This is a genomic window from Synergistota bacterium (genome assembly GCA_025060595.1).
Lineage (GTDB): Bacteria > Synergistota > GBS-1 > GBS-1 > GBS-1 > 42-11.
Genome location: JANXBX010000012.1, coordinates 1 through 57,671, shown reverse-complemented (window position 1 = coordinate 57,671; position 57,671 = coordinate 1). Strand labels below are relative to the sequence as shown.

Sequence of the window (57,671 nt, the reverse complement as noted above, 5' to 3'; positions counted from 1 at the left end):
AGGAGCAAACCCCCAGTCCCTTTTAGCGTTAAGGTTTCCAAGATAGAGCTCTCTTTGTTTCCCAGCAAGCATATGAGCTATAGCTCTCGTTATCTTCCTTGTAACGAATGTCTCCCCTCGACGAGGGCTTTCATGATTGAAAAGTATCCCATTACACGCAAATAATCCATAAGCCTCCCTATAGTTTACCGTCATCCAGAAAGCATAAACCTTAGCAGCCGCATAAGGGCTTCTTGGATAAAAAGGCGTTTTTTCACTCTGAGGCGGAGGAGAAGCTCCGAACATCTCCGAGGAAGAAGCTTGATAAAACTTTGCTTTTACTCCGCTTCTTCTTATAGCCTCAAGTATCCTTGTCGTCCCAAGGCCAGTTATATCACCAGTATATTCAGGCATATCGAAGCTCACTCTAACATGACTCTGAGCGCCGAGGTTATATATTTCATCAGGTTTAATGTTATAAACTATCTGAGTTAGCTGACTTGCATCGGATAAATCTCCATAGTGAAGGAAAAGCCTAGCTCCAGGCACATGAGGATCTACATAAATATGATCTATCCTCTGAGTGTTAAAAGTGCTTGCTCTTCTTATAATACCATGAACTTCATATCCCTTAGAAAGCAAGAACTCCGCAAGATAGGAACCATCCTGCCCAGTAATACCTGTTATAAGCGCCCTCCTACCCATGTTCCAAATCCCTCTCCTCTCTACTCTTTATAACTCCACACTCTGGGCAGCCATTATATTCAGCTTGAATGGTAACATGAGAGATACCAAAACGATGCAACTCCTCCTCTATCCTATCATATACCCTCATAACCTTGCTTATAGGGATGTCTTTCTTAAGATTTACATGCCCCTCAAAGAAAACCATCTTATCATCTAAGCTCCAAACATGAACATGATGAACATCTTTAACCTCCTCAAGCCTCTCGATGCTTTCAACTAGTTCCCCTATATCTATCGTTTCCGGAGTCGACTGCATTAATATATTTAAAGATTTATTTAAAATCTTAAAGCTCTCTCTAATAACATATATAGCTATCGCTATACTAAGCGTAGGATCAAGCCACCATAAATTGAAATAAAGCATCATAATAGCTCCCAAAATAACTGCTATGGAGGATAGAGCATCAGCAAACATATGCAGATAAGCGGTCTTAACGTTTATATCTCTCCTAGACCACCTTTTAAGAAAATACATGCTTAACAAATTAGCGACTAATCCTATCGATGCAACCCATAATACCGTTAAACCATCTATATATTGAGGCCGAAGTAGTCTTTCTATAGCTTCTTTAATTAATAAAGCCCCTATAGCAAGTAAGGTAACAGAGTTAAATAGGGCAGCTAAAATGGTGGATCTTTTATAACCGAAGGTTTTTCTTTCTGAGGCACTCTTCAAGGATATCTTATGGGCAAAGTATGTAACCACAATAGACATGGCATCGCTAAAGTTATGGAGAGAGTCGGAAATGAGAGCTAAGCTGCCCGATACAATTCCTCCGATAAACTCCGCACCACATATGGCAAAGTTTAACAGTATAACATAAAAAAGCTTAATTCCCTCTACTTGAGAAGGCTCATGTATATGATTATGATGCTCATGCACCATCCCCTTCCCGCCTTTCTATATCATCCTCTCCAAGGTAGCTTCCGCAAGCTACCTCTACTATCTCAAGGGGAAAATCGGAAGGGTTTTCAAGCTTATGAAACTCGTTTTGAGGCACAAATATAGACTCCCCCTCCTTTAGAAAAACCTCCCTATCTTCAAAGGTTATCTTGGCCTCCCCTTTTACAACTATCCAGTGTTCAGACCTAAACCTATGCCTTTGAAAGGTTAGTCCTTCCCTGGGGTTTAAAACAACTCTCTTAATCCAAAAGTTATCTCCTTTCTCAAGAAGAGTATACATTCCCCATGGCCTACATACAGTAACTCGTTCATCAGCCTCTTTCCTTAAACGTTCCTTTAGAAGCCTAACTACTTCCCTAACTTTCTGGCTTTCTCCCCTTTTTGATACTAAAATCGCATCTTCCGTCTCAACTATAAGCATATCCTCAATTCCTAATGTAACGATAAGCCTCTTATCCCCAAGAATCAAGCTATTCCTAGAAGAAAAGTTTATAACCTCCCCTTGCACAGCATTGCCATCTTCATCCTTATTAAGAAGATCGTATATTGCATCGTAAGATCCTACATCGCTCCAAAAGGCATTTAAAGAAACCATAAGAAGGTTTTCCGTTTTTTCCATAACCGCATAGTCGATGGATATATCAGGCATATAGGAGAAGCAATCAACCATCTCCTTAAAGCTAAAGTCCAAGGCTTCTCCTATCCTAGGAGCATGCTTCTTGAGCTCATTTATCATACTATCTACTCTAAAAAGGAACATTCCAGAGTTCCAGAAATATCTTCCTGAAGAGAGGAACTCCCTTGCCTTTTCTAAGCTAGGCTTTTCGAAAAACCCTTCAACCTCATAAATGGATGGTTCCGCTTCTCTTAAAACGCCTATATAGCCATATCCAGTTTCCGGCTTATAGGGCTTTATACCAAAGGTTAAAATCTTACCCAGGGAAGCATGCTTTCGGGCGATTCCGATTACTCTAGCAAGCTCTTCCTCAGGCTCAATTATATGATCAGAGGGAGCCACAAAAACCAACTCTGAGGAGGAAAGCTCTTGCTTCTCAAGAAGATACTTTAAAGATAAGGCTATAGCAGGAGCGGTTCCCCTACTAAACGGTTCAAGAATAATATGGGGTAGGGACTTAAGAGAGAGCTCATTAATCTCCCAATGTACTATAAACTCGTAGTCCCTACCCGTTACTATAACTATATCCTCCGGGGGTAAAAATCTAAGAAGACGCTTTAGCGTCCCCTGAAAAAGGGAAAGCTTATTTCCTATTTTTAAAAACTGCTTTGGCCAAGCTCTCCTCGATAAAGGCCACAGCCTAGTACCCCCACCGCCTGCCAAAACTACGGCTTTCATAATTTAATTATATTACAAGTTTCTGCTTCCTGGCTTATATATAGGTAATCCTTTTTGACAAAGAGGGCACTCCTCTGGCTTATAGTTAGGGAAGCTCACCTTAAGTAATGACGTGGGCTCATGAGGAAGCGAATGCTTACCACCGCTTCTGTCAATTATACATGCGGTATGGATCCATATCCCTCCCTCCTTTTCAACTACGCTTCCCACCTCAGCGCTTGAACCGCCGGTTGTTATAACATCTTCAACTACCAAGGCTTTCTTCCCTTTTGGGAAGGGAAAGCGACGAAGCTTGAAAACCCCTCCCTCTCTCTCACAAAAGAGGAAAGGTACATCAAGGAATCTGGCTACCTCATGCCCCACTATTATGCCACCCAAAGCCGGAGAAACCACCACCTCAGGCTCATATCTTTTAACAAGCTTTCCTATCTCTTCACCAATTAAAGCTGCATATCTTGGATACCTTAAAAGCATGGCACACTGAAGATAGTGCCCACTGTGGAGCCCTGAGGAAAGCAAAAAGTGACCCTCTAAAAAGGCACCCGTTTCCTTAAGCAACCCCCAAATCTTTTCCTCAAGCATAACGATCCCCCTCCTTATGCTTTCAGCTCCTCTTGAGCGAAAGCCATATCCTCTTTAATCTTATCCTTATATAGCTTAACTCTATCGTCAAAGTCCTTATGAGACACAAGCCCTCTACCCGTATAAACGCGAGTTAGCTTTTCAGGAAGCTTCAAAGAATCGAAGCTAAATCCAAGCTTTTCCTTAAGGAGATATTTCATACCATGTATTATTCGAGCTTTCCTCATTAAAGATTCCTCGGTTTCCTCAACCCCCAAAACCCTAAGCCCTCTTAGGACCAGCGGCATGGTGTATCCACCGCGAGCGAAAAGACAGGTAACGAGCGAGTTAGTGACCATCCTCCAAAGGCTTTCCTTATAAAGCTTCTCTACCTCAACGTAAGGATCGGAAGCCTTACCGAAAAACTCCTGATCCACAGAATAACCAGCACAATCTAAGTGAGAATGCCTTACGCCAACGGCAAAACCAACGAAAGCGGCGGGTCCCGTCATATAACCTGGAGACTCTACACCTCCAAAGGTTATCGCAAACTCCTCTCCTCCGTATTTTTGTACGCAGAAGCCTAATCCTCTCTCAAGATCTCTATAAAACTCGGTAGCACCCTTACTTATGTTCCCTAAGACCTTAAGATAGGTTTGAGCATCCCCAAAGCTTAAAACTAAGCCATTCGTGTGAGTCGTATTTATTAACCCTCTTTGAAAGGCCTCTGTGGCCCACGCTAAAGTAACACCGATACTCATTACATCCCAACCCTGTCTTTCAACATAACTGAGAAGACGAAGTACCTCCTCCGCCTTAGAAACACCTAAATTTGAACCTAAAGCAAATATTGGCTCATAATCATAGGATGTCCTAACCGTCCTGAAGAGATGAGGCTCAGCAAACATCTCTCTAAGCTGTCCCATATGAATACATCCTATCGGGCAGTGAGCACAAGCTATCTGCTTAACTAAGTATTCATCAGCGAAATGCTCCCCAGATATACCATCAGCCCCCTCAAAGAAGCCCTGAGAGAAGTTTCTTGTAGGCAAGCTATGGGTATTAGAAAGAGGAATAACATTAGATGCGGTTCCAAGGTCTCGGTATTTTAAGCTAACCTCGGAGTAAGCTAAGATATCAAATATCTCCTTGTAAAGCTTTTGATACTCGCTCCAGTTAGAAATCCTTAAAGTCCTATTTCCTGAAATAACTATAGCCTTTAAGTTCTTAGAGCCCATGATTGCCCCAAGACCGTGTCTTCCGAAATGCCTAGAGGAATCAACTGTAACGCAGGCTATTCTTGAAAGCCTCTCCCCAGCTGGTCCTATCCTTAAAATGCTTTCCTTACCTCTTTTTGTTCCCTCTATTTCACGAAGTATCCTTTCTGTAGCTGTAGCGGTCTTCCCCCATAAGGAGGAGCAAGGAATTATCTTAACCTCTTCATCTTTAATAGAGAGATAAACAGGACAAGAGGCTTTGCCAACTATCCTAAGGACATGAATCCCAGCGGAGGCCATCGCCATAAAAAATCTCCCGCCAGCATGACTCTCCCCAAGGTTTCCAGTCAAGGGAGATTTAAAGATAGCTACAGCCTTAGAAGCGCTTGGATAATAACCGTTAAAGGGACCTATACCAAAGTATATGGGGGATTCAGGGGAAACAGGGTCAAGATCCTCCCTTAAATCCTTTAGGGCAAGGTAGCTTAAAACTCCTGTCCCACCTATATACTTAGAGAAAAGATCGCTTACATCCTCAAACTCAACCTTCCCAGTGGAAAGGTTCACAGAAAGCATCCTAAAGCTCATGCTCTCTCTACCTCCTCCATACCTAAGACACCCCTTGGACAGAAAGAAGCACACACTCCACAATGCCTACAAGGAACGGGAAGCTTATCTTCCTCATCCCACTGAAGCGCCATAGAGATACAGGATGAAACGCAACTACCGCAAGCGTTACATAGCTTTTTTTCCAGATCAACGCCAAAACCCCTTTTAGATGGCCTGAGGGCACCTGTAGGACAAGCTTTAGCACAATCCGGATCTTCACAACCAGAGCAAACCCTTATGGAGAAAAAGCCTTCAGCACCAGAATAGCTTTTTATCCTTAAAGCCGCCTTCTCAATACCAGCTACCCTACCCCAAGTCCTGCTACAAGCATAAACACAGGAATAACATCCCATACATCGCTCCCTATCAAGAACGCTAATCCTCTTAGCCAATATCCCACCCCCACTTAAAGGACATACAATTTATTTTTCAAGATTATATAACGCTAAACAGGGAAAAGCAACCGTGGCTTGCCTTTCAACATGTTTCCCTCCTCTATCTCCCTTTCTATTCTATCGATAGCCTCTCTCGGATCCTTAGCTTTAGTTATACTTCTTCCAACTACTATAAAGTCAGCACCGTTAAGAATCGCCTCCTTAGGAGTGGCCGTTCTCGCCTGATCATCAATCCCACCATCAATCCTTATCCCAGGGACAACCTTAAGAAGCTTCTTACCAAAGCCTTCCCTAAAAAGAGGGAGATCCTTAGCAGAGCAAACAAGCCCATTTAATCCACATTCATAGCATATCTTAACTCTCGCCAATAGGGCCTTTTCAAAGGAAGAACCCGGTGCGATCTCTTCCCAATCCTCCTTACTTAAGCTTGTCAATATAGTAACTCCTAAAAGAAGCATCTTTCCACCGCTTCGCTCCCTTTCTTTAACAGCTTCCTCAAGCATCTTTCTTCCACCAGCAGTATGAAGAGTTAAAGCCCATACTCCCTCATCAGCTAAGGTTCTGACGGCTAAAGAAACAACGCTTGGTATATCATGAAGCTTAAAGTCAAGGAAGACTCTCCATCTTTCGTTCAGCTTTCTTAGAAGATCTCTACCTCCCAAGGCAAAGAGCCTATGACCTATCTTTATTTGTTTGACCTTATCTCCAACAAGATCAAGAACACCCCACATCTCCTCTAGACTTTCCATGTCAAGGGCCAAGATTAACGGAGAATCACCCATTAAACTCTACCTCCCTTCGCCTTTCCTATTATCTCCTTAAGATAAGCGTAGCCCTTACCTTTAAGATAGGATCCTATTCCCGAAAGGATCTTAGCGGGAGCATCGATCTCTAAAAAGGTTATCGTCCCTATTTCGACAGCTGAAGCCCCAGCTAAAAACATGGAAACCGCATCCTCCCAGCTTGAAATTCCTCCGCAACCTATAACATCTATGCTAACCCTTTCTTTCACTTCCCAAACGAGTCTTAAGGTTAGCGGAAATATAGCTGGACCAGAAAGGCCAGCAGTAACCCTCTCAAACACGGGTTTTTCTCTATTTACATCTATCGCCATACCCAGCCAGGTATTGGCCAAGACTACAGCATTTATCCCCTCCTCTTGAGCAATCAGAGCCTCGCTAATTACCTGAGGCGACATCGGAGAAAGCTTAACCCATAAAGGTCCACTCCAAAGACGGCGGGCACAACTAAAAATGCTACTTAGCTCTGAAAGCCTTTCCCTTAATATATGATCTTTCTCTCCCACATTGGGACACGATACATTTAGCTCAATCGCATCTATATCGCTTTCGAAGTCCCTTAAAATCTCCATTGAGGGCTTGAGCTCCTCTAAACTGCCGGCCCAAAGATTTACTATTAGAGGAACATCCCTATCCTTAAGCTTAGGTAGATATTCTCTAACAAATCCGCCAACTCCAGGGTTCTCAAGCCCTATGCTGTTTAATAACCCTCCGCGAACTTCCCATATGCGAATTCCCGGATTTCCATCCCTTGGATGTAAGGTTAAGCCCTTGGTGCATATGGCTCCAACACCATGTGTATAGGGGGATCTCCAAAGATCCGGATCAAAGGGCCAAACTCCAGAAGATATTATCAAAGGAGACTTTAACTTAAGGCCGCCAACCTCACAGGAAACATCCATATTAAAAAACCTCCCTTAAATCAAAAACAGGTCCATCATAACAAACTCTCTTCATACCGCCTTTGGTCCTTATACTACAGCCGTAACAGCCTCCTATTCCACAAGCCATCCTGCTTTCGAAGCTCCCTAAAAGCCTCTTAACTTTACCGCTCAAAACCCTAAAGGCCTCGTAAAGCATAGCATCAGGACCGCAAACCCAAACCTCAGCATCACTACAAGCTAAAGATAAGGCCCCATCTAAAGCGGTTCCCCTTTCCCCTATACTCCCATCCTCAGAAAAGAGGGATAAACCATCGCCCACATTATCCCTAATCCAATCGCATAAGCCCTTATAAACCTTATCCTTCACACCGAAAACAATCTTACCTCCATAACGCTGATGAGCGAAAAGAAGAGGAGCAACACCCATGCCTCCACCAACCAAAAGAAGCTCAAAAGAGGGGGCTGGAAATCCCTTTCCTAGCGGACCCCTTAAGGAGAGAACATCACCGATCTTAACCCTTGAGAGAAGCTCCGTTCCTCTCCCAACCACGGAAAATAGGACTTCAACGCATCCATCTTTCACACCAGCAATGGAAAAGGGCCTTCTTAAGAGAGGGTCCAGAGAAGGAGATACCCTTATTAGAACAAACTGACCAGGATAGGCTACAGAGGATATAGAGGGGGACTCAATTGAAAGATAATATACCCCCTCCATCACCTTGACTTTATTAGCAACAAAACCTTCCAATTCAAATATCATTTATAATCTCTCCCTCAACCATGGTCAAAATAGGCCAGCCTTTAAGAGAAAGGCCATTCCAAGGGGTTAAACGAGCTTTGCTTTTCCAGGTTGACACATCTACTCTTGAAACCTTATCAAGATCAATGACCGTTATATCAGCGAAGCCTCCCTCCCTGAGATAGCCTAAGCTTCTATAACTTTCAGGTAAAACCCTTGAAGGACCGGATGTAAAGAGCCTTAGCAATCTATCTAAAGAAACCGGCCTATTTCGCTTCTCCCAAGCGTCCAAAACCACTGCAACAGCACACTCAAGGGAAGCTATACCAGAGGGCGCCTCCTCAAAGGGAAGGTCCTTCTCATCAATATGGTACGGAGCATGGTCGGTAGCTATAGCGTCTATCACGCCATTCCTCAGAGCATCCCAGAGGGCTTCCACATCCTCCAAGCTCCTTAGGGGTGGTCTAACCTTATAAACCGAATCATAACCGCTCTCAAGAATTTTGCTCTCATCGAGAGTCAAATGATGAGGCGTAACATCGCATGTTACCTTTACTCCCTCTTCCTTCGCCTTTCTTATGGCTCTGATTGCCAAGGCCGTCGAAACATGGGTTATGTGAATTGGGACGTCGAGCTCTCTTGAAAGGGCAATACATCGCTCCACATCAATAAGCTCAGAGGTTGCAGGAATCCCCTTTAACCCCGATATTGCGGAAACCTTTCCCTCATTAATCTGACCGTTCTCGGAAAGGTACGGATCCTCTGGATGCTCCATAATTCTCACTCCCAGATCCTTAGCATATAGCATCGCACTCCTCAGAAGATCGGTTCTTACCGTAGGCGAGCCATCCTCCGTAAATAGAACCGCTCCCTCTTTTACCATCCTCGCCATCTCAGTAAGCTCTTTACCCTCGCGCCCCTTGCTGACGCTTCCTGCCGGAAGAACTTTAGCTCCCTTAGCCCTTTCACCCGTGAGCTTAACGAACCTGACAAGCTCGGGGCTGTCTATAGGAGGATTAGTGTTAGGCATGGCAACTATCGTTGTGAAGCCCCCATATGCTCCCGCTAGCGCCCCGCTTTTTATCTCCTCTCTCCACTCTCCTCCAGGCTCCCTCAAATGAACATGAATATCTATAAAGCCAGGGCATGCTATCTTACCGCTGAGATCTATTACCTTCGCACCTTCAAACATATTCATATTACCAGTGGGAACTATCCTCTTAACGATCCTACCTTCGATCAGCAAATCATAAAGACCTTCCCTTAACCTCTCACCATCAAAAAGCTTAACTCCCTTGAGGATAATCATTACCTTTCACCTCCCAAGTAAAGGTAAAGTAGAGCAGTTCTAACCATAACGCCGTTTCTAACCTGTTCTAGAATCAGGCTTTGCGGTCCATCAGCAACTTCTGAGGAAAGCTCCACTCCCCTATTTATCGGTCCAGGATGCATAACTATAGCTTCAGGCTTGGCTTCCTTCAATACTTCCTCTCTACAACCAAAGTTCATATGATACTCATAATCCGAGGGTATAGCACTTGCCTTCCATCGTTCCTTTTGAACTCTTAAAAGGTATATTACATCCGCTTCCTTAACCGCTTTAATAAAGTCCGGCTCATAGCTAACACCTAAGGCATCAAGATGAAGAGGAACCATGTTTCTTGGCCCAGAAACGAAAACATAAGCTCCCATTTTCTTAAAGCCTATTATGTCGCTCCGAGCAACCCTACTTTGAACTATATCTCCAGCTATTAGAACCCTCTTTCCTTCAAGGCTTCCAAATCTTTTCCAAGCAGTGTATATATCCAAAAGAGCTTGTGTAGGATGGGCATGAGTCCCATCACCTGCGTTTATCACTCTTGCTCTCCTTGCCTTCCGCGCGATATACTGAGGAGCTCCAACCCAAGAGCTTCTTATAACTATCATGTCAACTCCCATTGATTCCAAGGTCCAAACCGTATCCTTTAAGCTCTCACCCTTAACTGCCATGCTCGATGAGGCTGTCGCCCAATTCATCACATTTATACCTAAGAGCTTAGCCGCTATCTCAAAAGAAACCCTTGTTCGCGTTGAGCTCTCAAGAAAAAAGTTAACCAATGTCCTTCCCTTAAGGGATGGAAGGCTCTCCTTACTGTCTAACCTTCTTTCAAATTCGCTTGCAAGATTTAAAACGCTTTCAATATCCTCTCGACTCCAATCATCAATATCAAAAAGATGCTTATGCCTCCACTCCATTACCATCTCACCCTCCTTCAAGGCATAAAAAATAGGGGGCTTGCCCTCTTCCCGGGGCAAGCCCCCTATCCTATTCAGATTAGCCGCGGTCGTAATTACACCTTTAGCCCGGCACCCACTCATCAAGCATTAAATTATACCTTAAGAAGGGCTTTAATCCACCGACAAAAAAGGAAATCCTTAAGGGAAAAACAGGGAATTTTAAAGAATACCTAGCTCTATATCTTTATTTCTCCAACTTTCTTTAAAAATCATCTCACAAAAAGAGGAAGTATATAAAGAAGTATTACAGCAAAAAAGGCTATACCTACTCCTATCTTCCATATCTTAAACTCCCTATCAAGTAGCTCCTTAACATCCTTGCTGGGCATGGGAGGAAGCTTAACGACCACCTTATCCAGAGAGACTCCCTTTAAAGCTCCCTCTCTAGAGTAAAGCCAGTATATTAAGAGTCCTAAGCCACACCAGATTGCTCCCGTCCAGACCCCTTCGGTGGGAAGCTGAGTCATCATAACTATATAGGCGATTATACATATTATGGAACCTAAGGTAAGCCAAGGGGCTCTATAAGGCCTTTCAAGATCAGGTCTTTTCCTTCTAAGCCCTATAGCCGCAGCGAAACCTATTACATAATATAAGAGGTCGGCAAACAAGCTTATTGTCGCCACATATATTATGGAACCAGTAGATATCAAAATAAGCATTATTATCCCAAGAAAAGCAATAGCTATATGAGGCGTGCGGAATTTAGGATGAAGGCGAGAAAACCAATCAGGTATTACACCATCAGCAGACATCCTATAAAGATAGCGTGCCGGGGCAGCTATACTGGGGTTTATCGTAGACATATCTCCTCCAAAGGCTATTCCAAGACAGAGTAAAACTAGAGGAAGGCCAGCTATGCCTGCAAGTTTCATCGCCTCAGCATAAGGAGCAGAGGCTTCCCTTAAAGCAGTTAAGGAGTTAGGAGGCGTTATACCAACCAAGAACCATTGAAAGATAGCATTAACACAGAAAACGACAAACGGGCTTAAAAACATAGCTCTTGGTATATTAACTTGAGGATACTTAATCTCGCTTCCCATAGCAACAGCGGTCTCAAATCCGGCGAAGCACCACCAAACCAAAGAGGTAGCTAGTATAAACTCGCTTAACTTGGTATCAGGAAGGGGAGCAAAAGGCTTAAAGTAAGAAAGCTTGACATCTTTAAGCATAACTAAAAACCAGGCTAGAGCACAACCCCAAAAGAAAAACATGAAAGCGTTTTGCCACTTTCCAACGCTTTCAATACCTTTCCAGTTAATATAGATAAAAATTATTAAAACAGCCGCTGCTATAATTCTCTCATCGACGTTTAACGGTACCCCTAAGCCCTCAAGCATCCACTTAAAGTAATTGCTAAAAGCTAGGGCCTCGCCTGTCGCCACAGCTATGAGAGATATAACGAAGTTCCAAGCAGCTAAAAACCCCCAAACCCTACCTAAGCCTAAGGCAGCATAGTTATAAGTCCCACCAGCGAAGGGCAAAGCTGCTCCCATCTCAGCATAAAGAAGTGACGGATAAAGGCTTAACAAAAAGGCAACTAGCGTAGCTAAAATTATAGTAGGGCCAAGCCATCCCACAGCGTTACTACCTACCGTAAAAAGACCGACCCCAATGACAGTTCCAGCGGTGATGGTAACCGCCTCCTTTAATCCCAATGCGCGGACCATTCCCTTATCGATTTCATGAGTATCCAGAGGCTTACGCTCGCCAGAAGACATAGTAATTTCACCTCCGTAAGCTTAAATAGTTATAAGCGAAAAGGGCATGAAGAGCTGCCCCCATCCATAACACATTCTCATCGATATCAAACTTAGGATGATGATGAGGATAGGATATACCCTTCTCATCGTTCCTTATCCCGAGAAAGACAAAAACCCCCTTAGTTTCACTTAGGTAGAAGGAAAAGTCCTCGGAGATCATCGTCATGGGAGCCTCAATAACAGGTCCTAAGAGCCTTCCTATACGAAACACTATATCAACAAGCTCAGGATGATTAACTACAGGAGGATAGGGCATCCTCGAAAGCTCAAAAATACCTTCGCAATCCCAAGCGCTCGAGTACCCCTTAACTATCTTCTCCATCTTAAAGACTATCTCATTTCTTAGGTCAACATCGAAAGTCCTTAAGGTCCCCATTATTATAACCTCATCGGGTATAACGTTGTATGCGCCGCTTCCCTGAAGAAAGGGAAGGGATAAAGCCAAGGGGGCAAATGGGTCCTTTGCCCTTGATACCAGCTTCTGAATAGCGTTATAGATATCAACAGCAGGTGCGGTAGGATCTTTAGCAAGATGAGGAGTAGCTCCGTGTCCACCCCTACCCCTAACTTTAATTAAGAAACCATCAGAAGAGGCCATCAGAGGTCCCTTTCTTGTAGCGATAAATCCCGATGGAAGCTCAAACCAAAGATGCAAGCCAAATATAGCTCCTACGCCTTTTAGGTGCCCTTCATCTACTATATTTTTTGCTCCGCCACCACCTTCCTCAGCGGGCTGAAATATAACCTTGACCTTCCCCTTAAAGGCATCCCTTATCTCGGAGATCACCTTACACGCTCCAAGCAGCATAGCCATGTGTCCGTCATGTCCGCAAGCATGCATCCTACCTGAGATCCTTGATTTATAGGGCACATCATTTTCCTCCTGCATAGGCAAAGCATCCATATCAGCCCTTAAGGCCACAGTTTCAACGCCGCCACAATCCATAATTCCTATCACACCGGTTCCGGCAGCTCTAAAGGTCTCAAAGCCTAAAGATTTAAGCTCCTCCTCAATAGTCTCAGAGGTCCTAAACTCCTCGAACTTAAGTTCAGGATAGCTGTGAAAATCCCTCCTTTTCCCTATTATATATTTCTCTAACTCCTTAGCCTTACCTATTATCAGCTTTTCCATAATTTAATCCTCCCTTAAGGCATCAGGCATTATATAGCCCTTGGCTACAACTCGGGCATCTCCCTCTAAGCAAACATCTCTTACAAGATCCCCTTCTAATCTGAAATCAACCTTAAGAAGACCACCCTTAACCTTAACTGATATAGGAGGGCTCATTCCAAAAAGAAGAGAGGAAACTAAAGAAGAGGCCACAGACCCGGTTCCACACGCCCATGTTTCATCTTCAACCCCCCTCTCATAGGTCCTAACCGTTATCCCATTACTTGAGAGCACCTTAACGAAATTCACATTGGTCCCCTTGTGGAAGATATCGAAAGCATATCTAATCTTTCTGGCCATAGATATAAGCTCCTCATAACTCATGCTATCCACTTCTCCCTTATATATAACAGCATGGGGAACCCCCACTTGAGCAAAATGAAACTCTATCTTCCCAAAACCAAAGTCATGGCTCTTCCCCAACCACACATCCTTTAAGCTTAAATCAAACAACTTAACACGAACATCATCTCCAACTATCTTAGCCTCACAAACTCCAGACAGGGTTTCAAACCTCATATCTCTACCTGAAACCCCCAAAAGATAGGCAAACTTAGCTATACAGCGAGCCCCATTCCCGCACATCTCCCCCTCACTTCCATCGGAGTTAAAATACCTCATCTTAAAATCAGCGATATTAGACCTTTCAAGAAGCATCAAGCCGTCAGCACCTATTGACTTTCTTCTCCTACAAACCAACGCAACGAACTCTGTCACATTAACTCCATTCATTACCCCATCCCTATTGTCTATAACTATAAAGTCATTACCAGCGCCGTTCATCTTATAAAAGGGAATCTCCATCTATTAACCCCCTTTCAAAAGATTTCCATATAAAGAGTATCAAACAAAAGAGGAAATATGTCAATATAAAACCTCAGATACCACAACATTTAATCAAGCCTTTAAAGCGAACTTTCTCTTGAAAGAAAATCTGTAAAAGCTTATAATAATTTTTAGATTTAAAAGAATTCATTATGCACTCTGAGGAGGTGGAAAAACTTGAGAATAAGGAGTTGGCTTTCGATATGGGTACCTTTAGCCATAGCCATAACTGCCATTATCACAGTATCAACGAGTTTATTCTTAAGTAAAGAAATAAACGATAGCTGGAAGAGGCTTTACGCCAATGTGGTATACGAAGATATATTAAAGATGATCAAGACAGAGCAAGATAAAGCTAGTATTGTTGTAGAGACATTGCTTAAGGATAAAGAAATTATCAAAGCCTTTGCAGAAAGAAATAGAGATAGATTAATAGAGCTCGTAATGCCCTTCCACGAGCTATATAATAAAAACTACGACTTCTCTCAACTTCACTTCCACACAGAGGACTGCATATCCTTCTTAAGAACATCAAACCTTAAAAGATACGGAGATGACCTTAAGGCTATAAGAAGCGATATCCTTCATGTTATAAAGACAAAACAGCCAACAACTTCCATAAGCGTTGGTGCGGTAGGACCGCAGATAAGGTATATAGCACCTGTATTTTACGATGGGAAATACGTGGGAAGCCTAGAGGCCAACGTTAATATAACAGAGGGCTTTGCGAAAAAATTCAAAGGTGACGTGATAGTTAAGATATTCTTGGATGAAAAGGGAAACAGGGTCGATGTAATTACGAAGTCTAGGCCAGATCTTGAAGACTTCACCAAACTTTACAACATCGAAGACCTTCTTAAGGGAAATCCCCAGAGATTCATAGAGGGTAACTTTGCTTATATAGCGGCTCCAATAAAGGATTTTGAGGGGAAAACCTTCGCAGCGGTTTTTGAGAGAGTAAACATCTCAGAGATCATATCTCGCATAGATAGGTCCCTTACCTTACAAATAGCGATCTCCTCTATCATAGTCTTAATAATATTAACCATAAGTCTTCTTATAGGAAGAAATATCAAAAGGAGGCTCTCTCAGTTAGAAGACGCAATGGATAAGCTCTCTCAGGGAGAGCTATCCCTTGGAATAGATAGCTCAAGCAGTGACGAATTTTCGCTTATAGGGAAAAAGCTCTCTTCCGTTATAGAGAGAATAAAGGATATAATCTCCTCCTCTACCTTAACTGCAGATAAAGTCGCATCAGCATCAGAAAAGATCTTCTCAGCTATAAACAACGTCAATTCGCAGATACAAAGCATAACAGCAACAATTCAAGAAATATCTGCACTCGCTGAAAGCAATTCTGCCTCAATAGAGGAAACTAACGCTGGAATAGAGGAGGTGGCTGCTGGAGCGCAAACCGCCGCAAAATCAGCAAGTAGCGCTGCAGAAGTAGCTACACTAACGCTTGAAATCGCAAATAAGGCATCTAAGGAGTTATCTCAGAACGCGACTAACCTATCTCATGTATCAAAAGAAGCGGAAGAGAGCCTGAAGATAATCGAACGCCTGGTATCTTCGATTCAGAAGGTCACTGGATTTGTATCAACCATTACATCGATCGCAGACCAGACTAACCTTTTGGCATTAAATGCTGCTATAGAGGCAGCTAGAGCTGGCGAACTCGGAAGAGGGTTTGCTGTAGTAGCTGAAGAGGTAAGAAAGTTAGCCGAGGAATCAGCGAGGGCAGCAAAAGAAATATCACATGTGATAGGAACCCTTTCCAAAGAGTCCGAGATAGCTGCATCAGCCATAAGAAAATCAGTCTCTGATATCCTAACATCATCAAAAAGCATCTCAGATATGGCTTCCGAGATGAACAAAATCATAGAAAAGATGAAAGAGCTTAACGATGCTGTGCAAAATATAGCCTCTGCAGCTCAAGAACAATCAGCTTCAACTCAAGAGATGGCCGCCGCTACAGATCAGATAGCTAAAGATGTTATAAAAATAAGTGAGAACATAAATAGCACATCGAAGGCTATAGAAGGCATAGCATCCCACTCTGAGATACTATCTAAGGAAGCGGATGATCTCGCAAAGTTAGCCACATCCTTAGAAAAGGCTCTATCTTTCTTTAAAACATCCACCTCTAAAGCTATAAGGCCAGTTTAGGTAATACCTGAAAGTAAAAGCCAAACTATAGATAATGCGCTTTAGCACCCCAATACAATAGTTGATATTTCTAATAAAATATTACTTAAACAGCCTTGACTGAAAAGCGCTAAAGAAGTATGATTTAGAAAATAAAATCACAAAAGGAGACAGATAGTGATGAAAAGAGTAACAATCGTAAGCGTAGCGGCTTTCCTATTCTCCTTGATCGTCTCGAGTTGCGCTCTTGGAGGCGTAGGGTACTGGTTAGGAAACAGATATTATTACACATACGATGATGGCTTAACTTTAAGAAGTTATTTATTGGGAAACAGGCTTTTCACGGACTGGGATGATGGCTTAAGCGCCGTAACATATAAAATTGGAAGAACCATCTATACCGATTACAGTAATGGTTTAAGAAGCGTTACCTACAAATTAGGAAACCAATATCATTCTTACTGGGATAACGGCTTAAGCTCCGTAGCCTACCGCTTAGGAAACAGATACTATATTGACTACGGCTTAGGAAGCCATTTTGAAATTTACAAGTTAGGAAGCTTCTGGCATGTAAATAAGTTGTGGTAAAGGGATCTTGATCTTGGGAGGTTAAAGACCAGTTATATTTATGTGTGTAATGATTTATAAGGAAAGGGAGAAAGATATCCCGCCTCAAGAGATATTAACTAGATGTTGGAACGCCAATCCCCATGGAGCCGGTATAGCGGTACCTCTAAAAGATAGGGTATACTTCATCAAGGGGTTAATGAGCTTTGATGAACTAATCAAAAAGCTATATGAGCTTAACCAGAAACTCAACTTGAGGGATCATAGGCTTCTTATTCACTTAAGATATGGAACCAGTGGGGGAATAAAACCCGAGCTGACACATCCTTTCCCTATAGAGGGTGAGGAGCTCACCTCCCTAGAAGGTTGGGCAAAGGTAATATTAGCCCACAATGGTGTAATAAGAACGCTCGGAAGCAAGGAAAAAAGCGATACCTATGAACTTGCTGAATGGATAAGAAATCTCAGAAAAAAGAAAATCTCCTATAAGGATATAACTCAGATCCTAAAACTCAATAACGGGAGATTTATACTCCTTTCAGGAAGATGGACTAAGCTTATAGGAAATTGGATAGAAAGATACGGTTACCATTTTTCAAACAATAAATTTTAAAAAGGCATACAACTTTTGATACACTCTTCAAGCTCACTAGGAGCCTGAGTTATAACCTCATGGCCCTGGGGCGTTACCACAACCGTATCAGAGTGTCTGAAGCCTCCAACCCCAGGGATGTAAAAGCCAGGCTCTATACTAACGACCATACCAGCTTCAAGGGTATCTTCGGCATCAAATCTAAGATAAGGCCCCTCGTGAGCGCTTAATCCCAGGCCATGTCCGGTCCTATGAATCGCATAATCGCCAAGTCTCGCTTTAACTATTACGTTTCGAGCGGCCTTATCCACATCTTTGCACTTAGCTCCAGGCTTAACAGCCTCGATCGCTGCCCTTTGAGACTCAAGCATGATCTTGAAATACTCCTTATCTTTCTCGGTAGGCTCACCCAAAAAGACTGTTCTCTCACACTCCGCCCTATAACCATCCAAGGCAATTTGACGGCTGTGAATTATTATATCCCCCTTCTTAAGCTTCCTTGCTATCGAGAAAACATGTGGTAAAGCGCTCCTTTCCCTTCCTGATGGAGACATAACGAAAAGCTCAACCCTACGCCCTGGATAGTTTTCTCCTGCATACTTAAGTAAAGCTAAGCCTCCTATTCCATCTACCTCTACCTCAGTTAAGCCCTCCCTGATCGCCTTCAAGCTCTCTACCACACCTAAGCTAACCAATTTACCAGCCTGACGAATAAGCTCAAGCTCCTCTTCATCCTTTATAAGCCTTTCCTTAGCTATAAAGGGAGCGATATCCTTAAACTCAACTATCCCAGCATCTTTCAAAAGCTCAAACAGAGAAAGCGGCAGGGAATCCTTCTCAACCCCGACCCTTCTCCATCCCTTCTTGGATATGATCTTTTTCAGTGCTTCAAAAGGACTTATTCCCTCAGATGCCTTTTCAGGATGTTCATAATAAACGTGTAAATGATCTACCTTAGCATCCTCTTTCGCATGAAGCTCCTCAAGACATGGAACTATCAGATTGCTCTCATCATGAGATATAACAAGAAGTATCGGACGACTATAAATTAAAGCATAAAACCCACTATAATAATACTGATTTAAAGGATTCAAAATTAGCGCAAAATCAAGTCCTTCCTTAAATATACGCTCCCTTAGCTTTTTTACCCTTAAGGGAATACTCTTCAATAAGATCACTCCTTTCTCATTAGCAAAATTATATTGACTAAAAATAGAGTCACTATAGCCGCTGGAGCCGCAACTATAACGCTTGCTAGGCCATAAGGCTTACCTGAAAGCTCCCAAGCAAGCGTGACAATAGCACCTACTACCATGGAAGATATCCCAGCTGATGGTTTAACATTAGGCCACAAAACAGCAGCAAGTAGGGCAGGCGTTATAGAAGCTCCATACATGGTATAAGCATACATCTGAACCGAAAGGACCGTTGGGAAGTAAGTTATAAGTACATAAGCCAGAACCCCCAAGATTATAACTCCCCATCTTGTCACAGCTAAACGACTCTCATCAGTTGCGCTTCTCCTTATAACCCTAGCATATATATCCCAACCGAGGTTAACCGCGCTTGAAAGAAGATACGAGTTACCCGTAGTGATTATAAACGCAGATATCGCTGCAAGGCATAGGGCCCCTATAATAGGAGGCATCGCATCAGAGGAAAGCCTTATTAAGGCCATCCCAGGATTAAGATTGGGGAAAAGAGCTCTTGAGGTCGTAGCTCCATAAGCAACAAGAGGCATAACTACTACTACCCCAAAAAACCAGCCTATTGCTCCCCATTTTGCGGCCTTCGGATCCTTAGCAGCAAAAAATCTCTGATACATGTTTTGGTCACCCAGGATCAGGAAAAACAAAGGGAAGAAGTAACCCATTATAGACAAGGCAGAAAGCCCTCCAAGCTTTAAATGCTCTGGAGGAAGCTTAGATGCTACGGCAGCCCAACCTCCAGCTCCAGATATGGCAACAGGTATCCCTATAGCTAAACCTAAAAGCATTATGCAAGCGCTCATAAAATCAGTATAAGCAACAGAATAAAGACCTCCTAAAACGGCTGAACCAATAACTACAATAGCACCTATCAAGGTGCCGATCTTAGTAGGAATACCTAGCGTAGCGTTTAAGACGAAACCTATTCCACTATATTGATAAGAAGTTATCCCCACATAGGCAAGAATAATTATTAAGCTACCTATGACTCTCGCTGCCTCCCCATACTTATACTCAAGGACATCAGGAACAGTCTGCATCTTAAGCTCATGAATCTTCTTCGACAAAAGATAAAGTATCACTATACCAATAGGAGCAGCCATACCAAAAATTATGGCCACCCATGGACCATGCCTATAAGCTAAGGAGTTAGTACCACCCACAACTGTTCCCGAGCCCATCCATGTAGCCATAAAGGTCCCAGCTAATATAATGCCGGGCAGGCTTCTTCCAGCAACGGTGAAATCCTCCGATGTTTTAACATATTTAGTAAAATAAATACTCAATAGAATTACCGCTAATAGATAAATCACTATAACTAAAAACGCTAAAGACATAACTTAACACCTCCTTGTTCCATTTTATTAAATTATACTATAAAAAGAAAAAATAAAGAAATCTTAAGTACCAGTTTTTTTGAAAATCTCTTCCAGTTTTTTCTTTAAAATCTTTAAATTGCAAACATCCTCCTTATTGTACTCAAGAAGAAGCTTGAGAGACTGGAAATCACCAAATTTCCTATATCTTTCCCACAAAACTATAGCACTCTCTCCATTTACATCCTTAAGCTTTCTTTCTATTCCAAGCTTCCTCTCCACAGCCTTAAGACCGCCATAAAGATTTCCCCTCCAGCATAGATACATCAAGTCGCAGTGATTAAAAATGGCATTGATATCTATACCCAATCTTTCTTTTATAAATATAAGATCGAACCTTGAACCGTTATAGGTATATATATTCTTTACCCCTCTTAAGGCAGAAATTAAATTAAAGTAGGTAATTCCCTCACCTATAAGCTGAACTATCTTATCCTTATACCCTTCAAGGTATATACCTACAACCGTTATCTCAGCGTAAAGAGGGCTTAAACCAGTGGTCTCTATATCAAGATAGGCATTATAAAATGGATATTCTACAACAAAAATATCTTCCGTTTTCTTAGAAACGAAGACCACCTTCACCTACCCCCAAGCCTATCACACTAGCTTTCCTGAAGCTTTTTTTTAACTTATCTTGATAAGAATATACACTTTAAGATAGCAGGTTTCAAGCCCTAAAGAATAAACTCTCCCCTTGCAAATCAGACTTAAGCTGATTTGACTTTTTCTGACCTTTATGATACAATCTTTTTGCCATGAAGATAATAGCCCAGAATAAGAAGGCCTTTCACGACTATGAAATACTTGAAACATACGAAGCGGGGATAGTCCTTCAGGGAAGCGAGATAAAATCCATAAGAGATGGAAGAGTAAACTTAAAAGATAGCTACGCTAAGGTTAAAGAGGGAGAGCTGTGGCTTTACGATATGCATATCTCTCCTTATGATAAGGCTTCCTTCTTTAATCATGATCCTTTGCGTCCTAGAAAGCTACTTTTACACAAAAAGGAAATAGTGAGGCTGATTGGAAAAGTTAATGAAAGGGGCTTGACATTAATACCATTAAAGTTATATATAAATGATAGAGGCAAAGCTAAGATCGAGCTTGCCTTAGCGAAGGGTAAAAAGCTTCACGATAAGAGAAAAGCGATAGCGGAAAAGGATTTAAGAAGAGAGCTTGAAAGGGCGCTTAAGTATAGGTAATGGGGGCGAACGGTTTCGACGGCATATGGGCGTGCGCGGAGAGCGAGCCGAGGTCCCGTATCCTCGTAAAACAACGGGAAGAAAAATAAATGCCGACTATGGTTATGCAATGGCTGCTTAATTAAGCAGCCCATCCTTTTAGCCTGATGCCGCTAAGGCTAAAGGGGTGAAAGGCAAGCGGCTCTTCCATAGAAGGTCGCCCCGCCTTTTATGGAGAAAAGAATCGGGGCTTGCCTTTAAAGGATCCTGCCCTTGGGAGCCTTTAAAGGGAGAGCAAAACAAGGGCTATGCTCGTAGCTGCTCCGGCATCATCATATGTCGGACGCGGGTTCAAATCCCGCCGCCTCCACCATTTTTTATTAAAATTACGGCTTTAAAATCCACCTACTGACTCCTCGAGCTTTTTCCATCCCTCTCTACCAAGCAAATCGCTTAAGGCTCCCTCCCTATCAGCAAAAAGAATCTCACCTGTTGTTGGATCTTTCCAAAACTCTCCAGTTTCCCAAGACCTCTTATAAACCTTAAAAACCTCTCCAGTGGAAGGATCTCTAACGTAAGTTTGATCGCTTAAAAGATTTGTCCACGCTCTACTCATCCAAGAATTAAACTCCTGAGATTTCCTATGCATCTCTCTAACGAAAGCGTTCAGATATTTATTTTCTCTAGTAAACTTCTCTAAAGCGAAAAGGCTCCAATCAGGATTTATCACTAAAGCAGCGTTTATCCCTTTACGCAAGTTAAGCATAGCTAGTAATCTACCTGGCTCAGCTTGAACTACCTCTGCACTAATGTTAACAAAACAATCGGCGCTAGCCACCAGATAATCAGGCCTATAAGAATATACACCGGCACCACTAATAAAAGCCATTCTTTCCTTACCAGAAGAAGATTTTGCGATAACATACCCCTTTATAGAAAAATTTTGAGCATGTGGAGGAAGAGGAATTGATGGCCTACCTGCCGATGCACCTAACTCTTTAAAGAAAGGATTATCTTCTATTTCTCTATATTCTAACATCTGCCAGCTTTCTCCAGTTTCATACCCCCAAAGGTAAATCAAAAAATCAACCACTTCTTTAAAGTTCCTTAAGTATACAGGTGTATCTAAGCTATACCTTTGACCATTTATCGTAAGCACTGAAAAGAAGTTACTACCAAAGTTGCTTTGAAGCATATTTGTGACAACATCTACAAAGTCTACCCTTATAAATTCTCCTCCTCTAGCTATATTATATGTAAACATTCTTTTAGTTCCCTGATCTAACACACCCCCTTGAACAGAAAAACCGGCAGGAATAGGTATCAAGGCAGCTTGAATTCCAGCTTCCGGATCTATTATCTGTCCGTAATTCCAAGCCAATCTTTGCTCAGGTGGTAAAAAAGTTATACTACTTAATACCCTAAAGAGAGCAGCCTTTTCAATTTGGCTTAAATTATGAGGAATAAAAACAGAGACATCAAGTACCGAGTTAGCTCCACTAACTAAGAAACTAACTCTCTTATAGGGACCAGGAAGCCTTGTATTGTATAGGAACATTTGAATGTTAGGATCCAATAAATAGTAAGGATAGTAAAGTCCCTCGGTATAAACTACAACCCCGCTATTATAAACTTTATAAGCTGAGCCTGCATATCCACCATATGAAATAGCTTTACCTTCTGAGATTAGCATTCCTAATGCCTTATTCATATCCGAAGTAGAAACTGCCCTAATTAAAATAAAGCTTTTCATATCTGTTATTAAAAAACCATGAGGCAAAGCTTTAGCAGAATAATAGGGTGGAGATTAATAGGATATAATATACCTTGAAAGCTTATCAAGCATGAAGGAATATTTAGATATTAAAACAATGCACAATGCCCCTAAGTTTAACTATTTGAGGATACCGAATCATAAGGCAAGGAAATGAAGGCTTTCCAAATACCGCCTGCTGGGGGCTGGAAAGCCTTGGATATGGCGGACTAAAAATACCCCAGCCATCTAAGGCGTGCGCTTTCACACAGCTTAGATGACCAGGAGTAAAGATGAGCGAACTATCAGTAGAAAAGGCTAAGCTCCTTGAATTGGTTGATTACCAAAGCAACTCTATCGTAAGTAGAACTTTAGTAGATAAAAAGGCAGGAACGGTCACTTTATTTGCCTTCGATAAGGGACAAGGACTAAGCGAACATATGGCACCTTTCGATGCTATGGTCTTCTTGCTTGAGGGAAGGGCAACGATAAAAATTGAAGGGAAACCCTTCTCCTTGAGCGCTGGTGAGATGATAATAATGCCAGCCAACAAACCCCACTCTGTCAAAGCTGAAGAGAGATTTAAGATGCTTCTTGTAATGATAAGATCTTGAAAACCTTAGCTTTATCAATAGCCTTAGCTTTAACCTTTGCAGGGACAGCCTCAGCATGTATACTTAAAATCTCCCCTTCTACCTTTGAGGCGAAAGTCGGCGAAACCTTGAACTTTAACCTGGAAAGATATCTCACTCACAGAAGCTGTACTCTACCTATAGAGGAAACCAAAATAACGGTTTCCAGAGGGACCATCGTTGATCCTGGAACGTGGAAAAAGGGTAACCCAGATAAGCTTGACTTTAAGGTAAGGTTTGACAAAGAAGGCGACGCGACCGTAAGGGTAGAAAGAAGCTGTCCCAGGGAAGGTCTTATAACCGTAGAAGCCAAAGGCAAGATAATAAAGGACTTATCTACTGCAGGAACAACAAAAGAAAGTAAGGAAACATTACCCCAATCATCATCTAGAACCTTAAGCATGAGCCAAGTAATAGAACCTATAAACCTAAAATTGTGGTATACCTTTTTTGCGATAGGAGTCATAGCGTTTCTATTAAAATTAAGCTCTTATAGAAAACCTTTACTCCTTTTAAGCTTAACCTTTCTGGGGTTTTACCTTGGAGGATGTCCCGAACCGGTTGGAACGCCCTTCTTCTTTCTCTCTAGAAATCAGGCTATGTTCCTGCCAGCTTTGATACTTTTCGCCATACCTCTTGGCATATCCCTTCTATGGGGAAGGGTTTTCTGCGGATGGATATGTCCTCTTGGAGGGGCTCAAGAGTTAATACATAAGGCTCAGGTTCCCATGAGATGTTATCAAGGACTGCCTCCCTATATAGATAGGCCTCTTAAGTGGCTTAAGTTCGCCATACTTATAGGGGTCGGCTATCTCACATGGAGAAGCTCAACCAATATATTTTCCCAATATGAGCCCTTTAAGGTGCTCTTCAATTTCACAGGAACACCTCTGGCTATAGCTATACTGATAATCACTCTCGTCATCTCCCTAATTATAAGCAGGCCCTTCTGCAGATATGCATGCCCCTTTGGAGCGATACTTAAGATAGCTGGAGCTCTATCTTATTTTAAAATCAAGCTTTATAAGGATTCATGTTCAGAGTGTGGCTCTTGCACTAGAGAGGGAGTCTGCCCCATGGGAGCTATAATCTGCGAGATCAACTCCAAAAGACCTAAGATAGACAACTCAGAGTGCATAGCCTGCTTAGAGTGCACAAAAACATGTAAGAGATCAAGCATAGATCTTATGTAATACTCAGGAGGTGAAATACAAGGTGGAACTAATAGTAAATATATTTCTTATCTCCGGATTAGTCTCTATCTGCTCGATGATTTTAGCTACGTTCACGGTGCTATTCAAACCGTGGTTAAGCAAGAGATTCACTCATAAAGCCCTTTTTAAGATCCACAAGATCGCAGGAATCCTAGCCTTGCTTTCAGCGATAAATCATGCTATACTTTACTATATCTTTCTAAGATGAAAGGGGAATTTAAAGGTGAAGATAAAATCACTTTTGATGTTTATCTTAATCTTATTCGCTTCAAGTGCGGCAATGGCTCACCCTCCATCCTCTATAGATGTATCGATAAAGGATAACTCAATAACCTTAATTGTAAAGCATCAGGTCGCAAACCCTTTAGATCACTATATAAGCTCGGTTAAAGTCATTTCCGGAGAAAAGGTGATTTTCGAAGGAAGCTTTAAGGAGCAAAGCTCAAAAGACGAGCATACAATTGATATCCCGCTAAAGGATATTAAGAGGCCCTTCAAGATAACTGTAGAGGCAGTTTGCAACAAATGGGGAAGGTTAACTAAGGAGATAGAGATTAAGTAAAGCCTAATTCCCTAAGAAGGCATGCTACAGCCTTTTCCTTCTGTTTAGCCTCTAATATTAAGTCTATTCTATATCCATTGAACTGCTTTGCAAAATCCAAGAAATCCTTAAGATCGATCCAATCACCATGCTCGCCAAAGCGGTGATCCCTATTAGGCTTAGAGGAAAATGAAACTCTGGAGTCCTCCCTTTCCAGGTAATGATCAAATCCCTTGGATCAAATTCGGCTAATCTCTCAATGAGCCATTCGTTATCACTAATTACTCTAACGAATCTCCTTAAGCTCTCAAGCTTACTGCCGTGAGATCCTCCAATGTGAACAACCACTATAGAGTCCCTACCGAGGCCTAACTTATCAAGTACCCAGAAGTGATACTTCAACTCCCGTAAGGAGGCATCCACAACCTCCTTTCTAGGAGAGCTTAAGCTTACGAACTGCCCTGGATGCATAGTTATCCTTATTGAATATCTTTTAAGCTCGCTTGAGAAGGCTAAAAGATCCTTTTCGATCGGCTCAAGCCATTCCCCTTTGAAGTTCGGGTGAGATGCGAATGGTATAAAATTAGATCCGAGCCTAAATATGGCTAATCCCATCGAAGAAGACAGATTAAGAAGCTTCCTAAAGTCCTCTAAATTTTTTCTGAAAAGCTCATAAACCCTTTCTGGACTTAAGCTAGCTAACCTTAACCTTCTGTTAGTTGTTATCTTACCATCCGCAGTGGAACAAAAAACCCAAACCTTATACCTTGAAACTCAAGCACCAAAACTACCTCTCATTTAACCTAATCACTCGTTCACCGATTTTAAAAGCTCTAACCCTGCTTATGGAATATAATAAGCTTGCGTAGCCCCTCGCTTCCCTATCCTCCTCCAACCGGAGGAATTATCCTAACCTCCGATCCGGGCGAAACCTCATCATCGAGCATCAAAACCTTACCCTTAGATATCGCTATTCCGAAAAGATCAAGAGGAATGGAGAGTCGAAGCAATATATCCTTAACCCGCAAGGGAGTGCTATCTTCAAGCTCAAAGGCTTTAGCCTCATCATATACAAAGCTTAAAACCCTTATCGCCACCCCCTTCACCTCCTTGAACACCTCAACTAGCCTCTTTAAATTTTATCAAAAGACACGACATTAAATCCAATTAAGCTCAGGATACCTGCAGCTTTTTCCCCGCTTCTATAATATAATATTTCCTGGAGGTTAGCATCATGGCAAAAACACCAGGAATCACATTTAAAACCATTGGAATTATTGGCGGTGGACAGCTAGGTAAAATGTTAGCGATAAGTGCGGCAAAACTGGGCTTTGAGATAGTCTCCCTTGATCCATCAAAGAGCTGTCCTATATCTACTCTCTGTCGAGAGCTAATAACCGGCAGCCTAATGGACGAGGAAAAGATTTTCGAGCTAGCAAAGAAAAGCGATCTAATAACCTTTGAAATAGAGCATATAAACGTGGAAGCTTTAAAGAAACTCATAGACTTAGGATACCAAATTCATCCTTCTCCATTAATCTTAGAGATCGTAAAAGATAAGCTCAAGCAAAGAGAATATCTTAAATCCAATGGGTTCCCGGTCCCCAACTTTAAATACATAGGGATAGAAGAAATTAAATTACTAAAACCGCCCTTCGTTCAAAAAGCGAGGACTGGTGGCTATGACGGAAGAGGCGTAGCTGTAATAAAAGATAAGAAGGACCTTTCAAAACTTCTGGTTACGGACTCGTATGTAGAGGACTTCATTGAAATAGAAAAAGAGATAGCTTCATTGGTAGTAAGAAACTCGAGAGGGGAAATAGCGAGTTACCCTGTGGTGGAGATGATCTTTGATCAAGAGGCAAACATATTAGACATGTTGATTTCACCTGCAGAGTTACCACCTGAAATATCTAAGGAGGCTATAAACATGGCTAAAGAGCTAATTAAAACGATGGATGGAATTGGAGTATTTGCGATAGAGATGTTTCTATCTAAAGATGGAAGGATATTTATAAATGAGATCGCCCCCAGAGTACATAACTCAGGACATCATACTATAGAATCTTGTTTGACAAGCCAATTTGAACAACACATAAGAGCAATAACAAGCCTACCCTTAGGAAGCACAAGGCAGATTATGCCAGCCGCCATGATTAACCTTCTTGGGGAACCTGGCTATAGGGGGAAACCCATAGTTATCGGTCTCGAGGAGGCGCTTAGTATACCGGGAGTAAACGTTCACATATATGGAAAAAGCGAAACAAGGCCTTATAGAAAGATAGGACATGTTACCATAGTAGGAGACACCATTGAGGAGGTTAAGCAAAAAGCCAAAATCGTTAGAGAAAAACTAAAAGTAATAGGAGATGAGAAATATGAGTAAATTACCTAAAGAGCCTATTGTAGGTATCATAATGGGAAGCGATTCAGACCTGGCAATAATGAAAGATGCAGCTAAGGTCCTAGAGGAATTTGGGATCCCCTTCGAGATAACGATCGTTTCAGCTCATAGGACACCGGAAAGGATGTTCGAATATGCAAAAAGCGCCGAAAAGAGAGGCATAGAGGTTATCATTGCAGGAGCCGGGGGAGCAGCACACTTACCTGGGATGACCGCTTCACTCACCACCTTGCCAGTTATAGGAGTTCCCGTGAAGGGATCCTCCCTTGACGGGCTTGACTCCCTTTTATCTATCGTACAGATGCCAAAAGGGATCCCAGTTGCAACGGTCGCTATAAACAACGCATATAATGCTGGTATACTAGCGGTTAGAATCCTATCCGTAAAGTACCCAGAGCTTAGAGAAAAGCTCGCAGAGTATCACTCAAGAACACACAAAGAGGTTCTTGAAAAGGCTAAGAAGGTAGAGGAAAACTACAAAAGTTACGAACCAAGGTAGGTGAAAGGGAATGGAAGCTTTAAAGATAGAGGAACTCCTAAGAAAACTAATAAATGGAAAAGTAAAAGATTTTAAGCTGATAGATCCTAAAGAGGTAGTTACCGCTGAGTGGGTTCGCCTGAAATGCCAATATGGATGCGATGGATATGGATTATGTTTGACCTGTCCTCCTCATAGCCCGGAGCCATCAAAAACCAGGAAAATTCTCGATTCCTATAAGGTTGCAGCCTTGCTTTGGCAACCAGAGGGATGGCAGAGCTTAAGAAAGGTTTGCACGGAGCTTGAAAGAGAACTATTTTTATCTGGCTACTATAAGGCCTTTGCTATGCCATCAGGACCGTGCGAGCTTTGCGAGCCATGCCCACTTAAATACCCATGTAATCACTCAGAGCTCGCCCGACCATCTATGGAGGCATGCGGAATAGATGTTTACGCGACTGTAAGAAAGTTCGGCTTCCCGATAGAGGTCGTGAGAGATAAAACATGTAAGGCCAACTATTATGGGTTAATCCTAATAGAGTGAAAAGAATGAAGATCCTTAAGGCTTTAATTCTAACGGGGATTTTATTAGCAACCTCGGGAGCGCTCGCTTTAGAGATACTAATTGATTACCCAATACATGAAATACTAAATGCAGATCTTTCGCCAAAGGGATCCCTTCTTGCCACATCTCACAAGGGGAACTTTATAGAGATAAGGTCTATCAATCCCTCTTACCTTGATGGAAGGCTTTACTCCCAGGAAGGAGATGAGATAGAGGAGCTTTACTTTATAGACGAGACTAAGCTTTTAGCTATAAGGGAAAAGGGGGTAGAGCTTTGGGAAAGGAAAGGAGTAAAAAGGTGGAACTTAGAGTTAAGATTAGATAGGGAAAGAGGAACCCCTGTGGCTTACGGTAAAGGGCTAATAGCCTACATGCCCTCCTACGAGGAAGTAGAAATTTACGACGTGAGAGAAAAAGGGAAGATCTTGACCGTAAAGGAGAAGCTTTACGACATTAAAGCTCTCTCCCTCTCTAGGGATGGAGAGATGCTTTTAGTAGTAATTAAAAGCGGTGAGGTCTTAGCATACTCAATTAAAAAAGAAGGCAACCCTTTAGAGCTCGGTAAAATTAAAGACTATAATGAAATAAAAGATGGAAGAGCGCTTATTCTTCAAGATAGAAAGGTCAAACTAGTAGACCTAGGAAGCCTTTCAACTATACATGAGCTTAAGGTCAAGGAAAAGATCGAAAGGGCAACCTTAAGGGATGATCTTCTCCTTATTCTTTCACCTAAAGGGAAAGCCTCTCTCTTCAAACTTAGAGAGGGAAATTACACCCTTGAGAGGGAGATCCAAGATCTTAAGGGCTTGAAGTTTAAGCTTAGCTCCAAAGGGATTTTAATCTGGAACGAGGAAGGAATAACATTAAACGGAGAGCCTTTGATATCGATTCATAAAGCCTTAAAAACAAAGGATTTTGCTCTTGAAGGAGAAAAGCTTGCTCAAGTGGGAGATAACTTTGCCATAGTCTGGGACCTAAGGAGATTTTCCCCAGAGCTTTTCTTCAAAGGAGAGGCCTTCCTTGAAGATGGAAAGCTCTACCTTAAAGATAAGGGGAAATACATATATTACGATTTAAAGAAGGGGGAAAGCGGGGAAATTAAAGAGGAGGGAAAGGATAAGGAGATAATATTAAGCGAAGAAAGGCTCCTTTTAAGAAGCGATGGGCTTTATGATTCAGAAACGAAAGAAAAGATACTAGATTTAAGAGACAAAAGGCTCTTCCTTTTCAAAGATATGGCATCTTTAGTTATTCCTCAAAAGGGAGAAGTGATTATCTATAAGCTTAAGGGAAGAGTAGCTAAGAGATTAAAAATCCCATACAAAGATGCCTTCGCAGATGAAGAAAGGGGATTAATCGCTTTTATATCTCCTGATGAGCTTAGCTTTTCCATTTTTAACCTTAAGGATGAAAGCGAAAGAGAGCTAACGGAAGAGAAGCTTGGTAAGATCAAAGAGGTGATATTTTTCAGCGAGGCCATCTTGACCTTGGGGGAAAATGGAATCGCGATCTTTAATGAAAGGGGAGAAAAACTGCTATTTGAGGAAATGAAAGGAATAGAAAAGCTCACAAAAGTTGATGATGAAAGGGCCTTTATATCCCGTAAAGATGGAACGCTCTGGCTTTATTCGATTAAAAGAAGGAGACCTTTAATCTACCATAATCTAAACGGAATAGCGAAAAAAGCTACTTTAAGCGGAAACAAAATAGTGGCTCTCCTTGAAACCGGAGAGCTTTACGTTTTATCCTCGAGAAACTTAACCCCATGGCTCTGCTTTTTACCTTTTTCCTCTGAAGATTGGATGGTAATATCCTCTGGTAACTACTTCAACTCCTCTTTAAAGGCTCTATCAAGGGTGCTTTGGCTTGATGGCAGAAACATATACCCAGGAGAAAGGGGATTAGAAAAGTATAAAAACCCAAGCGGTTTAAGGAGGATCTGGAATGAGCTATAATTTGCCGGAAACTATACTTAAGGGTAAAAGGTATTACTTACCCGGAGAAAAAAGCTATGAAGAGCTTTGCCGAAGAGTGGCAAGGTGGCTTGCAACAGCTGAAGCGATCTTAAGAGAAAGCGAAAGGGAAGCATCAATTTGGGAGGAGAGGTTTTTCACCTTATTCAAGGAAAAGCTTTTTCTCGGAAACTCCCCCTTGCTCTTTAATGCTGGGATAGGATGCTTGCTTAAAGGCAAGTGCGAATTGCTCTATAAAGGAAAGCCCACATTAAGCGATTATAAGGAAATATATAAAAATAGAATAGAGGGAGAATCTGGATCGGCTTGCTTTGTAGTTCCTATTGGTGATAGCTTGGAAGAGATATACGATGCTTTAAGAGCTCAAGGATTAATATTTAAAACAGGTGGAGGAGTGGGAATAGATTTCTCCCCCTTGAGGCCGTCGGGGGATAGCGTTAAGGAGGTCTCTGGGGCCGCCTCTGGACCAATTGAGTTCATGAAGCTTTTCGATCTCAATACGGAGGTTATAAAATCCGGTTATAGAAGAAGAGGAGCAAACATGGGGATCTTAAGCGCTAATCACCCTGACATAATAAGCTTTATAAGGGCCAAGTCTGATGAAAGGGCCTTCAAGAACTTTAACCTATCGATTAAGATAAACTCTCGATTCATGGAATCGGTTTTAAGAAAAGAGCCATGGGATCTTGTAAACCCAAGAAACGGAAGCGTATGGAAAAGGGTTAAAGCGAGTGAGCTCTTCGATGAGATAGTTAACCAAGCGTGGGAAACTGGAGATCCAGGCTTAATCTTTATAGATAGGATAAATCTATTTAATGATCTACCTGGATATTCAAGGATAGAGGCGACAAATCCCTGCGGTGAGGAGCCACTGCATCCCTGGGGCTCTTGCAACTTGGGCTCGATAGACATTGCCAAATTCTCAGATAAAGATGAAATAAACTGGAACGAGCTTGGTGAAACCGTGAAAGTAGCTGTAAGAGCGTTAAACGCAGTTATAGATATGAGCTTATACCCATTGTCCCAGATAGATAAATACGCAAGAGGAGCAAGACCGATAGGTCTGGGAATTATGGGTTTCGCTCATGCTTTAGCAAAGCTTGGAATAAGCTACGATTCTGAGGAAGCCATAAGGCTATTAAAAAAGATACTATCTTTTATATACTATGTGGCCCGATCTTACTCAAACGAGCTCTCTTTAAGATTTGGCAGCTTCCCACTATTTGATAAATCTATATATAAGATAAGTAAGAGATTACCTATAGCCTGGGAAGAGGAGGAAGATAGAGAAGTAAAAGAGTTCTGGAAGGAAATGAAAATCGATTGGGAAAATCTCTCTAAACAGACGTGTGAGGGAACCTTTAACTCCCGAATCCTAACGATAGCACCGACGGGAACCATATCCATGATCGCGGAAACCTCTTCGGGGATAGAGCCCATCTTCAGCAGAAACTATAAAAGAAGAGTAGAAATAAACGGTGAGGAAAAGATCATTGACATAGAGGATCCATCCTTAAGATGCTTAAGCGATGAGAAAAGAGCAACCGTCAAAACAGCTCATGAAATTGATCCTCAAGCTCATGTTAAGGTCCTCGCCTCAGCACAAAGATATGTAGATGCCGGTGTATCTAAAACGGTTAACATTAAAGAGGAAGCCTCTAAGGAGAACGTAAGGGAGATCTTTCTTTCAGCCTGGAGCCTCGGATGCAAGGGAATAACGGTCTATAGAGATAGATCTAAAAGAAAACAAGTTATAACCTGCAGCTGTGAGATACAGAAAAAATAGGAGGAATATAGTCTTCCAATCTAACAAACCTATATCCTCTTAAGCGTAGCTCCTTAACGATCATAGGTAGCGCATCACCTGTTGAATATCCTCTACCATTCGCATGAAATATTAATATGCTACCAGGCTTTGTATTTTTTAAAACGTGCGATGTAAGCATCTCAGGCGTTATCCTCCTATCTGGATCCCCACTTGCAAAGCTCCAATGAATAACCCTATATCCCAGGCTTTCAACCACCTTAAGCGAACGCTCATCGTAATTACCTGCAGGAAACCTAAAGTAAATGGGCTTTTTATTAACCGCCTCGAGGATCAGTCTCTCGTTTCTTTTAACATCCCTCTCTATTTCATCGGGACTTAATCTCTCCATATTCTGAACGTGAAGATACGAATGATTTTGGAGGCTCATTAGTCCGGTTTTATATACTTTCCTTATTTCCTCCATGTTTCTTTCTAGGAACTTTCCGCTCACAAACAAGGTAAAAGGGATCTTTTCCCCAATGAGGAAGTTAACTATCTTCCAGTCAAGATAAGATGGAGTCTTGGTTTCACAAGCATCAAAAGTGAGAGCAACCACTCTTTCATAGGTAGGTAATCGGGTTATGACCTCGGATCCCGCATCCCGTATGAAAAGAAAGATTAAAAGAGCTATACCTAAAGCCTTAGCCTTCATACATAAAAAATATAAAGGGTTGAGAGCTTAAGCTCCCAACCCTTTGAGAGATCCCTATTGCTGGCCTATGCCGTAATAGAGCGTAGTGGTAGTTCCAGTAGCATATTGAACGGCTCCGCTTGTGGCACTCTCAGTCCCGTCAAGGTCAACATCTATCTTCTTAGCCACCTCGATGGGAACAGTTGCAACGCTAACAAATAAGGAATAGTTCACACCAGTATATAGACCAGTCGGCTTCGTTTTAGTCAAACTATAGTTACCCCAAGGAGACTTGGTAGGTAGCTTCTCAAGATAAGGGCCATCCCATCCAGTTACAGAAGAGGTAATAAGGTCTTGGAGCTGGTTTGGCCAATCACCCACGTCGATGTAATAAGCCAAAGCTCCGCTCTTAATAGCGTGTAAATCAGCCTCACATCTCGCTATTTTAGCCCTCTCGATAGCATTAAAAGCATTAGGAGTAATTATCGCTACAAGTATACCTATTATGGCTATAACAACCAGAAGCTCAACAAGCGTAAAACCCTTTTTCTTCCCTTTCTTCAACTATATCACCCCCTTAGTATAAAAACTTATTTTCCTATCGTGACTCTATAATATCCCCACAGCCAACTGCTTGCCGGGTTATTTCCAGGATTTCTAACCCTATAATTTCCCGTGTTAGGATTCCCATCGTCTATGGTTTTATCTATAAGAAGATGAACCCACCTTCTATCCTCAAGTCCAAGATCAAGGATCCCTATCTCTATGCAAGGCTCATAACCTCTACCAAAGTTATAACCATGCTCACCTGTAGGATAAGGATATCCTGGTGATTCCCACGTCCCTTCCCATTGATAGCCAGACTCCCTATTGACCGGATCCCTAACGCAAAACGGGTTTTTAGGCCATTTTTCAAGATAAGGGCCCCTCCATCCAGAGACGTTAGCCCTATTTTCCAAAAAGTCAAGACCATGGTAGGGAACATTATGAACCGTGTAACAATCATCGTCAGGAGGGAAAAGTCCAGTATCAGTGTAATAAATTAAGGCCGCAGACTTAACAGCATATATATCGGCTAAAACTCGAGATACTTTACTTTTAATAATAGCCCTATGAAAGCTCGGATAAAGCATAGCTAAAAGGGCACCCACTATCGCTATTACCACTAAAAGCTCAACCAGAGTAAAAGCCTTTCTCTTGAGGAAAGCGAGATCACCCACCTACTTGTATTTTAAAGAAATAGTAACATAAATTTACGGTAATTTCAAGATAATAAACTATTTTTTTAGAGCCTATTAAGCCACCTTTCGTAAGCCTTTTTATAGTAACTTAAAAGCGGTTCACTTGGAGAATATCTTTTAAGCTCGTGAGAAAACGCCTCTAGGTTAATCGAATTAAGGTTTCCATCGCTTAAAAAGTAAAGTATAGCTCCCAAGGCAGCACCTTGACGCTGGCTTTGAACCACTATCTCATGCTCGAATATGGATGAAAGCATCCTCATCCAGATATCGGCTTGAGTTAAGCCCCCTGTAGCAACAACCTTCCTTAGGGTCCTGGGTATCTTTTTAACAGTATCGAACACGCGCTTAAGGTTGAACGCTATGCCCTCTAGAACTGCCCTTGCAACTTGAGCCTCTGTGGTTGAGCTTGTGAGGTTATCAAATCTCGCCCGAGGAACGGGATCAAACTTGGGGAACCTTTTCCCAAAAATGAAAGGGTAAAATAAAACAGGGTTATCTAAATTAGCCTCTATATCTCTTTCAACCATATTAATTATCTCAGGGTAACTTCTCTTTGAGAAGAGCTTAACATACCAGTCAAATACATAGCCTCCATTCTTTATAGCTACTCCAGAGAGATAAAGCTTTTCATCCAAGAGGTAGCACCAGACACCAGGAGCAGGATACTCACTAGGGGGATTCTCTACTATAGCTCTAATAGCAGCGCTACTACCAACGGAAACGGTAATAGAGTCTTCAATACCTGCTCCAGCCCCTATGCTCGAAGCTGCCGCATCGGAAAACCCCAGGATCACTGGGGTTCCTTCAGGCAAACCGGTCCTTAAAGAGGCCTCTTTACTTAAGGCCAAGACCTCTAAAGGATTAGACAGCTCAGGAAACTTATCACTTTCAACCTTTACAAGCTCCCATAGAACATCATAACACCATTCTTTCCTCCTTATATCCAAACAGGCGCTTCCGGAGGCAACGCTTATATCACTTAGCAGATAACCTGTGAGCTTGTAAACTATATAATCCTTCTGAGATACTATCTTTAATGCTACCTTTAAGATCTCAGGCTCATTATCATAAAACCAAAGAAGCTTGTAAAAGGGATAAACAGTCGCTGGAGGACAACCCGTCCTATGGTGAAGCTCTGAAGTTAAAGCTTCATCTTTTAGTGTTCTTTCTACCTGAGGAACGGTCCTTTCATCAAGCCAGGGAACGATATTAGTAATGGGCTTAAGATCGCTATCAAGGAAAAGAATAGTATGTAAGGCCGAATCTAAAACTATAGCATCTATATCTTTAAATCTCTCACTAACCTTCCTTAAGGCATTAAATACCGCATCTTCAACCTCTTTAGGGTCTTGCTCAAACCTTCCAGGACCAAGAGACTTAGGCTCATAGTGAAAGCCCTCGTCCATCTCTATGGAGCTCTTTGAAGAATCATAAGCTACAACCTTAAGCCCTGTAGTTCCTATATCAAGCCCGACGCAGATCCCCATATTTTAAGCACCTCCAAAGCTCCTAGACCGCTGTTGAGCCGCCATCGATGTTTATTATGCTACCCGTCATGAAGCCAGCCTCATCACAAGCGGCAAAAAGAATTGCAAAAGCTATCTCCTCTTCCTTCCCAAGGCGCTTCATAGGTATCCTCGAAACGATTCTATTAACCATCCCTTCAGGATCAGGCGAAGCCTTAATTCTCTCTGCCAAACCCCGAGAATGAGTAGTACCAGGGCAAATTGCGTTAACCCTTATCCCATAGCCAACATAATCAACCGCCAAAGACCTAGTCAAACCCAAAAGGGCAGCCTTGGAAATGCTATAAACGCACCTCTTAGGGATGCCAACAAGCCCAACCTCAGAAGAAACATTAACTATAACCCCTCCACCTTGGCTCTTCATATAAGGGATAGCGTATTTTGAAAGAAGAAAAGGCCCCTTCACATTCACATCCATTGTTTTTTCAAACTGTTCTTCCGTAGCCTCCTCAGCATCTCCGTATAAAACTATCCCAGCATTGTTAACAAGGATATCAATTCTACCGAAAGCCTCTATAGTTTTTTCGACTATCCTTTTGGCATCCTTGGATACATCACCAGGAATAAATATAGCCTCTCCTCCTACCTTCTTTATCTCTTCAACCACTTCCTTACCTCTTTCCTCGGAAGTACCGTTTACCGCCACCTTTGCCCCTCTTTCTGCGAACATAATGGCGGCCTTACGCCCTATACCAGATGTTGCACCAGTTATTAACACTACTTTACCTTTAAAATTCATGCTTAAAACCTCCTCTCATCCAAAAAGAAGATTGGGTAAGAAAAGAACAAGCTGAGGGAAAAACATTAAAACTATTATCACAGCAACAACAGCTATAAAGAATGGGAAAGAAGCCATCGTATACTCCTCTATAGAAGCCCCAAGGATAGAACATCCTGCATACATAGAGGCCCCTACAGGCGGAGTTTGATTACCCATAGCTGCAGATATTATAAAAACAAGCCCAAAGTGAACCGGATCTAAGCCAACTCTCTTGGCTACAGGAAGAAAAACCGCTGTCAACATAAGTATCAAAGCTGTTGCATCTACAAAAAGGCCAGCGAATATAAGGAAACCTACTATCATAAACATCAAAACGATAGGATTATCGCTTATACCAAGCAAGAAATCAGCAAGAATTTCAGGAGTCTTCTCCCAAACCATGCCATAGCTAAATATGGCTGACATTGCAAGTATGTACATTACACTTCCCACATCGCCAATAGAGTCATCCAGCGTCCGAGTCAAGAAGGTTCTTAGATCAAGCTCTCTATAAAATAGGAACCCCAAAATCAAACCGTATATCACTGCAAAGGAACCGACCTCAGATGGCATAAATACTCCTGCCCTTAAGCTGAAGATAAGGAATACCGGAAAGAGCACCGCCCAGAAGCTCTTTCCAAAAGCTCTTGCCACCTCAACAAAAGGAGCACGTCTCTCCTTCTCCGGCTTTAAACCCATACGAATAGCAGAGATCCATATAGCGATCATGAAAGCAACCATCAAGAGAAGTCCAGGAACGATACCTGCTGCAAATAGCCTACCGATCGAGACTTGACCTATGGTTCCGTAAATAATGAAAGCTATACCCGGAGGAATAATAGGGGTAATCAGAGACGTCCAAACGTTGACAGCCACAGCAAAGCCCTTCGGATATCCCCTTTTAAGCATCTCCGGCCCTAACATCCTCGTTTCCATAGCCGCATCGGCAATGCTTGAGCCAGAAACTCCTCCCATCAAGGTTGAAAGAACCGCTGAAACCTGAGCTAACCCTCCTCTCATGTGGCCAGTTAAAGAGGAAGCAAAGCTCATAAGCCTGCTTGTTACACCTGCATAATTCATTACATTACCGGCTAAAATGAAAAGAGGAATAGCTAGAAGAGTAAAGTTTTGCGTCTGCGAAAGGCTAACTTGTATAGGAATAGTAATAGGAAGCTCAGGATGTTGGAGGAACCACAAAAACCCAGATATTCCTATAGCGAAAGCTACGGGCATTCCCATAATCAAAAAGGCAATAAATGCTATTATAACGATGAGCATTCCGGTTTACCTCCTTTAAGCTCCTGAAGAATCTTCAGTATTGTGGTCCTCAAGGTAAGCGCCGCACCAATCGGAACGCTAACGTTAACCCAAGAGTAGCTAAAGCCATGTATACCTGCAAAGGTTCTAAACCTTGTCGTGTATGTAAGGTGAAACCCCCATATCACCATATAGATCAAAAAGCCACAAATTATCAGGTAGTTTAAGATCCTTATCTTCCTTTGGTCCTTTTCCGAAAGCCGCTTTAAAAAGATATCAACACACATAAGCTTGTTCTCCCTCCAAGCTATGTCAACAGCGAAAAAGCATGCCCAGGCAAAAGCAAAAGTGCTTAGATCAACCGCCAAGTTCATAGGCCTACCCAAGAACCTTGCTATTCCAGAGACAAATATAAGAATTATCATTAGAATTATTAAAATCTTAGTGGTTACCCTTTCAAATTTAAGAAGCGCTCTATCAAACCTTTCCAACACAAACGATCACCTCACAAGTAGATGCTAAAAAGGGGACCAACCTATCCAAACCCCAGGTTGGCCCCCTTTTGAATACCAAACCTTTATTTACCCTTGACTTCCTTCAAAAGCTTATCTCTTGCATCGAGTAGCTTAAGAACCTTGTAAGCCTCTTCTCCAGCTTTCATAAAGGCCGGTATATCCGGATCGGTTATAACCTGAACACCCTTGCTTATTACCTCTTGCTTAAACTTCTCGTTAAGCTCCTTCATTATCTTGTAAGATGTCTCAACTCCAGCCTTGTCACACTCATCAACCATCACTTTCTGATATTCTGGTGGAAGGGTGTTAAACCACTTGGAGCTAACGACCTCGAAGTTAATTAAAAGAATATGACCCGTCTCAGAAGCATGCTTCAAAACCTCGTAAAGCTTGCCTCCAACGATGTTAGCGTAAACAAGCTCCGCTCCATCTACAGCCTTGGTTTGGATAGCAGTGTAAATCTCACCAAACTTAATAGCTACAGGCTGAGCGCCAAGAGCCCTAACAGATTCCTGCCATATAGGAGTCCCAGGAGTCCTAATCCTTAAGCCTTTTAAGTCCTCAGGCTTCCTTATAGGCTTGTTAGTGAAAAAGTGCCTATAACCCTGAACCCACTTAAAGGAAACGACTTTGAAGCCAAACTTCTCCTCAAGATCCTTAAGCCAAGCCTGCATAGTAGGAGCCTGCCTTATCTTGGTTAAAACATCCATTACCTCCTCAGGAGTCTTAGCGCCAAAATAATTAATGAAGTATGGAGCATTCATAACAGCTATATCTGGAACGTACATTCCCATTCTTGCTGAGTCCGTGTTCTGACCTATGTTGGCACCAGCCCTTATCTGCTCAAGGATATCCTCCTCAACTCCAAGCTGAGCACTGTGGTAAACTTCAATCTTAAGATCGCCCTTCGTCTTTTCCTCTACCGCCTTAGCCCAGTTCGTGAATCCCTCATGATAAGGCTCGGTAGGCGCTAGAACGTGGTTGAACTTCAGGGTAAACTTTGGAGCAGCAAAGGCAGATCCCGCAAGTAGAATGACCAATGATACCGCAAGAAGCTTACTTACTAATCCTCTCATAATACCTCACACCTCCCTATGAATTTAATTTACAAGGGGCAATAACTCCCCACCAAACTTACAAACAACAATCTCCTGAGGACCAACCAAGCTTTGCGCTATCTTTAGAGCTTCATCAACGTTTGAAGCGGGAATAAAGCCAAGCCTTTTAGCGGTCTCAGAATCTATGCCAGGAGAGACCAAAATTCCCTTACCCTTATCCCTTATAACTCGTCCCACATGTACAAGGTGAGCTGCAACGATGAGGTTAGTAAGTTCACCTGACGAAACGAGCCCTTTCACATCCTCATATCCCCTATATCCGTATTTAACTATTAACTCTCCAAATTCAACGCCAACTCCCTCAGGGCACGGAGTAACAAGAATAATAACCCCATCCTTTTCAAGAATAAGATCACCAGAGTAAATCCCTTTAGCCGCCTGCCAAAGCTCCAAATCAGCAGGGTAAGAATCGGTTAAAACTATTTTCGATGTTGGCGATTTCACACCGTAAATTCCGCGAGCAAATTCAGCCGCTTCCTTAAAAGTGGGTATAGGGTCCCCCACAAACACCTTGATCGGCCTACCGCTCTTGTCAGGAATGACATTTATTATGAAACTAAGGTTTGCAGCTTTAGCCACAGCTTCTATCTCATCCCTAACGGGATTAAACACCTTTCCAAGAATATCCTTACCCTCAAACTGAGCGCTTAGCCAGTGAGTCTGACCTGTGGTTTCCTCGCCGGATATCCCAGGCTGAACGATCTTCCCCCCTCCGCTAAAGCCAGAAACTCTATGAGGAACAACCATACCTATACCTATAATTAGATCGTTTTCCAAAACAAGCCTATTAACGACAACGGGTGTTCCATTTGGAGTTGTACCTATGTGAACCACATCAGTTTTATAGTTATGAAATACCACCCTTACTCTTTTAAGAGCCTCCTCACCATACTTTTTAACCTGCTCAGATAAAGTCATGTGACGATGAGTTCCGGTAGCAACAAGGATAGTTACATTCTCATCTTTTATACCTATGCGGTTTACCAAGTTTAAAAAAGAAGGCAATATCCAAGAAACCGGCGTCTGCCTAGTTATATCATCAACAAGAAGAAGGATCTTTTTAACCCCATTAAGCTTGGGAATAAGGCGCTCCTCAAGAAGAACATTCAACTCTTTTTCAAAATCCTTAAGCTCCATACCATGCAAATGGCTCGGCTCAAGGACAGCCTTAACCCTATCATCGGGTACAAATCCTTCAGCAAAATCATAGTACTTAACTTTCATTTTAATACCTCCTTATTCACCACATACTGCAATGGCCTACCATTAAAAAAGTCAACCACCGACTGAGCAGACATCATGTTCATCCTATAAACTGCCTCTATCGAGTGTGCCCCCACATGAGGAGTAGTAATCAAGTTCTCGCAACTAAAGAGGGGAGATTCAGGGCTTGGTGGTTCCTCCTCGAATACATCAAGAGCTGCACCACTAATCCAACCCTCCTTAAGAGCCTTAGCTAAAGCATTTTCATCAACAATTCCACCTCTTGCAGTGTTTATCAAGAAAGCGCTCCTCTTCATAGATCTAATCTCCCTCTCCCCTATAATCCCTCTTGTTTCATCTGTTAGGGGAACATGAAGGGAGAGAAAATCAGACTCTTTAAGGAGATCCTCAAAGCTAACCATCTTAGCTCCCATCCTAGCAACCTCTTCCTCAGAAATATAAGGATCATACGTTATCGTTCTCATACCAAGACATAAAGCTCTCTTATTAACCTCTTTAGCTATAGCACCAAAACCGAGAAGCCCTAACGTTTTACCCCTTACCTCAACGCCAACAACCCCAGACCACTCTTTCTTCTGAAACAGATTTAAATGGCACTTAATCAATCCCCTAGCTAAGGCAAATATAAAAGCTATCGTAAGCTCAGCAACAGATTCGGAATTTGCCCCTTGTGTCACGGTCACAGGAATACCTAACTCTGTTGCAGCTTTTAGATCTATATTATCCACACCAACCCCGTGCTTGGCTATTATCCTAACTCGGGAGGATGAAAGCATCTCTCTCGTAACCTTCGGGGTCCCAACTATAAGAGCATCAGCATCCTTTAATGCTGAGGGTAATTCCTTTTCTTCACATCTCACAATCTCAAAGCCGTGCCTCTTCAAAAACTCAATAGGCTCTTGAGAATATCTGCCGAAGGTTCGTGCCGCAACCACAACCCTCCTCATCGAGGTTCGCCCCCTCCCCAAAAAGCTATCTCTGGTATAGTGGTCTAACCATCTCTATCATACATGTAAAAGCACTTAAAGTCAACATTCAAAATAGTTGGAAATTATAGAGAGGATCTTTACTTAAACTTTACTTCCAAACCATTTTTTTCCTTACTATTAATATTCTTGAAACAAAAGGCCACCCTCTCCATAAGCTTTGACAAGTGGACTCTCATAGTTTCTTGAGCTTTAGATGGATCTCCATCTTTTATAGCCTCATAAATTTGAATATGATCTCCCTCAGCGCTTTTAACTATATCACTCAGCCATGCTCCAAATTGCATCACACTGAAACACTTTTCGCTCAAAACCCTTTGCAAGCCTTCAAGAACCTTGCTCCTTCCCACCTCAGCTATAGTCGCATGAAAAGCCAAATCGAGCTCTAGCTTTTTCAACGTTCCCCTCGTGCCCTTAAGATAGCTATCTAAGGAGCTTTTAAGCTTAAAAAGATCCTCTTCGGTACGTCTTTTAGCAGCTAATGCCGCAAGCTCGCACTCAACTGCCATCCTCGCTTCAATTACATCCATTATCTCCTGCTCCTTCAAAACAACAAGATGCTTAATAGAGTTATGAATAAGCGAAAGATTGATGTCATCCGAGATGTAATTCCCCTTCCCCCATTTCTTCTGGACTATACCAAGCAAAGCTAATCCGGAGATGGCCTCACGCACTACCACTCTGCTAACGTTAAACATCCTAGCAAGATCCCTTTCAGAAGGAAGAGGAGACCCTGGCGGCAACCTTCCCCTAGATATAGAGGATATTATCTGATTGATCACTTCTACAGACGTCCTAAACTTCTGAATCTCATTAAACACCTTCCATACCTCCACTTTCTAATAATTATACTTCTCCTTTTTGAGTATATCATATTTGTCAACAGATTAAAATTCACCAAAAGCTCTGGTTGACAGAGCTACCAAAAGTGCTATCATATATTTTAGCTTGATCATTTAAGAAAAACTTTTTCACAAAAAGCAAAGGGAGGGCATAGATATGATAACCATCCTTCAATTCGGCGAGGGAAACTTCTTAAGAGCTTTCTTCGATTGGATGGTTCAGAAGATAAATGAGATAACGGGCGCAGAAAATGAGGTATTTTTAGTCCAACCTATCCCCCAAGGTAAAGTAAAAGATTTACTTCAAGCAAACGGAAAATACCATGTACTTTTAAGGGGATACATTAATGGAGAATACAAGGAAGTTATAGACAAGGTAGAGGTCATAAAGGATGGTGTTAATCCCTTCGAAAACTATGAGAAACTGCTTAAGGCAGGAAGGATACCAGAGCTTAAAGTAGTGGTCTCCAATACGACTGAGGCCGGCATATTTTATAAAAAGATGGAAAGACCTGAAAACTATCCATCTATGCTAACTCATATACTTTACGAGAGATTCAGGTTGGGACTCCCCCCCCTCTACATACTTCCCCTTGAGCTTATAGATAATAATGGAGAAAAGCTAAAGGAGTGCGTTATAAAATACGCGGAAGATTGGAAATACCCCAGGAATTTCTTTAAGTATCTTGATGAATGTAAATTTTATAATACTTTAGTTGATAGAATAGTACCAGGCTTTCCGGAGGATGTAGCTGAAGAGGTTTTTAAAAAGATTGGGGAAAGAGATTTAAACTTAACAAGCGGAGAAATCTTCCACCTCTTTGTTATTCAAGGAGATCCCTCGCTATTTGAGATTCTACCTTTCCATAAAGCAGGACTTAACGTCATTTTAACCGACAATCTCAAGTTTTATAGAGAAAGAAAGGTAAGGATACTAAACGGTTCTCATACATCGATGGTTCCCGTAGGGCTACTTAACGGCATAGAATTCGTTAGGGACTTTGTTGAACATCCGAAGTTCGGTAAATGGATTAAGGAGCTGATTCACGAAGAAATAGTTCCAGCCTTAGCGGACAATGAGGAAACTCACAAATATGCTGATGACGTTTTAGAGAGATTCAAGAATCCGGCGCTAAAGCATAGCTTAAGAACCATAGCCTTAAACTCTATAAGCAAGGTAAATACCCGTTTAAGACCAACCCTTGAGGATTACTATAGAAAGTTCGGGAAGCTTCCAAGCAAGTTGATAGAATCAATAGCTTATATGGCTGAGCTTTACACATGCAAAGATGGAGTAAAGGATTTACCCAATGGGCCCTTTAAGCTTTCCGATTTTGAAGAGCTCAAAGGAAGGGACTTAAGAAGCATAATAGAAAGCTTCTTCCCCAATCTTAACGAAGACCTTAAAAGGGAGGTGCTCTCATCCCTTGAGAAGATATATAAAGCTTGGAGATAGCGATAACGTTGCGGTAGCTTTAGAAGATATAAGCAAGGGGGAAATATTAAAGCTTTCGGAAGGGGAGCTCATCCTATTAAACGATATTCCAAGGGGACACAAATTCTCTTTAAGAGATGTAAAGATGGGAGAAAAGATAATAAAATACGATAGTACTATAGGAGAAGCAACTCAAGACATTAGGGCTGGAGAATGGGTTCACACGCATAATGTAAAAACCCTTCTTAAACCTGAGTGGGAGCCAAAGTGGCAGGAAAAAAAGTTAAGGGAAATAAAGATAGATCTACCTCAAAAGAGCTTTTGGGGGTTTAAAAGAAAGGATGGAAAAGTAGGAATAAGAAATGAAATATGGATAATACCCACAGTGGGATGTATAAATGGGGTCTTAAAGGACTTCGCATGCTCGATTAAGAAGCCCGAATGGATAGACGACATCAAGGTCTTATCTCACCCTTACGGTTGCTCTCAGCTTGGGGGAGACCTGGAAATGACAAAAAACATCCTCTTAGGTTTAGCCAAAAACCCAAATGCAGGAGGAGTAATCATCGTCGGGCTTGGATGTGAAAACCTACAGCTAGCCTATTTAAGGGATGAACTAAAGAACCATCCAAACGTAGCTTTTCTTATGCTTCAGGCTGTCAACGATGAAAGCGAAGCCTTATCGAAAGCCCTCTTTGAAGTAGCTGAAAGAGCGCGTACGGAGAGGGTTCAATGCCCCATAGGCTCACTCACCATAGGTGTGAAATGTGGAGGAAGCGATTCTCTCTCAGGTATAACCGCAAATCCTCTTGTAGGTAAAGTATCTGACTATATAACCTATTATGGTGGAACGGTCTTAATGAGTGAAATCCCAGAGATATTTGGAGCAGAGGAAGATATAATTTCGAGAATTGAGGATAAGGAAACCTTCGACAAATTCGTTGAAGTTATAACCTGGTTCAGAAACTACTACACGAGATACAATCAACCGGTCTCTGAAAATCCCTCTCCAGGCAACATAAAGGGTGGCATAACGACGCTAGAGGAAAAATCCTTAGGAGCTGTTAAGAAAAGCGGCAGTAATAAGGTAACCGATGTTCTAAGGTATGGTGAGAGAGCAAAAAGAAGCGGAGTAAATATAGTATTCGGACCGGGAAACGATTTGGTCTCCACAACAGCCTTGGCTGGAAGCGGAGCCACGATGATACTCTTTACTACAGGAAGGGGTACCCCTTTTGAGGCTGTAGTCCCAACCATAAAGATATCTACTAATAGCGAGCTTTACAAGAGAAAGACTAGCTGGATAGATTATAACGCTGGCGAAATAGCCGAGGGAAAGAGTGTAGAAGAAGCATTAAAAGAACTACTAGAGTTAATTATAAACGTAGCAAGCGGAAAGAAAACCAAAGGTGAGGAAAGAGGTATTCAAGAAATAGCAATCTTTAAAGACGGGGTGATATTATGATGACTCTCGAGAGGATAAGGGAAGAGGGTATAGTGGCAATCTTAAGAGCCGAGTCGGTGGAAAAATGCTTACAAATCGCAAGAGAGCTTTATGAGGGAGGAATCAGAGTAATCGAAGTTACCTTTACCGTGCCTGACGCTGAAAAGGCCATATCAGCGCTATCTAAAGAGCTTAAGGATGCTCTTATAGGAGCAGGAACAGTATTAACAGCGGAGCAATGTAAGAGAGCCATCGAAGCAGGAGCTAAATATATTGTCAGTCCTCATCTATCAGAGGAGATAAATGAGGTGTGTAAGGAGGCAGGAGTCCCATACTTTCCCGGCATAATGACTCCTACGGAATACGTTAAAGCGAAAAATATGGGATGTGAGGTCGTAAAGATATTCCCTGGAGACGTACTTAAGCCGGTATTTATAAAGAGCATGAAAGGGCCATTCCCAGAGTTCAAAGCCATGCCAACCGGCGGAGTAAGCCTAGAAAACGTAGAAGAGTGGTTTAACGCAGGTGCCTTCGCTATAGGAGTTGGAACACACCTAACCAAAGGAAATCCAAGGGAAAACGCCAAACTCTTTCTGGAGAAAGTAAGACAGTGTAAAAAGTAACAATTCCTCAGGGAAAAGGGAGGACTTCAATGAAGTCCTCCCTTTTATTTTTTTTGAAAATTTCAGACTTGACATCTCATAAAGCTTCTTATAAACTGAGAATTAGAATAGTTATATAAAAATTACATAAAAAGGGAGTGGTGGATGGATGAGGTTTCTGAGAGGTAGCATGTTGCTCATAGTAGTAAGTTTAGTGTTTTGTCTTACTCTTCCAGCCTTTGCCCAAGAATTTAATTTTAAGATGGCCACCTTCTATGTAAAGGGAGACCCAGCTTTCGAAGTAATAGACTATTTCATAAAGCTAGTTAAGGAAAAAACGGGTGGGAAGGTCAAGATTGAGGCCTTTCAGGCAGGAGAACTTGGATTCCCTGTAACGGAGATACTTGAGGCCACATCCAAGGGAGTTGTTGAAACAGCGATATTCTACACTAACTATAAAGCAGCACAGGATGCCGTGATGGCATTAGCGGGAGGAAGACCTGGCCCTGTATTTAACTTTGAGGAGCAGGCCAAGCAAGTTAAGGCTACAGAAGACATTATAATCAAGGCCTTTGGAAAATTTGGAGTTCAGTATATAGCTCCTATGATTTACGGTGAGCCTGAGATACTCATATGCAGAAAGCCCATTGCTAAGCTCGAGGATCTAAAGGGGAAGATTTTCAGAGCCTCTGGAATGGCCGCTGAGTTTTACACCGCTTTAGGTGCCCAGGCTGTCATGATGCCTGCTGGTGAGCTTTATCAGGCACTTCAGCTTGGAACGATAGATGGCCTTGAGTGGACCGACTTTACTGCCAACTACAGACTTGGGTTCCATGAGGTAGCTAAGAACGTCTTAGAGCCCACCAAGGGAGTTAACCTACATAGCGAGGCGGCGGTTCATGCTTTCCTGGTAGTCAATCCGGCAGTTTGGGAGAAGCTTCCCAAAAACTATCAGGAAGCTATAAAGGCTGCATGTAACGAGACCTACCCATGGGGAAGCCAATTTGTAGCAAAACTTAATAAAGAATACAGACAGAAATGGATTGCTGCAGGAGCAAAAATAAGCGAGCTTCCGGCTCAGGACCAGGATAAGGTAATAGAAGTTAGCGCAAAGCTACTTTCTAACTATGCGGCAAAATCCCCAGAAGCTAAAGAGTTCTGCCTAAGGCTTATAAAGCTTTGGAAGGAGTTAGGATACGAAAAGTGGAGTAAGGCTCTTTCCGAGCTGGTTAAATAACCTTATAGAGCACTTAATTTATAGCAAGCCATGCATATTGCCACCCATGGAAGCGAGTAGCTTCCTGGGTGGCTTTTTAATATCCTTAAATTAAGGAGCGTGATAAAGTTGAAGATAATTAATAAACTTAACACAAAATTAAGCAAGGTCTTAATGTACTTAAGCTTGATACTAACCATCGTAGTGGTCTATGGCGTTTTAGTAAGATACTTCGTAGGGAGAGCAGATGCAAGGGTTATATTTGTATCAGTCTGGCTTTACGGTAGCCTATTCGTTTTAGGAGGAGGATATACCCTTTTAGAGGGGGGGCATGTGTCAGTAGATATAATATATAAAAAGCTATCTCAGAAAGCCAGAAAAGCCCTTGACATCATTAACTACATCTTAATCATAGCTTGCTGTCTTATAATAATCTATGTCAGCCTACCATTAGCTTACCAGTCATTCGTTCAGAGAGAGGTAGATTCAAGCTTAGGAGTAGTGTTCGCTCCACCCATATGGTGGTTTAAGTGGATTCCAGTTATAGGCATAATATTGATATTACTTCAAGCTATATCCTTAATGAAGGAGGTTTCCATAAAATGAGTGGAACTTTTACACCACTTTTAATGTTTATAGCACTGTTTGCTATAATACTTTTAAATCTGCCAGTTGCCTTTGCGCTCTTTTTAACATCCATAATCTTTGGGATAGCCTTCTGGGGATGGGGCGGACTATATGTCGTATTTCAAGGGATTTGGACGCTGATGAACAACTGGGCTTTAGTAGCCTTACCCCTCTTCGTATTTATGTCTGCGCTTCTTGAAAAGAGCGGTGTATCAGAGGAGCTCTTCACAACCTTATACGATATCTTCGGCAAGATAAGAGGATCGCTAGCCATCATAGCCGTCATCTTCGGATACATTATAGGAGCCATGTCTGGCGTTATAGCAGCAGCGGTATCAGCCTTAGCGCTCATAATTCTACCTGTAATGGAAAAGCACGGCTATGATAGGAAGCTATCTATAGGCTCAATCCTAGCAGCAGGTTGCCTCCCTCAAATAGTCCCACCAAGCTTCAATATGATAGTCTATGGTTCAGTCGCTGGAGTATCAGTGGGGAAACTCTTCGCAGGTGGATTAGGCGTTGGCCTCGTAATGGCCTTAGTATTCATAGCCTATATAGTAGTTTGGAGCCTATTTAATAAGGATAAGGTACCTGTAATAGAAGAGGAGATCCCCCTATGGGAAAAAATAGCATCTTTAAGATTCATCATAGGTCCGGTAATAATAATCTTAGGAGTCTTAGGTTCCATCTTCACAGGCATGGCCACACCTACCGAGGCCTCTGGCGTTGGAGCATTCTTAAGCCTATTTTACGTAGCTATAAGGAAAAAGCTCTCAGCAAAGGTATTAACCGACTCCCTAATCGTAACTTTAAAGGTTACATCTATGGCTTGTTGGATAATGGCAGCAGGATCCTCCTTTAGCTCGGTCTTCTCAGGAATAGGAGGGAAAAGGTTAATGGTAAACTTCTTGACATCCCTTCCGGGAGCAGAGATAACCGTTATCGTCTTCGCATCAGCGGTGATCCTCTTTTTAGGCATGTTCATTGACCCTGTATCCATAACGATGATCATGACGCCTATACTAACTCCAGCTATAGTAGCATTAAAGTACGATCCCATATGGTGGGGGGTCGTTTTCTGCTCCCTTCTTCTAGTTTCCTACTTAACACCCCCAGTGGGACTAGGATTATACTACTTTAAAGGAGTAGCCGAACATATATCAATGGAGGAGATATATAAAAGCGTGGTCCCTTTTATAATACTTATGGTTTTAGCCATAATTATAACCATGATATTCCCAAGCACCATAATGTGGTTTGTAAGAACCCTAGGAAGGGTTTAAATAAAATAGGCTCAAGAAGGCAATGCCTTCTTGAGCCTATGAGTAAAATTCCTCAAAGCTTAACTCAACACCCCTTACAAAAATCGCAAAAAGCTCTTGCATTTTTCCCTTGACTTTTTATCATAATTATTATAGTATTTATAACGTAAGAGGTGAGAAAAATGAGTATAAAGCTTTCTACCATATCAAGATATGGGTTAAGAGCGATGATAGAGCTTGCTAAGAATAAGGATAAAAGCTTTGTATCCCTTAGGGAGATCTCTGAAAAACAAGGCATACCCCTTAGATATCTTGAAAACATAATGCTAAAGCTTTCTTCAAGCGGGCTCGTTTTAAGTAGCAGAGGAAAAGGTGGAGGCTTCACCTTAGTAAAAGATCCTTCTAGTATAAAAATATCAGATATAATTAAGGCCCTTGAGGGAGATACCTCCTTTGTCCCATGCGTTGATAATCCATCCTTATGCCCTAGAACAAATTGTTGCGAAACAAGACCTTTATGGGTAGAGCTAAAGGAGGCTTTCTGGAAAGTTTTGGATAGTAGAAAGCTAAGTGACCTCTTAAAGTGAAGGGAGGGTAATATAAAATGAAAAGGGTATATTTAGATCATTCAGCAACGACACCTATAGCATCAGAGGTATTAGAAGAGATGCTTCCCTTTCTAAAGGAAAACTTTGGAAATCCGAACAGCTTACATACCTGGGGAAGGGTAGCAAGAAAAGCTATCGAAGAGGCTCGTGCCTCGGTTGCTAACCTTATATCTGCCGAACCTGGAGAGATAGTATTTACTGGAGGGGGAAGCGAATCAAATAACCTAGCGATAAAGGGTACCGCCTTCGCCTTAAAGGATAAAGGAAAACATATAATAACCTCTCAGGTGGAGCATCACGCTGTGTTAGAGGTGTGCGAATGGCTAGAGAAGATGGGCTTTGAAGTAACTTATCTTCCGGTAGATGAACATGGAAGCGTTAAAGTGGAGGACTTAAAGAACGCTATAAAAAGCGACACCATACTCGTCTCCATAATGTTTGGAAACAATGAGGTAGGAACTATACAACCTATAGAGGAGATAGGTAAGATATGTAAAGAAAAGGGTATAATCTTTCATGTAGATGGAGTTCAAGCGGTTGGCCACATACCGGTTAACGTAAAGGAACTTAATATAGATATGCTAACTATATCAGCCCACAAGATGTATGGTCCTAAAGGGGTTGGAGCGCTTTACATTAGAAAAGGATTAAGACCTACACCGCTAATTCACGGGGGAGGTCAGGAAAGAGGTTTAAGGTCAGGAACAGAAAATGTAGCAGGTATTGTCGGCCTTGGGGCAGCATCTAAGCTCGCCCTTAAAAGGCTTGAAAATGGAGATGAGGAGAGAGTTAAAAATCTTAGAGACAAGCTAATAGATGGGGTATTAAATAGGATTCCAGATACTTTGCTAACAGGCCACAGACATAAACGCCTGCCATTCCATGCAAGCTTCTGCTTTAAATACATAGAGGGAGAATCCCTCATCCTAAGGCTAGATGCAGTGGGAATAGGGGCCTCAACAGGTTCAGCCTGCTCAAGCGCCAAGCTTGAACCAAGCCATGTCCTCCTAGCTATGGGAATACCTCATGAGGTGGCTCATGGATCCCTGAGGTTAACCCTAGGCAAGGATACTACGGAAGAAGACATAGGCTACACCTTAGATAATCTAGAGAAAATAGTAGAGGAGTTAAGAAGGATATCGCCCTATGGGAAAAAGGTTTAAGAGAAAGAGAGGTGAGTCAAACTGTATACTGAAAAGGTTATAGAGCTTTTTATGAACCCTAAAAACGTTGGAAGGATAGAGGACGCAGATGGGATTGGCGAAGTAGGAAACCCAAAGTGCGGGGATGTAATGAAAATCTATATAAAAGTAAAGGATGGAAGGATAGAGGATATAAAGTTTGAAACCTTTGGCTGTGCAGCAGCGATAGCCACCTCATCTATGGTAACAGAGATGGTAAAGGGAAAAACCTTAGAGGAAGCCCTTAAGGTCACAAACAAGGATGTAGCAGAGGCGCTAGGAGGATTACCTCCACATAAGATACATTGCTCTCTATTGGCTGAGGAAGGAATAAAGGCAGCAATCCAAGACTATTATAAAAGAAGGGGGATCATCTATGATAGGAAAGGTGATATCAACGAACATATCGCTCAAGAAAGGAACCTCAAAGACTCCTGTTGAAAAGATAAAGCTCGTTAAAGATCTGGGAGTCGAGGGAGATGCTCACTCAGGAACGGAAAGGGAAGTAAGTCTACTTTCCCTAGAAGATGTTAAAGCTTTTAGAAGGAATCCTGGGGATTTCGCAGAAAATATAACCTTCGATGGACTAAACCTATCTGAAATAGAGATAGGAACGCTAATAAAGGTAGGGGAAGCAACGATTCAAGTATCCCATATAGGTAAAAGATGTCACTCAAAGTGTAACATATACAAGGAAGTAGGAGACTGCATAATGCCAAGAAAGGGAATATTCGCTAAAGTAATCGAAAGCGGAGAGGTCAAACCAGGAGACGAGATAAAGATACTAAGGGGAAACTAGCTCTCCTAAAAGAGCCCATGTTTCTCCTTTAACTATCTTAACTTTAACGAAGCTACCTATAAGAGACTCCTCCCCCTTAAATACAACTATTCTATTTGCGCGAGTCCTTCCCTGAAGCATATCATCCTTTGGCGCAAAGCCATCTACCAAAACCTCATACGTTCTACCTTCAAGCTCCTTATGAATTTCCTTAGCGACAGAAGCAACAAGCTCATTCAACTTATTTATTCTCTTGCTCTTTATATCCTCGGGGACCTGATCTGGAAAAGTAGCAGCTAAGGTCCCCGGACGAGGAGAATATATAGCAGTATATACCATATCAAACCTTACTTCCTCAACAAGCCTCATGCTATCCATAAAGTCCTCTTCGGTCTCACCAGGAAAACCAACTATTATATCGGTCGTATAGCTTGCTTCAGGCTGGGGAAACTTGCTCTTTAGCCTTTCTATAAGCCTAAGGTAATCCTCACGCGTGTATCCCCTTCCCATTCTCGCAAGTATCTTTGTCGATCCCGACTGAACCGGTATGTGAAAGTGCTCACAAACCTTGGAACAATCTTCTATCGCCTTTATAAGCTCATCGGAAAAGTCAAGGGGATGAGATGTGGTAAAGCGAACCCACTTGATGCCGTCTACTTTTTCTATATCCCTCAATAGATCTGCAAGAGTATACTTAAAGGGTAAATCCTTACCATAAGAGTCAACGCTTTGACCTAACAAGGTTATCTCCTTATAACCCTTGGAAGCTAACTCCTCTATTTCCTTTAAAACAGATTCAGGATGCCTGCTTCGCTCCGGCCCTCTCGTAAATGGAACTATACAGTAGGTACAGAACCTGTTACAACCATAGGTTATAGGTATCCAGGCTTTAAAAGGAGAACATCTTGAGGCAGGAAGCTTCTCTATATCCATGAGCTTCTCATCATCAAGAAAAAGAAGCCTTTCTCCCTTCTCTATCTTAAGTAAAGCCTCAGGAAGACGAGCTAAGGAGGATGGCCCCATAACAAGAACAACAAAAGGAAACCTATCCAAAAGCTTTTTCCCCTCTTTTTGAGCCATACAACCACATACAGCAACCAGGGGCCTCTTATTTCTCTCCCAGAGCACTTTTATCTTTCCAAGCTTTCCATAAACCTTCTTTTCAGATTTATCTCTGACCACACAGGTATTTAAAACGAGGAAATCTACATCCTCCTCACTATCCTTTTCTTTAAGCCCATGCTGAAGCAATACTCCTCTTATCCTTTCGCTATCGGCCATGTTCATTTGACACCCATAGGTAATTACATGAAAGCTCTCAAATCTCACTTGAGAACATCACCCCTCACTTAAAACTCGCGATAATAAATTTTACCACAAGAGCTCTTAAAGGTCTTGCTAAGCTCACCCCTTCTAGTAGAATTTTATAGATAAGGGGGGTGATGTTCAAATGAAAAAGATTTTAGCGATAATCATTGGAATCACGATCATCGGGACAACAGCCTTCGCTCAGGAGAAGCCTAAAAGCTTTTATGAGCTTTACTTCAACGTTCTTAAAAAGGCAAAGTTTGTCGATCTAACACATGCTTTCGATGAGAAGATACCTCATTGGCCTGGCTTCCCAGAAGCTAAAAGAGAGATACTTTACTGGTATGCTAAGGGAGAGGGAGTAGAAGCAAAGATGGGTTATGGCTTTTTCGCTGAATATTTCTCCCACGTTGGACAGTGGGGAACACACATGGATCCGCCATGTCACTTTCACAAGGGTTTGCGAAGCATCGATCAAATAGATGTTAAAGAGATGCTTCTTCCCCTTGTCGTCATAAATGTTCATGAAAAGGTGGCTAAAAACCCTGACTACCAGGTCACCATGGAAGACATCAAAGCCTGGGAAGCGAAATACGGACCTATACCGGAAGGGGCATTTGTAGCTTTAAGGACTGACTGGTCTAAAAGGTGGCCAGACAAAGCGGCTATGCAAAACAAGGATGAGAAAGGTGTGGCTCACTATCCGGGTTGGAGCATGGATGTGTTAAAATACCTCTTTGAGGAAAGAAAAGCAATAGCCATAGGACATGAAACAACTGACACAGATCCAGGAATAGCGACATCGAAGGGAGATTACTCGCTTGAAGCCTACGTTTTGGGGAAAAATTGCTACCAAATAGAGCTTCTAACTAATCTGGACAAGGTTCCTGAGTATGGAGCTTTAGTTGTAGTTACAGCTCCGAAACCTAAGGGCGGTTCTGGTTTTCCAGCAAGGGTATTTGCTATAGTTCCTGAGTAAAAAACTTAAGGGGAAGGACTCCTAAAGAGGGTCCTTCCCCTTAATCAATCTATAAAAATAAAAGGCCCCTTGGCAGCGACCTACTCTCCCGCCCGGTCGCCCGAGCAGTACCATCGGCGCTGGAGGGCTTAACTTCCGGGTTCGGAATGGAACCGGGTGTTTCCCCTCCGCTATAACCACCAAAGGACCTTTTTTTCAAGGTCTACACCTTAGCGACTGAATAGGGAGAGAGAAAAAGAGGTTTAAGGCCTCGGTATATTAGTACCGGTCAGCTCAACCCATTACTGGGCTTACACCCCCGGCCTATCTACCCGGTAGTCTCCCGGATACCTTACCCGCAAGATGGTTTCCCACCTTGCGATAGGATGCCTCATCTTGGGGTGGGCTTCGCGCTTAGATGCTTTCAGCGCTTATCCCTTCCGGACATGGCTACCCAGCGATGCGCCTGGCAGCACAACTGGTACACCAGAGGTCCGTCCACTCTGGTCCTCTCGTACTAAGAGCAGCTCCCCTCAAGCATCCTGCGCCCGCAGCGGATAGGGACCGAACTGTCTCACGACGTTCTAAACCCAGCTCACGTAGCGCTTTAATGGGCGAACAGACCAACCCTTGGGACCTTCTCCAGCCCCAGGATGCGCCGAGCCGACATCGAGGTACCAAACCTCCCCGTCGATGTGAACTCTCGGGGGAGATTAGCCTGTTATCCCCGGGGTAACTTTTATCCGTTGAGCGACGGCAATCCCACGCTCAACCGCCGGATCACTAGGCCCGAGTTTCCTCTCTGCTCGGGGCGTCCCCCTCACAGTCAGGCCACCTTATACCCTTGCGCTCTACACACGATTGCCATCCGTGCTGAGGTGACCTTTGGGCGCCTCCGTTACCCTTTAGGAGGCAACCGCCCCAGTTAAACTGCCCACCAGACACTGTCCCCCCCAAGGATAAACTTGGGCAGGTTAGAGCTTCAGCATAACAAGGGTGGTATTCCAAGGATGGCTCCACCCAGGCTGGCGCCCAGGCTTCACAGCCTCCCACCTATCCTCTACATGTCACGCCAAAACCCAATGTCAGGCTGCAGTAAAGCTCCACAGGGTCTTTCCGTCCAGCTGCGGGTACCCGGCATCTTGACCGGGACTAAAATTTCACCGAGCCCCCCGCTGAGACAGTGCCCAGATCGTTACGCCATTCATGCAGGTCGGAACTTACCCGACAAGGAATTTCGCTACCTTAGGACCGTTATAGTTACGGCCGCCGTTTACCGGGGCTTCGGTTTGGAGCTTCACTGGGTTTAACAACCCAGCTAACCCCTCCCCTTAACCTTCCGGCACTGGGCAGGCGTCAGTCCCTATACATCGGGTTACCCCTTTGCAGAGACCTGTGTTTTTAATAAACAGTCGCCTGGGCCTGTTCTCTGCGACCCACTTCGGCCTCAGTCGCGAGGACCTACACCTACATGTGGGCGCCCCTTCTCCCGAAGTTACGGGGCCAACTTGCCGAGTTCCTTAGCGAGGGTTCTCTCGCTCGCCTTGGTGCCTTTACACCCGCTTACCTGTGTCGGTTTGCGGTACGGGCACTCCCAAACCTCCCTAGAGGGTTTTCTTGGCAGCGTGGTATCAGCTGCTTCGCCCTCCGAAGAGGGCTCCCCATCAGGCCTCAGGGTTAACGAGGGAACGGATTTACCTATTCCCTCCCCCTACACCCTTGGACGGGCTCTACCATCCACCCGCTCAGCCTAACCTTCTGCGTCACCCCATCGGTGATAACGGTTTGGAAGTGGGGCCGGAATATCAACCGGCTGCCCATCGGCTACGCCTTTCGGCCTCACCTTAGGTCCCGCCTAACCCTGGGTGGACGAACCTTCCCCAGGAAACCTTAAGCTTACGGCGAGCAGGATTCTCACCTGCTTCTCGTTACTCATGCCGGCATTCTCACTTCCCAGCAGTCCACCACACCTTACGGTGTAACTTCAGCCCGCTGGGAACGCTCCCCTACCGATCACGTGCCCACGGCAGAGCACATGATCCCGTGGCTTCGGCAGTGTGCTTAAGCCCCCTACATTTTCGGCGCAGAGCCACTCGACCAGTGAGCTTTTACGCACTCTTTAAAGGATGGCTGCTTCTAAGCCAACCTCCTGGCTGTCTCAGTAGCCCCACATCCTTTACACACTTAGCACACACTTAGGGGCCTTAGCCAACGGTCTGGGCTGTTCCCCTCTCGGTCACGGAGCTTATCCCCCGTGTCCTCACTCCCACGGTCCAAGTACCGGCATTCGGAGTTTGGTTGGACTCGGTAACCCCTCCGGGCCCCTCATCCATCCAGTGCTCTACCTCCGGTACTCACGCCGTGAGGCTGCACCTCAATGCATTTCGGGGAGAACCAGCTATCACGTGACTCGATTAGCTTTTCACTCCTACCCACACCTCATCGGATAGTTTTTCAGCACTAAACCGTTCGGGCCTCCAGGCAGTTTTACCTACCCTTCACCCTGGGCATGGGTAGATCGTCACGCTTCGGGTCCACGGCATGCGACTAAGTCGCCCTATTCGGACTCGGTTTCCCTACGGCTCCGAACCTCCCGGTTCTTAACCTTGCCACATACCGTGACTCACCGGCTCATTTTGCAAAAGGCACGCAGTCAGGCATCCATGAACCTGCCCAACGGGCCAGATTCATTTCAACCCTCCCACTTGCTTGTAGGCACACGATTTCAGGTTCTATTTCACTCCCCGCCAGGGGTTCTTTTCACCTTTCCCTCACGGTACTACTGCGCTATCGGTCACCAGGTAGTATTTAGCCTTGGAGGGTGGTCCCCCCAGATTCAGGCAGGATTCCGCGTGTCCCACCCTACTCGGGAAAACACCTCAGGGAGAGGTTTACCTTTTCGCCTACGGGACTATCACCCTCTATGGTCCGCTTTTCCAACACGGTTCGGCTAAGGTAACCTTTTGTAACTCCCCGGCTCTATCCCTGGACGAGCCCAGGTGTTTCCCACGACCCCCCACCTACAACGGCCAGGACCTATCACGTAGGTGAGGTTTAGGCTCTTCCCCGTTCGCTCACCACTACTTGGGGAATCTCTTTTGATTTCTTTTCCTGAGGGTACTGAGATGTTTCACTTCCCCTCGTTCGCCTCCCACCTTAACGGTGGGATACCGAGTCTCCTACTCGGTGGGTTGCCCCATTCGGGAATCCCCGGATCAACGCCTGCTTGCGGCTCCCCGAGGCTTATCGCAGCTTGCCACGCCCTTCATCGCCTCCTGGTGCCAAGGCATCCATCGTGTGCCCTTAGTACCTTAAACCCCTTTTTCACTCCCTATTCAGTTGCCAAGGTGCAGACCTTGAATTTTATACATAAGGCATCATGGAAGGCCCTCGCTTACACACCTAAATTCTCCTTAGAAAGGAGGTGATCCAGCCGCAGCTTCCGCTACGGCTACCTTGTTACGACTTCACCCCCCTCACCAGGC

56 protein-coding genes, 3 rRNA genes and 1 other RNA gene (1 of these 60 running past the window's edge) are annotated in these 57,671 nt (G+C 42.9%); 25 read left to right on the top strand and 35 right to left on the bottom strand.

Going from position 1 to position 57,671, the window contains the following annotated elements; all coding sequences use genetic code 11:
* The 14 genes from gmd to dapF all read right to left on the bottom strand — a co-directional run.
* Positions 1-684 carry the 5' portion of a GDP-mannose 4,6-dehydratase gene (gene gmd, locus NZ900_08190; protein ID MCS7234061.1) on the bottom strand. The gene continues 468 nt to the left of window position 1, outside the view, so the window shows 684 of its 1,152 coding nt (coding positions 1-684); it begins with the start codon at positions 682-684; the stop codon falls past the left edge of the window.
* Positions 677-1,612, bottom strand: coding sequence for a cation diffusion facilitator family transporter (locus NZ900_08185; protein MCS7234060.1), 936 nt, complete (start codon positions 1,610-1,612; stop codon positions 677-679). Before NZ900_08185 ends, gmd begins: the two co-directional genes overlap by 8 nt.
* Positions 1,602-2,984 (bottom strand): mannose-1-phosphate guanylyltransferase/mannose-6-phosphate isomerase, encoded by a 1,383-nt coding sequence (locus tag NZ900_08180; GenBank protein ID MCS7234059.1) that lies wholly within the window; start codon positions 2,982-2,984, stop codon positions 1,602-1,604. Before NZ900_08180 ends, NZ900_08185 begins: the two co-directional genes overlap by 11 nt.
* 12 nt (positions 2,985-2,996) lie before the next feature.
* Positions 2,997-3,566 (bottom strand): orotate phosphoribosyltransferase, encoded by a 570-nt coding sequence (pyrE, locus tag NZ900_08175; protein ID MCS7234058.1) that lies wholly within the window; start codon positions 3,564-3,566, stop codon positions 2,997-2,999.
* Positions 3,567-3,580: 14 nt separating this feature from the next.
* Positions 3,581-5,350, bottom strand: a complete 1,770-nt coding sequence (locus tag NZ900_08170) for an aldehyde:ferredoxin oxidoreductase (protein ID MCS7234057.1) — start codon at positions 5,348-5,350, stop codon at positions 3,581-3,583.
* Positions 5,347-5,763 (bottom strand): (Fe-S)-binding protein, encoded by a 417-nt coding sequence (locus NZ900_08165; GenBank protein MCS7234056.1) that lies wholly within the window; start codon positions 5,761-5,763, stop codon positions 5,347-5,349. Before NZ900_08165 ends, NZ900_08170 begins: the two co-directional genes overlap by 4 nt.
* 53 nt (positions 5,764-5,816) lie before the next feature.
* The gene (gene pyrF / locus NZ900_08160) at positions 5,817-6,548 is read right to left on the bottom strand and encodes an orotidine-5'-phosphate decarboxylase (GenBank protein ID MCS7234055.1); all 732 of its coding nucleotides are present in this window, start codon (positions 6,546-6,548) and stop codon (positions 5,817-5,819) included.
* The gene (locus tag NZ900_08155; protein MCS7234054.1) at positions 6,548-7,468 is read right to left on the bottom strand and encodes a dihydroorotate dehydrogenase; all 921 of its coding nucleotides are present in this window, start codon (positions 7,466-7,468) and stop codon (positions 6,548-6,550) included. Before NZ900_08155 ends, pyrF begins: the two co-directional genes overlap by 1 nt.
* Before the next feature lies 1 nt (position 7,469).
* Positions 7,470-8,210 (bottom strand): dihydroorotate dehydrogenase, encoded by a 741-nt coding sequence (locus NZ900_08150; protein ID MCS7234053.1) that lies wholly within the window; start codon positions 8,208-8,210, stop codon positions 7,470-7,472.
* Entirely contained in the window at positions 8,200-9,498 is a 1,299-nt protein-coding gene (locus NZ900_08145) for a dihydroorotase (protein ID MCS7234052.1), read from the bottom strand. The genes NZ900_08150 and NZ900_08145 overlap by 11 nt, the downstream gene beginning before the upstream one ends.
* A complete protein-coding gene (locus NZ900_08140) occupies positions 9,498-10,424 on the bottom strand; it encodes an aspartate carbamoyltransferase catalytic subunit (GenBank protein ID MCS7234051.1) in 927 nt (308 codons plus the stop codon). Before NZ900_08140 ends, NZ900_08145 begins: the two co-directional genes overlap by 1 nt.
* A 251-nt stretch (positions 10,425-10,675) precedes the next feature.
* Positions 10,676-12,187 (bottom strand): amino acid permease, encoded by a 1,512-nt coding sequence (locus tag NZ900_08135; GenBank protein MCS7234050.1) that lies wholly within the window; start codon positions 12,185-12,187, stop codon positions 10,676-10,678.
* Between the two features lie 7 nt (positions 12,188-12,194).
* The gene (locus tag NZ900_08130; protein ID MCS7234049.1) at positions 12,195-13,361 is read right to left on the bottom strand and encodes an amidohydrolase; all 1,167 of its coding nucleotides are present in this window, start codon (positions 13,359-13,361) and stop codon (positions 12,195-12,197) included.
* A 3-nt stretch (positions 13,362-13,364) separates the two neighbouring features.
* Entirely contained in the window at positions 13,365-14,204 is an 840-nt protein-coding gene (gene dapF / locus NZ900_08125; protein ID MCS7234048.1) for a diaminopimelate epimerase, read from the bottom strand.
* A 198-nt stretch (positions 14,205-14,402) separates the two neighbouring features.
* Here dapF and NZ900_08120 point away from each other — a divergent pair, with 198 nt between their 5' ends.
* The 3 genes from NZ900_08120 (at position 14,403) to NZ900_08110 (ending at position 17,553) form a co-directional block, all read left to right on the top strand.
* The gene (locus tag NZ900_08120) at positions 14,403-16,394 is read left to right on the top strand and encodes a methyl-accepting chemotaxis protein (protein MCS7234047.1); all 1,992 of its coding nucleotides are present in this window, start codon (positions 14,403-14,405) and stop codon (positions 16,392-16,394) included.
* 204 nt (positions 16,395-16,598) lie between these two features.
* A complete protein-coding gene (locus tag NZ900_08115) occupies positions 16,599-16,961 on the top strand; it encodes a hypothetical protein (protein MCS7234046.1) in 363 nt (120 codons plus the stop codon).
* A gap of 49 nt (positions 16,962-17,010) precedes the next feature.
* Positions 17,011-17,553 carry a hypothetical protein gene (locus NZ900_08110; GenBank protein MCS7234045.1) on the top strand — a complete coding sequence of 181 codons (543 nt, stop codon included), beginning with the start codon at positions 17,011-17,013 and terminating at the stop codon, positions 17,551-17,553.
* On the opposite strand, the gene NZ900_08105 is transcribed toward NZ900_08110, so the two are convergent.
* The 3 genes from NZ900_08105 to NZ900_08095 form a co-directional block, all read right to left on the bottom strand.
* A complete protein-coding gene (locus tag NZ900_08105) occupies positions 17,550-18,701 on the bottom strand; it encodes a Xaa-Pro peptidase family protein (GenBank protein ID MCS7234044.1) in 1,152 nt (383 codons plus the stop codon). The genes NZ900_08110 and NZ900_08105 overlap by 4 nt on opposite strands.
* Before the next feature lie 5 nt (positions 18,702-18,706).
* The gene (locus NZ900_08100) at positions 18,707-20,077 is read right to left on the bottom strand and encodes a sodium:solute symporter family protein (GenBank protein ID MCS7234043.1); all 1,371 of its coding nucleotides are present in this window, start codon (positions 20,075-20,077) and stop codon (positions 18,707-18,709) included.
* 63 nt (positions 20,078-20,140) lie between these two features.
* A complete protein-coding gene (locus tag NZ900_08095; protein MCS7234042.1) occupies positions 20,141-20,695 on the bottom strand; it encodes a ribonuclease H-like domain-containing protein in 555 nt (184 codons plus the stop codon).
* 179 nt (positions 20,696-20,874) lie between these two features.
* Between NZ900_08095 and smpB the strand changes: the two genes are divergently transcribed.
* Together smpB and ssrA are read left to right on the top strand one after the other, a co-directional pair.
* Complete coding sequence (gene smpB, locus NZ900_08090) at positions 20,875-21,321, top strand: SsrA-binding protein SmpB (GenBank protein MCS7234041.1); 447 nt, start codon at positions 20,875-20,877, stop codon at positions 21,319-21,321.
* A 1-nt stretch (position 21,322) separates the two neighbouring features.
* Positions 21,323-21,673: a transfer-messenger RNA gene (ssrA, locus tag NZ900_08085) on the top strand.
* A gap of 21 nt (positions 21,674-21,694) precedes the next feature.
* Here the strand turns inward: ssrA and NZ900_08080 are convergent.
* Positions 21,695-23,053 carry a hypothetical protein gene (locus NZ900_08080; protein MCS7234040.1) on the bottom strand — a complete coding sequence of 453 codons (1,359 nt, stop codon included), beginning with the start codon at positions 23,051-23,053 and terminating at the stop codon, positions 21,695-21,697.
* A gap of 293 nt (positions 23,054-23,346) precedes the next feature.
* Between NZ900_08080 and NZ900_08075 the strand changes: the two genes are divergently transcribed.
* The 4 genes from NZ900_08075 to NZ900_08060 are packed head-to-tail and all read left to right on the top strand — an operon-like array spanning position 23,347 to position 25,461.
* Complete coding sequence (locus tag NZ900_08075; protein MCS7234039.1) at positions 23,347-23,667, top strand: cupin domain-containing protein; 321 nt, start codon at positions 23,347-23,349, stop codon at positions 23,665-23,667.
* Positions 23,664-24,878, top strand: coding sequence for a 4Fe-4S binding protein (locus tag NZ900_08070; GenBank protein ID MCS7234038.1), 1,215 nt, complete (start codon positions 23,664-23,666; stop codon positions 24,876-24,878). The genes NZ900_08075 and NZ900_08070 overlap by 4 nt, the downstream gene beginning before the upstream one ends.
* A 22-nt stretch (positions 24,879-24,900) precedes the next feature.
* Positions 24,901-25,107 (top strand): hypothetical protein, encoded by a 207-nt coding sequence (locus tag NZ900_08065; protein MCS7234037.1) that lies wholly within the window; start codon positions 24,901-24,903, stop codon positions 25,105-25,107.
* A 15-nt stretch (positions 25,108-25,122) separates the two neighbouring features.
* Complete coding sequence (locus NZ900_08060; protein MCS7234036.1) at positions 25,123-25,461, top strand: hypothetical protein; 339 nt, start codon at positions 25,123-25,125, stop codon at positions 25,459-25,461.
* A 63-nt stretch (positions 25,462-25,524) separates the two neighbouring features.
* On the opposite strand, the gene NZ900_08055 is transcribed toward NZ900_08060, so the two are convergent.
* Together NZ900_08055 and NZ900_08050 are read right to left on the bottom strand one after the other, a co-directional pair.
* The gene (locus tag NZ900_08055; GenBank protein ID MCS7234035.1) at positions 25,525-26,166 is read right to left on the bottom strand and encodes a hypothetical protein; all 642 of its coding nucleotides are present in this window, start codon (positions 26,164-26,166) and stop codon (positions 25,525-25,527) included.
* Positions 26,167-26,321: 155 nt separating this feature from the next.
* The gene (locus NZ900_08050) at positions 26,322-26,537 is read right to left on the bottom strand and encodes a MoaD/ThiS family protein (protein MCS7234034.1); all 216 of its coding nucleotides are present in this window, start codon (positions 26,535-26,537) and stop codon (positions 26,322-26,324) included.
* A gap of 137 nt (positions 26,538-26,674) precedes the next feature.
* Here NZ900_08050 and NZ900_08045 point away from each other — a divergent pair, with 137 nt between their 5' ends.
* From NZ900_08045 to NZ900_08025, 5 genes are read left to right on the top strand one after another with little or no spacing between them, the layout of a single operon-like run.
* Complete coding sequence (locus tag NZ900_08045) at positions 26,675-27,826, top strand: 5-(carboxyamino)imidazole ribonucleotide synthase (protein ID MCS7234033.1); 1,152 nt, start codon at positions 26,675-26,677, stop codon at positions 27,824-27,826.
* Positions 27,810-28,343, top strand: a complete 534-nt coding sequence (purE, locus tag NZ900_08040; protein MCS7234032.1) for a 5-(carboxyamino)imidazole ribonucleotide mutase — start codon at positions 27,810-27,812, stop codon at positions 28,341-28,343. Before NZ900_08045 ends, purE begins: the two co-directional genes overlap by 17 nt.
* A 10-nt stretch (positions 28,344-28,353) precedes the next feature.
* The gene (locus NZ900_08035; GenBank protein ID MCS7234031.1) at positions 28,354-28,866 is read left to right on the top strand and encodes a DUF2284 domain-containing protein; all 513 of its coding nucleotides are present in this window, start codon (positions 28,354-28,356) and stop codon (positions 28,864-28,866) included.
* A 5-nt stretch (positions 28,867-28,871) separates the two neighbouring features.
* Positions 28,872-30,842, top strand: coding sequence for a hypothetical protein (locus NZ900_08030; GenBank protein MCS7234030.1), 1,971 nt, complete (start codon positions 28,872-28,874; stop codon positions 30,840-30,842).
* Positions 30,832-32,646: an adenosylcobalamin-dependent ribonucleoside-diphosphate reductase gene (locus NZ900_08025; GenBank protein MCS7234029.1), complete on the top strand. Its 1,815-nt coding sequence runs from the start codon at positions 30,832-30,834 to the stop codon at positions 32,644-32,646. Before NZ900_08030 ends, NZ900_08025 begins: the two co-directional genes overlap by 11 nt.
* On the opposite strand, the gene NZ900_08020 is transcribed toward NZ900_08025, so the two are convergent.
* From NZ900_08020 to NZ900_07970, 11 genes are all read right to left on the bottom strand, one after another.
* A complete protein-coding gene (locus NZ900_08020) occupies positions 32,612-33,319 on the bottom strand; it encodes a polysaccharide deacetylase family protein (protein MCS7234028.1) in 708 nt (235 codons plus the stop codon). The two genes, NZ900_08025 and NZ900_08020, sit on opposite strands and share 35 nt — an antisense overlap.
* Before the next feature lie 54 nt (positions 33,320-33,373).
* A complete protein-coding gene (locus tag NZ900_08015; protein ID MCS7234027.1) occupies positions 33,374-33,862 on the bottom strand; it encodes a prepilin-type N-terminal cleavage/methylation domain-containing protein in 489 nt (162 codons plus the stop codon).
* A gap of 26 nt (positions 33,863-33,888) precedes the next feature.
* The gene (locus tag NZ900_08010; GenBank protein ID MCS7234026.1) at positions 33,889-34,518 is read right to left on the bottom strand and encodes a prepilin-type N-terminal cleavage/methylation domain-containing protein; all 630 of its coding nucleotides are present in this window, start codon (positions 34,516-34,518) and stop codon (positions 33,889-33,891) included.
* 65 nt (positions 34,519-34,583) lie between these two features.
* Positions 34,584-36,026, bottom strand: a complete 1,443-nt coding sequence (locus tag NZ900_08005) for a gluconokinase (protein MCS7234025.1) — start codon at positions 36,024-36,026, stop codon at positions 34,584-34,586.
* A gap of 22 nt (positions 36,027-36,048) precedes the next feature.
* Entirely contained in the window at positions 36,049-36,804 is a 756-nt protein-coding gene (locus NZ900_08000; GenBank protein MCS7234024.1) for an SDR family oxidoreductase, read from the bottom strand.
* 15 nt (positions 36,805-36,819) lie between these two features.
* Positions 36,820-38,103, bottom strand: a complete 1,284-nt coding sequence (locus NZ900_07995; GenBank protein ID MCS7234023.1) for a TRAP transporter large permease subunit — start codon at positions 38,101-38,103, stop codon at positions 36,820-36,822.
* Positions 38,088-38,576, bottom strand: a complete 489-nt coding sequence (locus NZ900_07990) for a TRAP transporter small permease subunit (protein MCS7234022.1) — start codon at positions 38,574-38,576, stop codon at positions 38,088-38,090. Before NZ900_07990 ends, NZ900_07995 begins: the two co-directional genes overlap by 16 nt.
* A gap of 83 nt (positions 38,577-38,659) precedes the next feature.
* The gene (locus tag NZ900_07985; protein ID MCS7234021.1) at positions 38,660-39,673 is read right to left on the bottom strand and encodes a C4-dicarboxylate TRAP transporter substrate-binding protein; all 1,014 of its coding nucleotides are present in this window, start codon (positions 39,671-39,673) and stop codon (positions 38,660-38,662) included.
* Positions 39,674-39,697: 24 nt separating this feature from the next.
* Positions 39,698-40,939, bottom strand: coding sequence for a nickel-dependent lactate racemase (gene larA, locus NZ900_07980; GenBank protein MCS7234020.1), 1,242 nt, complete (start codon positions 40,937-40,939; stop codon positions 39,698-39,700).
* Positions 40,936-41,886: a phosphoglycerate dehydrogenase gene (locus NZ900_07975; GenBank protein MCS7234019.1), complete on the bottom strand. Its 951-nt coding sequence runs from the start codon at positions 41,884-41,886 to the stop codon at positions 40,936-40,938. The genes larA and NZ900_07975 overlap by 4 nt, the downstream gene beginning before the upstream one ends.
* A gap of 119 nt (positions 41,887-42,005) precedes the next feature.
* Positions 42,006-42,746, bottom strand: a complete 741-nt coding sequence (locus NZ900_07970; protein ID MCS7234018.1) for a FadR family transcriptional regulator — start codon at positions 42,744-42,746, stop codon at positions 42,006-42,008.
* Positions 42,747-42,924: 178 nt separating this feature from the next.
* On the opposite strand from NZ900_07970, the gene NZ900_07965 reads away from it, so the two are divergent.
* The 10 genes from NZ900_07965 (at position 42,925) to NZ900_07920 (ending at position 51,941) form a co-directional block, all read left to right on the top strand.
* A complete protein-coding gene (locus NZ900_07965; protein MCS7234017.1) occupies positions 42,925-44,223 on the top strand; it encodes a tagaturonate reductase in 1,299 nt (432 codons plus the stop codon).
* Entirely contained in the window at positions 44,195-45,667 is a 1,473-nt protein-coding gene (locus NZ900_07960) for an altronate dehydratase family protein (GenBank protein MCS7234016.1), read from the top strand. The genes NZ900_07965 and NZ900_07960 overlap by 29 nt, the downstream gene beginning before the upstream one ends.
* Positions 45,667-46,269: a bifunctional 4-hydroxy-2-oxoglutarate aldolase/2-dehydro-3-deoxy-phosphogluconate aldolase gene (locus tag NZ900_07955; GenBank protein ID MCS7234015.1), complete on the top strand. Its 603-nt coding sequence runs from the start codon at positions 45,667-45,669 to the stop codon at positions 46,267-46,269. Before NZ900_07960 ends, NZ900_07955 begins: the two co-directional genes overlap by 1 nt.
* A 148-nt stretch (positions 46,270-46,417) precedes the next feature.
* Positions 46,418-47,485, top strand: a complete 1,068-nt coding sequence (locus tag NZ900_07950; protein ID MCS7234014.1) for a TRAP transporter substrate-binding protein — start codon at positions 46,418-46,420, stop codon at positions 47,483-47,485.
* Positions 47,486-47,584: 99 nt separating this feature from the next.
* Positions 47,585-48,070 (top strand): TRAP transporter small permease subunit, encoded by a 486-nt coding sequence (locus NZ900_07945; protein ID MCS7234013.1) that lies wholly within the window; start codon positions 47,585-47,587, stop codon positions 48,068-48,070.
* The gene (locus NZ900_07940; protein MCS7234012.1) at positions 48,067-49,374 is read left to right on the top strand and encodes a TRAP transporter large permease subunit; all 1,308 of its coding nucleotides are present in this window, start codon (positions 48,067-48,069) and stop codon (positions 49,372-49,374) included. The genes NZ900_07945 and NZ900_07940 overlap by 4 nt, the downstream gene beginning before the upstream one ends.
* Before the next feature lie 161 nt (positions 49,375-49,535).
* Positions 49,536-49,940, top strand: a complete 405-nt coding sequence (locus NZ900_07935) for an Rrf2 family transcriptional regulator (protein MCS7234011.1) — start codon at positions 49,536-49,538, stop codon at positions 49,938-49,940.
* A 17-nt stretch (positions 49,941-49,957) separates the two neighbouring features.
* Positions 49,958-51,124: a cysteine desulfurase NifS gene (nifS, locus tag NZ900_07930; GenBank protein MCS7234010.1), complete on the top strand. Its 1,167-nt coding sequence runs from the start codon at positions 49,958-49,960 to the stop codon at positions 51,122-51,124.
* 21 nt (positions 51,125-51,145) lie between these two features.
* A complete protein-coding gene (gene nifU / locus NZ900_07925) occupies positions 51,146-51,583 on the top strand; it encodes a Fe-S cluster assembly scaffold protein NifU (GenBank protein ID MCS7234009.1) in 438 nt (145 codons plus the stop codon).
* Positions 51,519-51,941: an MOSC domain-containing protein gene (locus NZ900_07920; protein MCS7234008.1), complete on the top strand. Its 423-nt coding sequence runs from the start codon at positions 51,519-51,521 to the stop codon at positions 51,939-51,941. The genes nifU and NZ900_07920 overlap by 65 nt, the downstream gene beginning before the upstream one ends.
* Here the strand turns inward: NZ900_07920 and miaB are convergent.
* The gene (gene miaB, locus NZ900_07915) at positions 51,927-53,249 is read right to left on the bottom strand and encodes a tRNA (N6-isopentenyl adenosine(37)-C2)-methylthiotransferase MiaB (GenBank protein MCS7234007.1); all 1,323 of its coding nucleotides are present in this window, start codon (positions 53,247-53,249) and stop codon (positions 51,927-51,929) included. The two genes, NZ900_07920 and miaB, sit on opposite strands and share 15 nt — an antisense overlap.
* Positions 53,250-53,370: 121 nt before the next feature.
* Here miaB and NZ900_07910 point away from each other — a divergent pair, with 121 nt between their 5' ends.
* Entirely contained in the window at positions 53,371-54,207 is an 837-nt protein-coding gene (locus NZ900_07910; GenBank protein MCS7234006.1) for a cyclase family protein, read from the top strand.
* A gap of 67 nt (positions 54,208-54,274) precedes the next feature.
* On the opposite strand, the gene rrf is transcribed toward NZ900_07910, so the two are convergent.
* The 3 genes from rrf to NZ900_07895 all read right to left on the bottom strand — a co-directional run.
* Positions 54,275-54,391 (bottom strand): 5S ribosomal RNA (gene rrf, locus NZ900_07905).
* A gap of 54 nt (positions 54,392-54,445) precedes the next feature.
* Positions 54,446-57,503 (bottom strand): 23S ribosomal RNA (locus NZ900_07900).
* A 100-nt stretch (positions 57,504-57,603) separates the two neighbouring features.
* Positions 57,604-57,671 (bottom strand): 16S ribosomal RNA (locus NZ900_07895); the annotation flags it as partial.

What these genes read in the sequence shown, in the direction of transcription:
- pyrE (MCS7234058.1), bottom strand. Translation starts at nt 3,566, where the DNA reads ATGCTTGAGGAAAAGATTTGGGGGTTGCTTAAGGAAACGGGTGCCTTT.
- NZ900_08000 (MCS7234024.1), bottom strand. Translation starts at nt 36,804, where the DNA reads ATGAATTTTAAAGGTAAAGTAGTGTTAATAACTGGTGCAACATCTGGT.
- larA (MCS7234020.1), bottom strand. Translation starts at nt 40,939, where the DNA reads ATGAAAGTTAAGTACTATGATTTTGCTGAAGGATTTGTACCCGATGAT.
- purE (MCS7234032.1), top strand. Translation starts at nt 27,810, where the DNA reads ATGAGAAATATGAGTAAATTACCTAAAGAGCCTATTGTAGGTATCATA.
- NZ900_08025 (MCS7234029.1), top strand. Translation starts at nt 30,832, where the DNA reads ATGAGCTATAATTTGCCGGAAACTATACTTAAGGGTAAAAGGTATTAC.
- NZ900_07950 (MCS7234014.1), top strand. Translation starts at nt 46,418, where the DNA reads ATGAGGTTTCTGAGAGGTAGCATGTTGCTCATAGTAGTAAGTTTAGTG.
- NZ900_08145 (MCS7234052.1), bottom strand. Translation starts at nt 9,498, where the DNA reads ATGATTATCCTCAAGGGAGTTAAGCTTTTTGATGGTGAGAGGTTAAGG.
- NZ900_08185 (MCS7234060.1), bottom strand. Translation starts at nt 1,612, where the DNA reads ATGGTGCATGAGCATCATAATCATATACATGAGCCTTCTCAAGTAGAG.
- NZ900_08180 (MCS7234059.1), bottom strand. Translation starts at nt 2,984, where the DNA reads ATGAAAGCCGTAGTTTTGGCAGGCGGTGGGGGTACTAGGCTGTGGCCT.
- NZ900_08100 (MCS7234043.1), bottom strand. Translation starts at nt 20,077, where the DNA reads ATGTCTTTAGCGTTTTTAGTTATAGTGATTTATCTATTAGCGGTAATT.
- NZ900_08150 (MCS7234053.1), bottom strand. Translation starts at nt 8,210, where the DNA reads ATGATATTTGAATTGGAAGGTTTTGTTGCTAATAAAGTCAAGGTGATG.
- NZ900_07940 (MCS7234012.1), top strand. Translation starts at nt 48,067, where the DNA reads ATGAGTGGAACTTTTACACCACTTTTAATGTTTATAGCACTGTTTGCT.
- NZ900_07975 (MCS7234019.1), bottom strand. Translation starts at nt 41,886, where the DNA reads ATGAGGAGGGTTGTGGTTGCGGCACGAACCTTCGGCAGATATTCTCAA.
- NZ900_07965 (MCS7234017.1), top strand. Translation starts at nt 42,925, where the DNA reads ATGATAACCATCCTTCAATTCGGCGAGGGAAACTTCTTAAGAGCTTTC.
- smpB (MCS7234041.1), top strand. Translation starts at nt 20,875, where the DNA reads ATGAAGATAATAGCCCAGAATAAGAAGGCCTTTCACGACTATGAAATA.
- NZ900_07995 (MCS7234023.1), bottom strand. Translation starts at nt 38,103, where the DNA reads ATGCTCATCGTTATAATAGCATTTATTGCCTTTTTGATTATGGGAATG.
- NZ900_08110 (MCS7234045.1), top strand. Translation starts at nt 17,011, where the DNA reads ATGATTTATAAGGAAAGGGAGAAAGATATCCCGCCTCAAGAGATATTA.
- NZ900_08080 (MCS7234040.1), bottom strand. Translation starts at nt 23,053, where the DNA reads ATGAAAAGCTTTATTTTAATTAGGGCAGTTTCTACTTCGGATATGAAT.
- dapF (MCS7234048.1), bottom strand. Translation starts at nt 14,204, where the DNA reads ATGGAGATTCCCTTTTATAAGATGAACGGCGCTGGTAATGACTTTATA.
- NZ900_08155 (MCS7234054.1), bottom strand. Translation starts at nt 7,468, where the DNA reads ATGGATGTTTCCTGTGAGGTTGGCGGCCTTAAGTTAAAGTCTCCTTTG.
- NZ900_08030 (MCS7234030.1), top strand. Translation starts at nt 28,872, where the DNA reads ATGAAGATCCTTAAGGCTTTAATTCTAACGGGGATTTTATTAGCAACC.
- NZ900_07985 (MCS7234021.1), bottom strand. Translation starts at nt 39,673, where the DNA reads ATGAGAGGATTAGTAAGTAAGCTTCTTGCGGTATCATTGGTCATTCTA.
- nifS (MCS7234010.1), top strand. Translation starts at nt 49,958, where the DNA reads ATGAAAAGGGTATATTTAGATCATTCAGCAACGACACCTATAGCATCA.
- NZ900_08035 (MCS7234031.1), top strand. Translation starts at nt 28,354, where the DNA reads ATGGAAGCTTTAAAGATAGAGGAACTCCTAAGAAAACTAATAAATGGA.
- NZ900_08135 (MCS7234050.1), bottom strand. Translation starts at nt 12,187, where the DNA reads ATGTCTTCTGGCGAGCGTAAGCCTCTGGATACTCATGAAATCGATAAG.
- NZ900_07935 (MCS7234011.1), top strand. Translation starts at nt 49,536, where the DNA reads ATGAGTATAAAGCTTTCTACCATATCAAGATATGGGTTAAGAGCGATG.
- NZ900_08020 (MCS7234028.1), bottom strand. Translation starts at nt 33,319, where the DNA reads ATGAAGGCTAAGGCTTTAGGTATAGCTCTTTTAATCTTTCTTTTCATA.
- NZ900_07910 (MCS7234006.1), top strand. Translation starts at nt 53,371, where the DNA reads ATGAAAAAGATTTTAGCGATAATCATTGGAATCACGATCATCGGGACA.
- pyrF (MCS7234055.1), bottom strand. Translation starts at nt 6,548, where the DNA reads ATGGGTGATTCTCCGTTAATCTTGGCCCTTGACATGGAAAGTCTAGAG.
- NZ900_08075 (MCS7234039.1), top strand. Translation starts at nt 23,347, where the DNA reads ATGAGCGAACTATCAGTAGAAAAGGCTAAGCTCCTTGAATTGGTTGAT.
- NZ900_08140 (MCS7234051.1), bottom strand. Translation starts at nt 10,424, where the DNA reads ATGGAGTGGAGGCATAAGCATCTTTTTGATATTGATGATTGGAGTCGA.
- NZ900_08005 (MCS7234025.1), bottom strand. Translation starts at nt 36,026, where the DNA reads ATGGGGATCTGCGTCGGGCTTGATATAGGAACTACAGGGCTTAAGGTT.
- NZ900_07920 (MCS7234008.1), top strand. Translation starts at nt 51,519, where the DNA reads ATGATAGGAAAGGTGATATCAACGAACATATCGCTCAAGAAAGGAACC.
- NZ900_08130 (MCS7234049.1), bottom strand. Translation starts at nt 13,361, where the DNA reads ATGGAAAAGCTGATAATAGGTAAGGCTAAGGAGTTAGAGAAATATATA.
- NZ900_07955 (MCS7234015.1), top strand. Translation starts at nt 45,667, where the DNA reads ATGACTCTCGAGAGGATAAGGGAAGAGGGTATAGTGGCAATCTTAAGA.
- NZ900_08170 (MCS7234057.1), bottom strand. Translation starts at nt 5,350, where the DNA reads ATGAGCTTTAGGATGCTTTCTGTGAACCTTTCCACTGGGAAGGTTGAG.
- NZ900_08045 (MCS7234033.1), top strand. Translation starts at nt 26,675, where the DNA reads ATGGCAAAAACACCAGGAATCACATTTAAAACCATTGGAATTATTGGC.